This is a genomic window from Tabrizicola sp., assembly GCF_041913445.1.
GTDB lineage: Bacteria > Pseudomonadota > Alphaproteobacteria > Rhodobacterales > Rhodobacteraceae > Tabrizicola.
Genome location: NZ_JAYSFG010000001.1, coordinates 172,453 through 225,225, shown reverse-complemented (window position 1 = coordinate 225,225; position 52,773 = coordinate 172,453). Strand labels below are relative to the sequence as shown.

The 52,773-nt window shown below is 67.1% G+C and carries 57 protein-coding genes and 1 tRNA gene (1 of these 58 only partly in view); 31 read left to right on the top strand and 27 right to left on the bottom strand.

What is annotated here, in order from left to right:
- Positions 1-1,489 carry the 5' portion of a phosphoribosylformylglycinamidine synthase subunit PurL gene (purL, locus tag ACE3Q6_RS01165; RefSeq protein ID WP_374426872.1) on the bottom strand. It extends 665 nt beyond the left edge of the window, so the window shows 1,489 of its 2,154 coding nt (coding positions 1-1,489); it begins with the start codon at positions 1,487-1,489; its stop codon lies beyond the left edge, outside the window.
- Between the two features lie 204 nt (positions 1,490-1,693).
- Between purL and ACE3Q6_RS01160 the strand changes: the two genes are divergently transcribed.
- The 4 genes from ACE3Q6_RS01160 to ACE3Q6_RS01145 all read left to right on the top strand — a co-directional run bounded on the left by ACE3Q6_RS01160 (position 1,694) and on the right by ACE3Q6_RS01145 (position 4,126).
- A complete protein-coding gene (locus ACE3Q6_RS01160; RefSeq protein ID WP_374426869.1) occupies positions 1,694-2,041 on the top strand; it encodes a YciI family protein in 348 nt (115 codons plus the stop codon).
- Position 2,042: 1 nt separating this feature from the next.
- A complete protein-coding gene (locus tag ACE3Q6_RS01155; RefSeq protein WP_374426866.1) occupies positions 2,043-2,381 on the top strand; it encodes a YciI family protein in 339 nt (112 codons plus the stop codon).
- Positions 2,378-3,577 (top strand): RNA polymerase sigma factor, encoded by a 1,200-nt coding sequence (locus tag ACE3Q6_RS01150; protein ID WP_374426863.1) that lies wholly within the window; start codon positions 2,378-2,380, stop codon positions 3,575-3,577. Before ACE3Q6_RS01155 ends, ACE3Q6_RS01150 begins: the two co-directional genes overlap by 4 nt.
- A gap of 102 nt (positions 3,578-3,679) precedes the next feature.
- Entirely contained in the window at positions 3,680-4,126 is a 447-nt protein-coding gene (locus ACE3Q6_RS01145; protein WP_374426860.1) for a hypothetical protein, read from the top strand.
- A 237-nt stretch (positions 4,127-4,363) separates the two neighbouring features.
- Here the strand turns inward: ACE3Q6_RS01145 and ACE3Q6_RS01140 are convergent, their stop codons facing one another.
- A complete protein-coding gene (locus ACE3Q6_RS01140; protein ID WP_374426857.1) occupies positions 4,364-5,269 on the bottom strand; it encodes a LysR family transcriptional regulator in 906 nt (301 codons plus the stop codon).
- A gap of 192 nt (positions 5,270-5,461) precedes the next feature.
- On the opposite strand from ACE3Q6_RS01140, the gene murI reads away from it, so the two are divergent.
- Positions 5,462-6,274 carry a glutamate racemase gene (murI, locus tag ACE3Q6_RS01135; protein WP_374426854.1) on the top strand — a complete coding sequence of 271 codons (813 nt, stop codon included), beginning with the start codon at positions 5,462-5,464 and terminating at the stop codon, positions 6,272-6,274.
- Positions 6,274-7,014, top strand: coding sequence for a DUF1684 domain-containing protein (locus ACE3Q6_RS01130; RefSeq protein ID WP_374426852.1), 741 nt, complete (start codon positions 6,274-6,276; stop codon positions 7,012-7,014). The genes murI and ACE3Q6_RS01130 overlap by 1 nt, the downstream gene beginning before the upstream one ends.
- Before the next feature lie 61 nt (positions 7,015-7,075).
- On the opposite strand, the gene ACE3Q6_RS01125 is transcribed toward ACE3Q6_RS01130, so the two are convergent.
- Both ACE3Q6_RS01125 and efp read right to left on the bottom strand, forming a co-directional pair.
- Complete coding sequence (locus ACE3Q6_RS01125) at positions 7,076-7,852, bottom strand: formate/nitrite transporter family protein (protein WP_374426849.1); 777 nt, start codon at positions 7,850-7,852, stop codon at positions 7,076-7,078.
- A 160-nt stretch (positions 7,853-8,012) separates the two neighbouring features.
- Positions 8,013-8,579, bottom strand: a complete 567-nt coding sequence (gene efp, locus ACE3Q6_RS01120) for an elongation factor P (protein WP_374426845.1) — start codon at positions 8,577-8,579, stop codon at positions 8,013-8,015.
- 87 nt (positions 8,580-8,666) lie between these two features.
- Between efp and epmA the strand changes: the two genes are divergently transcribed.
- From epmA to ACE3Q6_RS01065, 11 genes are all read left to right on the top strand, one after another.
- Positions 8,667-9,707 (top strand): EF-P lysine aminoacylase EpmA, encoded by a 1,041-nt coding sequence (gene epmA / locus ACE3Q6_RS01115; RefSeq protein WP_374426840.1) that lies wholly within the window; start codon positions 8,667-8,669, stop codon positions 9,705-9,707.
- 380 nt (positions 9,708-10,087) lie between these two features.
- Positions 10,088-11,116, top strand: a complete 1,029-nt coding sequence (gene argC, locus ACE3Q6_RS01110) for an N-acetyl-gamma-glutamyl-phosphate reductase (protein ID WP_374426836.1) — start codon at positions 10,088-10,090, stop codon at positions 11,114-11,116.
- Positions 11,117-11,284: 168 nt separating this feature from the next.
- Complete coding sequence (ccmE, locus tag ACE3Q6_RS01105; RefSeq protein WP_374427612.1) at positions 11,285-11,737, top strand: cytochrome c maturation protein CcmE; 453 nt, start codon at positions 11,285-11,287, stop codon at positions 11,735-11,737.
- 69 nt (positions 11,738-11,806) lie between these two features.
- A complete protein-coding gene (locus ACE3Q6_RS01100) occupies positions 11,807-12,418 on the top strand; it encodes a holin-associated N-acetylmuramidase (RefSeq protein ID WP_374426833.1) in 612 nt (203 codons plus the stop codon).
- On the top strand, positions 12,409-12,882 hold the full coding sequence (locus ACE3Q6_RS01095; RefSeq protein WP_374426830.1) for a holin family protein: 474 nt from the start codon (positions 12,409-12,411) through the stop codon (positions 12,880-12,882). Before ACE3Q6_RS01100 ends, ACE3Q6_RS01095 begins: the two co-directional genes overlap by 10 nt.
- Positions 12,883-12,951: 69 nt before the next feature.
- Positions 12,952-14,694, top strand: coding sequence for an arginine--tRNA ligase (gene argS / locus ACE3Q6_RS01090; RefSeq protein ID WP_374426827.1), 1,743 nt, complete (start codon positions 12,952-12,954; stop codon positions 14,692-14,694).
- Positions 14,695-14,767: 73 nt separating this feature from the next.
- The gene (locus ACE3Q6_RS01085) at positions 14,768-15,751 is read left to right on the top strand and encodes an SPOR domain-containing protein (RefSeq protein WP_374426824.1); all 984 of its coding nucleotides are present in this window, start codon (positions 14,768-14,770) and stop codon (positions 15,749-15,751) included.
- Positions 15,748-16,743 carry a glycoside hydrolase family 3 N-terminal domain-containing protein gene (locus tag ACE3Q6_RS01080; protein WP_374426821.1) on the top strand — a complete coding sequence of 332 codons (996 nt, stop codon included), beginning with the start codon at positions 15,748-15,750 and terminating at the stop codon, positions 16,741-16,743. Before ACE3Q6_RS01085 ends, ACE3Q6_RS01080 begins: the two co-directional genes overlap by 4 nt.
- On the top strand, positions 16,736-17,524 hold the full coding sequence (locus ACE3Q6_RS01075; protein WP_374426818.1) for a ScpA family protein: 789 nt from the start codon (positions 16,736-16,738) through the stop codon (positions 17,522-17,524). The genes ACE3Q6_RS01080 and ACE3Q6_RS01075 overlap by 8 nt, the downstream gene beginning before the upstream one ends.
- Positions 17,525-18,163 carry an SMC-Scp complex subunit ScpB gene (scpB, locus tag ACE3Q6_RS01070; protein ID WP_374426815.1) on the top strand — a complete coding sequence of 213 codons (639 nt, stop codon included), beginning with the start codon at positions 17,525-17,527 and terminating at the stop codon, positions 18,161-18,163.
- A 60-nt stretch (positions 18,164-18,223) separates the two neighbouring features.
- Complete coding sequence (locus ACE3Q6_RS01065; protein ID WP_374426812.1) at positions 18,224-18,424, top strand: hypothetical protein; 201 nt, start codon at positions 18,224-18,226, stop codon at positions 18,422-18,424.
- Here ACE3Q6_RS01065 and ACE3Q6_RS01060 read toward each other — a convergent pair.
- The 9 genes from ACE3Q6_RS01060 to ACE3Q6_RS01020 form a co-directional block, all read right to left on the bottom strand.
- Entirely contained in the window at positions 18,402-18,875 is a 474-nt protein-coding gene (locus tag ACE3Q6_RS01060) for a hypothetical protein (RefSeq protein ID WP_374426809.1), read from the bottom strand. The two genes, ACE3Q6_RS01065 and ACE3Q6_RS01060, sit on opposite strands and share 23 nt — an antisense overlap.
- 45 nt (positions 18,876-18,920) lie before the next feature.
- Entirely contained in the window at positions 18,921-20,000 is a 1,080-nt protein-coding gene (locus ACE3Q6_RS01055) for a 2'-deoxycytidine 5'-triphosphate deaminase (protein WP_374426806.1), read from the bottom strand.
- 67 nt (positions 20,001-20,067) lie between these two features.
- A tRNA-Pro gene (locus ACE3Q6_RS01050) sits at positions 20,068-20,145 on the bottom strand.
- A 60-nt stretch (positions 20,146-20,205) separates the two neighbouring features.
- Entirely contained in the window at positions 20,206-20,892 is a 687-nt protein-coding gene (locus ACE3Q6_RS01045) for a MerR family transcriptional regulator (protein WP_374426803.1), read from the bottom strand.
- A gap of 15 nt (positions 20,893-20,907) precedes the next feature.
- Positions 20,908-21,222 (bottom strand): integration host factor subunit alpha, encoded by a 315-nt coding sequence (gene ihfA, locus ACE3Q6_RS01040; RefSeq protein ID WP_374427609.1) that lies wholly within the window; start codon positions 21,220-21,222, stop codon positions 20,908-20,910.
- Between the two features lie 78 nt (positions 21,223-21,300).
- Positions 21,301-22,272: a beta-ketoacyl-ACP synthase III gene (locus ACE3Q6_RS01035; protein WP_374426800.1), complete on the bottom strand. Its 972-nt coding sequence runs from the start codon at positions 22,270-22,272 to the stop codon at positions 21,301-21,303.
- Positions 22,269-23,393 carry a phosphate acyltransferase PlsX gene (plsX, locus tag ACE3Q6_RS01030; RefSeq protein ID WP_374426797.1) on the bottom strand — a complete coding sequence of 375 codons (1,125 nt, stop codon included), beginning with the start codon at positions 23,391-23,393 and terminating at the stop codon, positions 22,269-22,271. The genes ACE3Q6_RS01035 and plsX overlap by 4 nt, the downstream gene beginning before the upstream one ends.
- 25 nt (positions 23,394-23,418) lie before the next feature.
- Positions 23,419-23,625 (bottom strand): 50S ribosomal protein L32, encoded by a 207-nt coding sequence (gene rpmF / locus ACE3Q6_RS01025; protein ID WP_374426795.1) that lies wholly within the window; start codon positions 23,623-23,625, stop codon positions 23,419-23,421.
- Positions 23,626-23,807: 182 nt separating this feature from the next.
- Positions 23,808-24,383: a YceD family protein gene (locus ACE3Q6_RS01020; protein WP_374426792.1), complete on the bottom strand. Its 576-nt coding sequence runs from the start codon at positions 24,381-24,383 to the stop codon at positions 23,808-23,810.
- A 143-nt stretch (positions 24,384-24,526) separates the two neighbouring features.
- On the opposite strand from ACE3Q6_RS01020, the gene ACE3Q6_RS01015 reads away from it, so the two are divergent.
- Positions 24,527-25,015 carry an outer membrane protein assembly factor BamE gene (locus tag ACE3Q6_RS01015; RefSeq protein WP_374426790.1) on the top strand — a complete coding sequence of 163 codons (489 nt, stop codon included), beginning with the start codon at positions 24,527-24,529 and terminating at the stop codon, positions 25,013-25,015.
- On the opposite strand, the gene msrB is transcribed toward ACE3Q6_RS01015, so the two are convergent.
- The gene (msrB, locus tag ACE3Q6_RS01010; protein ID WP_374426787.1) at positions 25,016-25,408 is read right to left on the bottom strand and encodes a peptide-methionine (R)-S-oxide reductase MsrB; all 393 of its coding nucleotides are present in this window, start codon (positions 25,406-25,408) and stop codon (positions 25,016-25,018) included.
- Positions 25,409-25,462: 54 nt separating this feature from the next.
- On the opposite strand from msrB, the gene ACE3Q6_RS01005 reads away from it, so the two are divergent.
- Positions 25,463-26,185, top strand: coding sequence for a GNAT family N-acyltransferase (locus ACE3Q6_RS01005; RefSeq protein ID WP_374426784.1), 723 nt, complete (start codon positions 25,463-25,465; stop codon positions 26,183-26,185).
- Positions 26,186-26,319: 134 nt separating this feature from the next.
- On the opposite strand, the gene ACE3Q6_RS01000 is transcribed toward ACE3Q6_RS01005, so the two are convergent.
- From ACE3Q6_RS01000 to ACE3Q6_RS00980, 5 genes are all read right to left on the bottom strand, one after another.
- On the bottom strand, positions 26,320-26,844 hold the full coding sequence (locus ACE3Q6_RS01000) for a DUF4157 domain-containing protein (RefSeq protein WP_374426781.1): 525 nt from the start codon (positions 26,842-26,844) through the stop codon (positions 26,320-26,322).
- 187 nt (positions 26,845-27,031) lie between these two features.
- Positions 27,032-27,559, bottom strand: a complete 528-nt coding sequence (locus ACE3Q6_RS00995; RefSeq protein WP_374426778.1) for a dihydrofolate reductase family protein — start codon at positions 27,557-27,559, stop codon at positions 27,032-27,034.
- Between the two features lie 170 nt (positions 27,560-27,729).
- Positions 27,730-28,710, bottom strand: a complete 981-nt coding sequence (locus ACE3Q6_RS00990; RefSeq protein ID WP_374426776.1) for a methyltetrahydrofolate cobalamin methyltransferase — start codon at positions 28,708-28,710, stop codon at positions 27,730-27,732.
- 15 nt (positions 28,711-28,725) lie between these two features.
- Positions 28,726-29,640: a methylenetetrahydrofolate reductase gene (locus tag ACE3Q6_RS00985; RefSeq protein ID WP_374426773.1), complete on the bottom strand. Its 915-nt coding sequence runs from the start codon at positions 29,638-29,640 to the stop codon at positions 28,726-28,728.
- A 46-nt stretch (positions 29,641-29,686) separates the two neighbouring features.
- Positions 29,687-29,989 carry a virulence factor gene (locus tag ACE3Q6_RS00980; protein WP_374426771.1) on the bottom strand — a complete coding sequence of 101 codons (303 nt, stop codon included), beginning with the start codon at positions 29,987-29,989 and terminating at the stop codon, positions 29,687-29,689.
- Positions 29,990-30,264: 275 nt separating this feature from the next.
- Between ACE3Q6_RS00980 and ACE3Q6_RS00975 the strand changes: the two genes are divergently transcribed.
- Both ACE3Q6_RS00975 and ACE3Q6_RS00970 read left to right on the top strand, forming a co-directional pair.
- On the top strand, positions 30,265-31,407 hold the full coding sequence (locus ACE3Q6_RS00975) for a Ppx/GppA phosphatase family protein (protein ID WP_374426769.1): 1,143 nt from the start codon (positions 30,265-30,267) through the stop codon (positions 31,405-31,407).
- On the top strand, positions 31,404-32,174 hold the full coding sequence (locus ACE3Q6_RS00970) for an RlmE family RNA methyltransferase (RefSeq protein WP_374426767.1): 771 nt from the start codon (positions 31,404-31,406) through the stop codon (positions 32,172-32,174). Before ACE3Q6_RS00975 ends, ACE3Q6_RS00970 begins: the two co-directional genes overlap by 4 nt.
- 118 nt (positions 32,175-32,292) lie before the next feature.
- Here the strand turns inward: ACE3Q6_RS00970 and ACE3Q6_RS00965 are convergent, their stop codons facing one another.
- Positions 32,293-32,862 carry a YcbK family protein gene (locus tag ACE3Q6_RS00965; protein ID WP_374426764.1) on the bottom strand — a complete coding sequence of 190 codons (570 nt, stop codon included), beginning with the start codon at positions 32,860-32,862 and terminating at the stop codon, positions 32,293-32,295.
- A 334-nt stretch (positions 32,863-33,196) separates the two neighbouring features.
- Between ACE3Q6_RS00965 and ACE3Q6_RS00960 the strand changes: the two genes are divergently transcribed.
- From ACE3Q6_RS00960 to ACE3Q6_RS00945, 4 genes are read left to right on the top strand one after another with little or no spacing between them, the layout of a single operon-like run.
- Positions 33,197-34,804: a murein L,D-transpeptidase gene (locus tag ACE3Q6_RS00960; RefSeq protein WP_374426761.1), complete on the top strand. Its 1,608-nt coding sequence runs from the start codon at positions 33,197-33,199 to the stop codon at positions 34,802-34,804.
- 27 nt (positions 34,805-34,831) lie between these two features.
- Positions 34,832-35,920 carry a UDP-3-O-(3-hydroxymyristoyl)glucosamine N-acyltransferase gene (locus ACE3Q6_RS00955; protein WP_374426758.1) on the top strand — a complete coding sequence of 363 codons (1,089 nt, stop codon included), beginning with the start codon at positions 34,832-34,834 and terminating at the stop codon, positions 35,918-35,920.
- 3 nt (positions 35,921-35,923) lie between these two features.
- The gene (locus ACE3Q6_RS00950; protein WP_374426755.1) at positions 35,924-36,196 is read left to right on the top strand and encodes an acyl carrier protein; all 273 of its coding nucleotides are present in this window, start codon (positions 35,924-35,926) and stop codon (positions 36,194-36,196) included.
- Positions 36,193-37,383 (top strand): beta-ketoacyl synthase, encoded by a 1,191-nt coding sequence (locus ACE3Q6_RS00945; RefSeq protein WP_374426752.1) that lies wholly within the window; start codon positions 36,193-36,195, stop codon positions 37,381-37,383. Before ACE3Q6_RS00950 ends, ACE3Q6_RS00945 begins: the two co-directional genes overlap by 4 nt.
- 56 nt (positions 37,384-37,439) lie before the next feature.
- Here ACE3Q6_RS00945 and ACE3Q6_RS00940 read toward each other — a convergent pair whose 3' ends face one another.
- Positions 37,440-38,141 (bottom strand): invasion associated locus B family protein, encoded by a 702-nt coding sequence (locus tag ACE3Q6_RS00940; protein WP_374426749.1) that lies wholly within the window; start codon positions 38,139-38,141, stop codon positions 37,440-37,442.
- Positions 38,142-38,565: 424 nt separating this feature from the next.
- On the opposite strand from ACE3Q6_RS00940, the gene ACE3Q6_RS00935 reads away from it, so the two are divergent.
- Complete coding sequence (locus tag ACE3Q6_RS00935) at positions 38,566-40,119, top strand: helicase HerA-like domain-containing protein (RefSeq protein WP_374426746.1); 1,554 nt, start codon at positions 38,566-38,568, stop codon at positions 40,117-40,119.
- A gap of 67 nt (positions 40,120-40,186) precedes the next feature.
- Positions 40,187-40,870 carry a D-lyxose/D-mannose family sugar isomerase gene (locus tag ACE3Q6_RS00930; protein ID WP_374426743.1) on the top strand — a complete coding sequence of 228 codons (684 nt, stop codon included), beginning with the start codon at positions 40,187-40,189 and terminating at the stop codon, positions 40,868-40,870.
- Positions 40,871-40,933: 63 nt separating this feature from the next.
- On the opposite strand, the gene ACE3Q6_RS00925 is transcribed toward ACE3Q6_RS00930, so the two are convergent.
- From ACE3Q6_RS00925 to kynU, 4 genes are all read right to left on the bottom strand, one after another.
- Complete coding sequence (locus ACE3Q6_RS00925) at positions 40,934-41,875, bottom strand: L,D-transpeptidase (RefSeq protein ID WP_374426740.1); 942 nt, start codon at positions 41,873-41,875, stop codon at positions 40,934-40,936.
- Between the two features lie 184 nt (positions 41,876-42,059).
- Positions 42,060-42,899 (bottom strand): tryptophan 2,3-dioxygenase, encoded by an 840-nt coding sequence (gene kynA, locus ACE3Q6_RS00920; protein WP_374426737.1) that lies wholly within the window; start codon positions 42,897-42,899, stop codon positions 42,060-42,062.
- 123 nt (positions 42,900-43,022) lie between these two features.
- Positions 43,023-44,225, bottom strand: coding sequence for a glycoside hydrolase family 5 protein (locus tag ACE3Q6_RS00915; RefSeq protein WP_374426734.1), 1,203 nt, complete (start codon positions 44,223-44,225; stop codon positions 43,023-43,025).
- Positions 44,226-44,244: 19 nt separating this feature from the next.
- On the bottom strand, positions 44,245-45,441 hold the full coding sequence (gene kynU / locus ACE3Q6_RS00910; RefSeq protein WP_374426731.1) for a kynureninase: 1,197 nt from the start codon (positions 45,439-45,441) through the stop codon (positions 44,245-44,247).
- A 173-nt stretch (positions 45,442-45,614) separates the two neighbouring features.
- Here kynU and ACE3Q6_RS00905 point away from each other — a divergent pair, with 173 nt between their 5' ends.
- The 4 genes from ACE3Q6_RS00905 (at position 45,615) to ACE3Q6_RS00890 (ending at position 50,703) form a co-directional block, all read left to right on the top strand.
- Positions 45,615-46,076, top strand: a complete 462-nt coding sequence (locus tag ACE3Q6_RS00905) for an isoprenylcysteine carboxylmethyltransferase family protein (protein WP_374426728.1) — start codon at positions 45,615-45,617, stop codon at positions 46,074-46,076.
- A gap of 101 nt (positions 46,077-46,177) precedes the next feature.
- A complete protein-coding gene (locus tag ACE3Q6_RS00900; protein WP_374426725.1) occupies positions 46,178-47,749 on the top strand; it encodes a Re/Si-specific NAD(P)(+) transhydrogenase subunit alpha in 1,572 nt (523 codons plus the stop codon).
- A gap of 15 nt (positions 47,750-47,764) precedes the next feature.
- Positions 47,765-49,198 (top strand): NAD(P)(+) transhydrogenase (Re/Si-specific) subunit beta, encoded by a 1,434-nt coding sequence (locus ACE3Q6_RS00895; RefSeq protein ID WP_374426722.1) that lies wholly within the window; start codon positions 47,765-47,767, stop codon positions 49,196-49,198.
- Positions 49,199-49,419: 221 nt separating this feature from the next.
- A complete protein-coding gene (locus ACE3Q6_RS00890) occupies positions 49,420-50,703 on the top strand; it encodes a DUF3422 family protein (RefSeq protein ID WP_374426718.1) in 1,284 nt (427 codons plus the stop codon).
- 19 nt (positions 50,704-50,722) lie between these two features.
- Here the strand turns inward: ACE3Q6_RS00890 and ACE3Q6_RS00885 are convergent, their stop codons facing one another.
- Entirely contained in the window at positions 50,723-51,631 is a 909-nt protein-coding gene (locus ACE3Q6_RS00885) for an ABC transporter permease (protein ID WP_374426715.1), read from the bottom strand.
- A complete protein-coding gene (locus tag ACE3Q6_RS00880) occupies positions 51,624-52,631 on the bottom strand; it encodes an ABC transporter permease (RefSeq protein ID WP_374426712.1) in 1,008 nt (335 codons plus the stop codon). The genes ACE3Q6_RS00885 and ACE3Q6_RS00880 overlap by 8 nt, the downstream gene beginning before the upstream one ends.
- Positions 52,632-52,773: the final 142 nt, after the last annotated feature.

Below are 52,773 nucleotides of genomic sequence, written 5' to 3'. Positions count from 1 at the left end.
TTTCCGGGTTGCCGAAGTTCAGGTTGTCCGTCGTCGCCAGCGGCTTTGCCCCTACGGCCACCAGGTTCCGGTAGGCCTCGGCCACCGCCTGTTTGCCGCCCTCGAACGGGTTCGCCTTCACATAGCGCGGCGTCACGTTCGAGGTGAACGCCAGCAGCTTCCCCGTCCCATGCACCCGCACCACGCCCGCGCCCACGCCCGGCGGGACGACCGTATCGGCCCCCACCTGGCTGTCGTATTGCTCGTAGACCCAGCCCTTGTGGGCATAGCTCGGCGACCCGATCAGCGCCTTCAGCGCCGCGATGGGCGTGATCACTGGCACCGCCGGCAAGGGCGCCGGGGCAGGGGAGGGCACATGAGGACGATCATATTCCGGCGCCGACGACGACAACTTCGACAGCGGGATATCCGCCTTCACCTCGTTGCCGTGCAGGATCAGGAAGCGGTCCTCGGGGATCGTCTCGCCGACGATGGCGAAGTCCAGGTCCCACTTCTCGAAGATCGCCCGCGCCTCGGCCTCCTTCTCGGGCTTCAGCACCATCAGCATCCGCTCCTGGCTTTCCGACAGCATCATCTCGTAGGCCGTCATCCCGGTCTCGCGCTGGGGCACGTCGTCAAGCTGCAGCTTGATCCCGAGGCCCCCCTTGTCGCCCATCTCGACCGCCGAACAGGTCAGCCCCGCCGCGCCCATGTCCTGGATGGAGATCACCGCGCCCGAGGCCATCAGCTCCAGACAGGCCTCCAAGAGCCGCTTCTCGGTGAAGGGGTCGCCGACCTGCACCGTCGGCCGCTTCTCCTCGATGGTGTCGTCGAACTCGGCACTGGCCATCGTGGCCCCGCCAACGCCATCGCGGCCCGTCTTCGCGCCCAGATACACCACCGGCATCCCCACACCGCTGGCTGCCGAGTAGAAGATCTTGTCCGTATCCGCCAAGCCCGCCGCAAAGGCGTTCACCAGGCAGTTGCCGTTGTAGCTGCGGTGAAACCGCACCTCTCCGCCGACCGTCGGCACGCCGAAGGCGTTGCCGTAGGAGCCCACGCCCTCCACCACGCCCTTCACCAGATGCGCGGTCTTCGGATGCGAGGGCAGCCCGAAGCTCAAGGCATTCATCGCCGCAATCGGCCGCGCACCCATGGTGAAGACGTCACGCAGGATGCCGCCCACGCCCGTCGCCGCGCCCTGGTGCGGTTCGATGTAGGAGGGGTGGTTGTGGCTCTCCATCTTGAAGATCACCGCCTGGCCGTCGCCGATGTCCACGACACCCGCGTTCTCGCCCGGCCCGCAGATCACCTGAGGTCCGGTGGTAGGCAGCTTCTTCAGGTGGATCTTCGACGACTTGTAGGAACAATGCTCGTTCCACATCGCGCTGAAGATGCCGAGTTCCGTGAACGTCGGCTCCCGCCCCATGATGCCCAAAAGCCGCTCCCATTCGTCGGGCTTGATCCCGTGGCTGGCGACGAGTTCCGGCGTGATGGCGGGTTCTTGCATGGCATCCCCTTGAGCAGGCACTTTGGCGACTTGGCCCGCCTCATAAGGGAAAGGTTGACCAAGGGCAAACCACCCCGCCGCGCCAGCGCCGAAAAAATTTCGCGGGCTGGGAGACGGGATGTCGAAAACCCTTCCGGCCTTGCGTCCTTGGTCTAGGATCGCAGGGCAAGCCCGCCCTTCGACCGGCAAACGACAGGATGAATGATGAAATACATGCTGACGCTCTACGCCGCCCCCGGGGCCGAACCCGCACCCGGAACGCCGGAATTCGACGCGATGATGGCTGAATACATGGCCTTGGGCGAGGGCATGCCCGGCGTGGCCACGTTCCTTGCCGGTGAAGGCCTGCAACCCGTGGAAACCGCCACCACCGTCCGCAAGCGCCGTGACCGGGTCGAGACGATCGACGGCCCCTTCGCCGAAACCCGTGAACACCTGGGCGGCTTCTACCTGATCGAGGCCGCCGACCTTGACGCCGCCCTGCGCTTCGCCGCCGCGATCCCCGCCGCCCGCTACGGCTCGGTCGAGGTGCGCCCGGTGATGGAGTACTGACATGAAATACATGTGCCTGATCTACACCGATCCCAGCGTGACCCCGCCGATGGGCCAGAACATGAACGCGGCCTATTTCGACCTGAACCGCCGGATGAAAGAGGCGGGCGTGATGGTCTCGGGCGATGCGCTGCAGCCCACCCGCACGGCCACGTCGCTCCGCAAGCGCGGCGACAAGGTCGAGACGATGGACGGACCCTTCGCCGAAACGCGTGAGCATCTCGGCGGCTACTACATCATCGACTGCCCCGACCTCGACCAGGCGCTGCACTGGGCCGCGCAGATCCCCGGTGCCGCCTACGGCACCGTCGAGGTGCGCCCGCTCGTCGTCTTCGGATGATCGAAGCGACCCTTGCCCAGGCGATGCAGCAGGATCGGGGGCGGCTTCTGGCCGCCCTCATCGCACGGACGGGCGACTTCCAGCGGGCCGAGGATGCCTTGCAGGACGCCGCCGCCTCTGCGCTGGTGCACTGGGGCAGGGCAGGGGTTCCCGCCAGCCCCACGGGTTGGCTTCTGCGTGCGGCGCTCCGCAAGGCCATCGACGGCTATCGCCGCGACACGACTCTCTCGCGCCACCGCGAGGCAATTGCCGTCCTGGCTGCGGAAGAGGCCGCGGAGCCCGACCCGCAGGCCATCCCCGACGACCGCCTGCGCCTCATCTTCACCTGCTGCCACCCGGCGCTAGAGGAGAAATCGCGCATCGCCCTGACCCTGCGCTCGCTCTGCGGGCTGACCACCGCCCAGGTCGCCGCCGTCTTCCTCGATGCCGAGCCGACGATGGGCCAGCGCCTGAGCCGTGCCAAGGCCAAGATCGCCGCCGCCCGCATCCCCTTTGCCGTGCCGGAACCCGAAGTCCTGCCAGAGCGGCTGAATTCGGTCCTGACGGTCGTCTACCTGATCTACACCGCAGGCTATGCCCAGGGTCCGCAGACCGGCATCGACCTCTGCACCGAAGCGATCTTCCTGGCCCGCCTTCTGGTGAAACTTGCCCCCGACCAGCCCGAGGTCGAGGCCGCGCTTGCGCTTCTCCTTCTGACCCAGGCCCGCGCTGCGGCGCGGATAGGTCGTGACGGTCTGACCCTGTCGCCCGTCGATCAGGACCGCAGCCTCTGGGATCTCTCCCAGCGCGACGAAGGACTGGCGCTCCTTGACCGCGCCATTGCCCGGCGCGCCCCGGGTCCGTTCCAGCTGAAGGCCGCCATCGCGGCGCTGCACGCCGCCGACGGCCCGCCGGACTGGCCCCAGATCGCCGCGCTTTTTGCCCGCCTGCGGGATTTCGAACCCACTCCGGTGGTCGCGCTGAACCACGCCGTGGCCCTTGCAGAGGCGGGTCACGTTCCCCTGGCCCTGGCGCAGGCACGCGCCCTGTCAGAGGCTCTGCGCGACTATCAGCCATTCCATGCGGTTCTTGCGGAACTTCTGGCCCGGATTGGGGATGTCGCTCCGGCGCGCGATGCCTATCGACGGGCGATCGCGCTTGCGACCTCTCCCGCCGACCGCGCCTTCCTGACGGCCCGTCTCCAGGCGCTGCACTGACGGCGGCCCTCCGCCACATCGGCGCGCGAGCCGGAACAACCTCGCCTATCGCCGGTTGATCGCCGCACGCCGAATTTTCGGCCTACAGTAGGAGATGACACCATGTTCAATTCCAAGACCCTTGCGGCCTCGGTCGCCCTGGCTGCCCTGACGGCGATCCCGGCCATTGCCGTCGAACTCTCGGCTGACGCCAAGCTTGGCGCCACGCCCGAGGACATGACCACCGTGACGGTGATGGGCGACTCGGCCTTCGTCGGCAACGAGGTCCGCACCAAGGACCAGATCGTGATCGGCCAGGTGGAAAGCGTCTATGACGGCGGCGACGGCGCCCCGGTGGCCGTGGTCACCCTGAACAGCGACTTCGGCGCGAAGTCGAGCGTCAAGTCCTTCACCGTGCCGCTCGGCTCGGATGTGACCGCCGACGGCTCGCTGACCCTGGGCTGGACCGAGGCGGAGCTCATCGCCGCGATCTCGTCGAACATCGAGCCGACGAGCCCGGCGCTGGACAACTCGGATGACAGCACCAAGGACGACTCCTCGGGCGGCTGACGCCCGACACGGCCTGAACCTTGTGGCCCGGCAGGAAACTGCCGGGCTTCTTCTTGCGCCAGGCCAAAAAAAAGGCCGAGCATGACGCTCGGCCAAGTCCAACAGGGAGGTACGAAGGGACGAGAGCACGCTCATCGCCGCTTCGAGAGTTCAGATAGTGCTACCTGCTTGCGCAAACAAGTCAGGAATGCCCGACGTTTGGGCAATGCCGCTATGCAAATGCTGCATGGCAGCAATTCAGGCCGCGGCATCCTCGGACTGGCGCCGGCGGAAGGACATGATTTCCTCGGTCACGAAGTCCCGGAAGGCCGCCACGCGCTTGGAATGGCGCAGCTCCTCGGGATAGGCCAGGAACACCGGCACCTCGGCGCTTTCGACCTCGGGCAGGACCCTGACGAGGTTCGGAAAATCCTCGATCAGATAGTCCGGCAGCACCCCGATCCCCAGGTGGTTCAAGACCGCCTGCAGCACGCCGAAGTAGTTGTTCACCGTCAGCGTCGAGGGGATGTCATGCGTCATCAGCTCGGCCACCAAGAGCGCCCCCGCCGCCACCTGCGGCGTGCCCGCGTGCTGGCTGATCAGCCGGTGGCTGCTGAAATCGTCCATCGACTGCGGCGTGCCATGCGTGGCCAGGTATTCCGGCGTCGCGAACATCTGCATCTTGATCTGCATCAGCCGCTTGCGGATGAGGTCCGCCTGTGACGGCTCCTTCATCCGGATCGCCACATCCGCCTCGCGCATGGGCAGGTCCAGGACCCGCTCTTCCAGCATCAGGTCGATCTTCAAGGCCGGGTATTTCGCGTAAAGCCGGGCCAGCCGCGGGGCCAGCCACAGCGTGCCGAACCCCGTCGTCGTCGTCACCCGCAACTCGCCGAAGACCTCGTCCTCGCTGTCGCGGATCCGCGCGGCCGTCGCGTCCAGCCGCCGCACCATCTGCGTCGTCGCGTCGAACAGAAGCTCGCCCTGTTCGGTCAGGATCAACCCCCGCGCATGGCGGTGGAAGAGCGTGACGTTCAGGCTTTCCTCCAGCGCACGGATCTGCCGGCTGACCGCCGATTGTGACAGGTGCAGCACGTCGCCCGCATGGGTCAGGCTGCCCTTCTCCGCCACCGCGTGAAAGATCCTCAGCTTGTCCCAATCCATCCGCTCAACCCTTTTTTCAATTCACTGATTACGCTACCACGTCCGCGCCTAGATAGGGATAGCGCATTCCATGTAAACCCCGACCGGCAAAGGCCCGCTGCTCCTTGGCCCTTTATCCCCCTGTCGGACCGTCCTATGATCGGCGAAAAGGCACTCGCGCGCAGCAATCGCGCCAAGGCGAAAGAGGCAGGCATGGCAGTTGGCGTCTTCGATTCGGGCCTTGGCGGGCTGACTGTCCTTGATGCTTTGACAAAGCGGCTTCCGGACGTCCCCTTCGTCTACTTTGGCGACAATGCCCATGCCCCCTACGGGGTCCGCACCGCCGACGACATCTTCGCGCTGACCTGCGCCGCGACCGAACGCCTCTGGGCCGAGGGCTGCGACCTCGTCATCCTCGCCTGCAACACCGCCTCGGCCGCCGCGCTGAAGCGGATGCAGGAAACCTGGGTCCCGACCGACAAGCGCGTCCTTGGCGTCTTCGTGCCGCTGATCGAGGCGCTGACCGAACGCCAGTGGGGCGACAACTCCCCCCCGCGCGAAGTCGCCGTGAAGCACGTCGCCCTCTTCGCCACCCCTGCCACCGTCGCCTCCCGCGCCTTCCAGCGCGAACTTGCCTTCCGCGCCATTGGTGTCGATGTCGAGGCCCAGCCCTGCGGCGGGGTCGTCGATGCCATCGAACAGGGTGACGAAATCCTGGCCGAGGCCCTCGTCCGCTCCCATGTCGAGGCGCTGAAACGCCGGATGCCCACGCCCGAGGCCGCGATCCTCGGCTGCACGCATTACCCGCTGATGGAAAAGGTCTTCCAGGACGCTTTGGGGCAGGGCGTGAAGGTCTACAGCCAGGCAAACCTCGTCGCCGAATCCCTCGCCGACTACCTGCAACGCCGTCCGCAATTCGCCGGGACCGGCACGCATTCGAAGTTCCTGACCACCGGCGATCCGGCCTATGTGTCGAACAAGGCGACCCAGTTCCTGCGCCGGAAGATCACTTTCGAGGCCGCCTGATGCAGCCCCTGGCCGACTGGCGTGCCGCCCGTCTTGCCGCGCTGACCGCGCCGGACGGTTGGCTGAACCTCGTCGCGCGGATCGACCTTGCCCCCGGCCGCTTCCTTGTCGGTGCGGGGCAGGAAGTGCAACTCCCCTCCGGCCCGGACCTTCTCGGCACGCTGGAGATCACCGCCCGCGGTGCCACCTTCACCCGGCCGGGTGAGGCGCCGCAACCGTTCCTGCCCGTCCCGGATGCCTTCCCGCAGCTGCAGGTTGACCCGTTCCTCCTGGAAATCCACACCGTCGATGGCGTGCCCGCGCTCCGCGTCCGTGACCTGACGCTGGCACCGACCGTGACGCTCCGCAGCTTCCCCGATGACAACGACTGGACGGTCCGCGCCACTTGGGAGAGCTTCGCCCCGGAGGCAGCTGAAGTTGCGATGAAAGACGGCTCAAAAGCTGCTGTGACGCTGACCCATCGCGCGACCTTTCGGCATCAGGGCAGGACCGTGACCCTTACGCCCACGCACTGGAAATCCGGCAAGCCGATGTTCGTCTTCCGCGACGCCACCGCGGGCGAGACCTATCCGGCCTGCCGCTTCCTCTTCGGCGAGGACATGAGCGACACCGAAATCACCCTCGACTTCAACCGCGCGATCAGCCCGCCCTGCGCTTTCACCGATTTCGCGATCTGTCCCCTGCCGCCCCCCGGCAACATCCTGCCCTTCCGCATCGAAGCCGGCGAGCTCTCCCCGTAGGGCGGGGTTTCACCCCGCCTCCTTCGACCCGCATATAGCGTGGGCGACGCGCCAACCGCCCTTACCCCCGCATCGCGCCATAGGCAAAGCGGTAGGCGAGCGCCACCCCGCCCGCGCCGCCGACGATATTGCCCAGCGTGACCCAGAGGAGGTTCCCCAGCACCCCGGCCACAGAGGCCTCCGACCCCGCCCATAGCCCCGCCGGAAACAGGAACATGTTCGCCACCGAATGCTCCAGCCCCAGCGTCACGAAAGCCGCCACCGGCCACAACACGCCCAGAATCTTGTCCGTCGCCGTCCGCGCCGCGAAACTCAGCCAGACCGCAAGGCAGACCAGCGCATTGCACAAGGCACCCCGCACGAAGGCCTCTAGCGGCAGAAGCGAGGCCTTCGCCGTCGCCGCTTTCGCCGCGACAGCCCCCATCGGACCGTCCAGAAGCCCCGACAACCCGAAGGCCACCGCCAGCCCGACTGCGCCGATCAGGTTGCCGACATAGACAATCCCCCAGTTCCGCAGAAGCGACCCTAGCGTGATCCGCCGGTCCACCGCCGCCATCACCATCAGCGCGTTGCCGGTGAAGAGCTCCGCCCCGCCCACGACCACGAGGATCAGCCCCAGCGCAAAGACCACGCCGCCCAGCACCCTCTGCGGCCCGAAGCCCGCGTCTCCCCCCGCCATTGCCATGCACCAGAAGGCCGAGCCGAAACCGATGAAAGCCCCCGCCAGCATCGCGAGCGTCGCCATCCGGTGCAGCGGCAGGGCGGCCTTGGCGACCCCCGCCGTCTCGATCAGCGCGGCAATCTCGATGGGCTTGTAGGCATCATGATCCCCGGGCATCGCGGCCTCCCCTTTGCCCGCAGCATAGCCCTTTGCGGCCCCCGGCAAAGCGAAAAGGCACGCCTTGCGACGTGCCTTTCCAATGGTTTCCACTTCCCTAACGTCCGCGACCAAGTCCTTGATAAATCAAGGATCCCGGCGTTTGTCCACCGTGGACAGGTCAGTCCTTGGCGCGCTCGACGTAGCTGTCGTCGTCCGTGTTGATGACGATCCGCGTGCCCGGCCCGATGTGGGGCGGCACCATGACCCGCAGCCCGTTGTCGGTCGTCGCGGGCTTGTAGGAAGAGGACGCGGTCTGCCCCTTGGTGACCGGCTCGGTCTCGACGATCTCGACGGTGATCTTCTGCGGGACTTCCAGCGCGATCGGAACCCCTTCGAAGGTCTTCACGTAGCACTTCATCCCTTCCTGGAGGTAGGGCTTGTTCGCGCCCATCACGTCCTCGGTCACGACGATCTGTTCGTAGGTGGTCGGCTCCATGAAGTGGAAGCCCTCGCCGTCCTCGTAGAGGAAGTCATATTCCCGCTCGTCGACGGTGGCCTTCTCGACCATTTCCGTGGTCCGCCAGCGCTCGCTGACCTTCACCCCGTCCGAGATGCGACGCATGTCGACGCTGGTGGTGGGCGTGCCCTTGCCGGGGTGGAAGTTCGAGGCTGTCAGCACGACGTAGAGCTTGCCGTCCATCTCGACGACGTTGCCCTTGCGGAGCGAGGAGGCGATGACTTTCAAAGGTCGGGTCCTTGTTGTAACGGGGACCGGTCCTTCAGCGACCGGCATCTGCCCGCGCCCGTAACCGATCCGAACCGGAATTTCCAGATGAATCCCGCATCACCCTGGTGGAGCCCCTCCCGCCACGCCGACCGCCGCCCGATCCTCCTGACCCGCAACCGCATCCAGGCGGCGATCCGGGGGTGGCTGGCGGGGGAGGGGTTCACCGAGGTCGACCCGGCCGCGCTGGCGATCAGCCCGGGAAACGAGGCGCACCTCCACGGCTTCGCGACCGAGGCGATCGGGAACGATGGAGTGGGTCGACGGATGTACCTCCACACTTCGCCAGAGTTCGCGATGAAAAAGCTGCTGGCGGCGGGGGAGACCCGGATCCATGCCTTCTCCCACGTCTGGCGGAACCGGGAGCGGGGGGCGCTGCACAGTCCCGAGTTCACGATGCTGGAGTGGTACCGGGTGGGGGAGGGCTATGAGGTTCTCATGGGCGACGTGATGGCCTTTCTGCGGACCGCCGCGCGGGAGGCGGGGGCCCCGGTCCTGTGGTTCCGGGATCGGAGCTGCGATCCGTTTCTTGAGCCGGAGAGGGTCACGGTGGCGGAGGCTTTCGCGGTCCATGCAGGGGTGGACCTGATGGCATCGATCCGGGGGGACGGGTCGACGGATGCAGACGCACTGGGAGCCGAGCTGGACCGGATCGGGGTGCGGCGGGCGGGGGACGATACCTGGTCGGACATGCTGAGCCGGGTTCTGTCGGAGAAGGTGGAGCCGAAGCTCGGGGAGGGGCGGGTGACTGTCCTGGACCGGTATCCGTCCGCCGAGGCGGCCTTGGCGAGGAAGGTGCCGGGGGATGCCCGGGTGGCGGAGCGGTTCGAGGTCTATGCCTGCGGGGTGGAGCTCGCGAACGGGTTCGGGGAGCTGACGGACGCGGGCGAGCAGCGGCGGCGGTTCGAGGCGGAGATGGCGGAGAAGGCGCGGGTCTATGGGGAGAGCTATCCTTTGGACGAGGATTTCCTGGCGGCGCTTTCTGGGATGCCGCCGGCGGCGGGGATCGCGATGGGGTTCGACCGGGTGGTGATGCTGGCCACGGGGGCGCCGCGGATCGACGACGTGATGTGGACCCCGGTGCCGTGACTTTGTCCACGGTGGACATTTTCTGATTTTACTTTGTGATCAAGTGGATGGTCGCGGACGTTTACCGTTCGGAAAGGATGTTCTGCGGCAGCCCCCCACCCCCGGCCCCTCCCCACGGAGGGGGAGGGGAGGCGCGTGGCTTCGGCTTCGGGGCATTGCCTGGAACGTCAGGGCCTGGCTTCTGGTGATGTGCCTCCGGCGGGGATATTTGGACCAGTATGAAAACGCGGGTCCGGTGTCGGGCGCTGGAGCCTCCGGCGGGGATATTTGGGCAAAGATGAAAGGGGTTGCGCGGGAATTGTGCCGGTGACATTCGGCGGTCTTGCATTGGGGCCGCTGGGGGCGCAAAGAGGGCGCGTTTCTTCTGTGGGAGCCACGCCATGACCCATCGCATCGCCATCCTCGGGGCCTCGGGCTATACGGGGGCGGAGTTGGTCCGCCTGATAGCGACGCATCCGTCGATGCGCATCGTGGCGCTGTCGGCGGACCGCAAGGCGGGGATGGCCATGGCGGAGGTGTTTCCCTTCCTGCGGCATCTGGATCTGCCCAAGCTGCAGAAGATCGACGAGATCGATTTTGCGGGCGTCGACCTGTGCTTCTGCGCGTTGCCGCATGCGACGACGCAGGAGGTGATCGCGAAACTCCCGAAGACCCTGCGGATCGTCGATCTGTCGGCGGATTTCCGGCTGCGCGATCCGGCGGAATACGAGAAGTGGTATGGCCAGCCCCATACGGCGGTAGAGATCCAGAAGGAGGCGGTCTATGGCCTCACCGAGTTCTACCGCGACGAGATCAAGGCGGCGCGGCTGGTGGCAGGCACGGGCTGCAATGCGGCGACGGGGCAGTTTGCGCTGCGGCCCCTAATCGCGGCAGGCTGCATCGATCTGGATGACATCCTGATAGACCTCAAGGCCGGGGTCTCGGGCGCGGGGCGGTCCCTCAAGGAGAACCTCCTTCACGCGGAATTGTCCGGCGGCACCCATACCTATTCGGCGGGCGGCAAGCACCGGCACCTGGGGGAGTTCGACCAGGAGTTTTCCAAGATCGCCGGGCGGCCGGTGCGGGTCCAGTTCACGCCGCACCTTCTGCCGATGAACCGGGGGATCCTGGCGACGGTCTATGTGAAGGGCGACGCGAAGGTTGTTCACCAGACCCTTCAGAAGGCTTATGAAAACGAGCCTTTCCTGCAGGTTCTGCCGTTTGGTTCGCTGCCCTCCACCCGCGATATCGCCGGGTCGAACTTCTGTCATCTGGGGGTGATCGGCGACCGGATTGCGGGGCGCGCGGTGGTGGTTTCGGTCCTGGACAACCTGACCAAGGGAAGCTCGGGGCAGGCGATCCAGAATGCGAACCTGATGTTGGGGCTGCCCGAGACGGAAGGCCTCACGCTCGCGCCGGTGTTCCCGTAAGGGGCGGCTCGTCGTGCGTCTTCGACTTCTCCTCGCGAGCGACGAGGGCCGAAGGCAAACCGAGGAGCGGGGCTTGACGCGGGTCAAGGCGTGCCCACCTTGGGCGTGGCAGGGTGTGCCTAACGGCAGGGGATGCGTGAGATGAGCGGCAAGACGGAGTTCCGGGGTCTGAAGGGGCTGAAGAAGCAGCGGCGCATCCAGATCATCGCGCTTGCGGCGGTGGCGCTGGTGGGGGCGACGGGCCTTGTCGGCTATGCGATGCGCGACGGGATCAACTTCTTCCGCTCGCCGACCCAGGTGATGGAAGAGCCCCCTGCGGCGGGCGAGACCTTCCGGATCGGCGGGCTGGTCGTCGAAGGCTCGATCATCCGGGGCGAAGGCACCGAGGTGAGCTTTGCGGTGACCGATACCAATGCGACGGTGCCGGTGCGCTACAACGGCATCCTGCCCGACCTTTTTGCCGAAGGGCAGGGCATGGTGGCGCTTGGAAAGATGGAGGGAGACACCTTCATCGCGACCGAGGTGCTGGCCAAGCATGACGAGACCTACATGCCGCAGGAAGTGGTGGACGCGCTGAAGGAGCAGGGCGTCTACAAGGGCGAGGACGCGCCCGAAAGCTGACCGCGCGCTCTGCTGTCGGACCGTTAACGAGAGTTGGGCAGGCTGCCCCCCGTCAGGAAGGGGGTGTCCATGCCGAATGTCCGCGAGATTGCCGAGGAAATCGTCGCCCGCGAGGGCGGGTTCGTGAACGATCCGGATGATCCGGGGGGCGCGACCAATCATGGCGTGACGATCCACACGCTGCGGCGGCTGGGGATCGACGTGAACCGCGACACGCGGATCGACGTGGCTGATGTGAAGGCTCTGACGCGGAAGCAGGCCATCGAGATCTATCTGGAGCACTACTACACTCGGCCTGGGATTGCGGCGCTGCCCGAAGTGCTGCAGGCGAGCGTCTTCGACATGTATGTCAACGCGGGCGGCAACGCGGTGAAGATCCTGCAGCGGCTTCTGACCGACATGGGCTATCCTTGTGACCCGGACGGGGCCATCGGCCCGCAGACGATCCGCGCGGCGCAGATGGCTTATGAGGCGGCACCGTCGCATCTGGCCGATGCCTATGGGATCGCGCGGCGGAACTATTACTACGCCATCGCTGACAGCCGACCCGCGAGCCGCAAGTTTGCCCGGCGGCGGGATGGGGGCAAGGGCGGCTGGATCGTTCGTGCGGAGGAGTTCATTTCTCCGAAATACCACCTGACTGAGGCGCAGCACCGGGCGCGGGTGGCTGCATGGGGGTGATCGGGAAGCTGATCGGCGGGCCGGGGGCTGTGACGGCCCTGGGGGAGGCGGCGAAGGGGGTGGCGGAGGTCTTCGTGCCCTCGGCCACCAAGCGGATGGAGTATTCGGCCGAGGCGCAGATGGCGGCCCTGCGGCAGCTGGGCGAGGAGTACCAGCATCCCGCCCTGTCCTGGTTCGACCGGATGGTGAACGGGTTGAACCGGCTGCCACGCCCGTTCCTGGCCTTCGGGACCATCGGGCTTTTCGTCTATGCGATGGTGGACCCTCAGGCCTTTGCCTTCCGGATGGTTGGGCTGAACGCGGTGCCAGAGCCGCTCTGGTGGCTGCTGGGCGCCATCGTTGCCTTCTATTTTGGCGCGCGGGAGACGTATTACTTCCGCAACCGGGCGGTGGTGTCTCCGTTTGCTGCGGGGACGGCGGTGCCCGAGGAGAATGCGGCGTTGGAGGAGTGGCGGCGGGGGTGATCCCCGTGGCTCTCCTTGACCTCTGGGCGGGCCTCTGGCATGGCCTTTCGCATCAGAGGATGTGATCAAATGAACCTGTTCGCCGATATCCGTGAGCTTGTGGTGGCCGAGCTGGAAGCGCTCATGGCCCAAGGCGTGCTGCCTGCGGGGCTGGACCTTGCCGCCGTCGCGGTGGAGCCGCCGCGGGATCAAGGCCATGGCGAGATGGCGACCAATGCGGCGATGGTGCTCGCGAAGCCGGCCGGGATGGCTCCGCGCGCGATTGCGGATGCGCTGGCGGCGAAGCTGATGGAGGACCCGCGGGTGGCGGGGGCGGATGTGGCGGGGCCGGGGTTCCTGAACCTGCGGCTGGAGCCTGCGGCCTGGCAGGGGCTGCTCCGCGCGGTGCTGGAGCAGGGGACGTCCTTTGGGCGTTCCACCCTGGGGGCAGGGCGCAAGGTGAACGTGGAGTTCGTGAGCGCGAACCCGACGGGGCCGATGCACGTGGCCCATGCGCGGGGAGCCGTGGTGGGCGACGCGCTGGCTGCGCTGCTGGACTTCGCGGGCTACCAGGTGACGCGGGAATATTACATCAATGACGGGGGCGGGCAGGTCGATGTGCTGGCCCGGTCCGCCTATGAGCGCTACCGCGAGGCCAACGGGTTGTCGCCCGAGATCGCCGAGGGGCTTTACCCCGGCGACTACCTGATCCCGGTGGGCGAGGCGCTGAAGGAGATGCATGGCGAGAGCCTGCTGGACAAGCCCGAGAGCGAATGGCTGGCCGAGGTGCGCGTCTTTGCCACCGACATGATGATGACGATGATCCGGCATGACCTGGCGGCGCTGGGCGTGACGATGGACGTCTATTCCAGCGAGAAGGCGCTGTATGGCACCGGGCAGATCGAGGCGGCGCTGGAGCGGCTGAAGGGCCTGGGGCTGATCTACCAGGGTGTCCTGGAGCCGCCGAAAGGGAAGGCGCCCGAGGATTGGGAGCCGCGGGAGCAGACGTTGTTCCGCTCGACCTCCTTCGGCGACGATCAGGACCGGCCGGTGCAGAAGTCGGATGGCTCGTGGACCTATTTCGCGCCGGACATCGCGTACCATTACAACAAGGTGCAGCGCGGGTTTGACGAGCTGATCAACATCTTCGGGGCGGATCACTCCGGTTACGTCAAGCGGCTCAAGGCCGTCGTCTCGGCGCTGTCGGAGAACAAGGTCACGCTCGACATCAAGCTGATCCAGCTGGTCAAGCTTCTGAAGGGCGGGCAGATCGTCAAGATGTCGAAGCGCGCAGGGACCTTCGTCACGCTGCGCGACCTGATCGAGGAGGTGGGCCCCGATGTCGTTCGCTTCGTGATGCTCACGCGGAAGAACGACGTGGCGCTGGACTTCGACTTCGACAAGGTGACCGAACAGTCGAAGGACAACCCGGTCTTCTACGTGCAGTACGCCAATGCGCGCGTGAACTCGATCCTGCGGAAAGCGCGGGACGCGGGCCTCGATGTGAGCGATGCCTCGCTTTCCCGGGCGCACCTCGCGCACCTGGGCCATGAGGCGGAACTGGAGGTCATCCGCAAGCTCGGCGAATGGCCGCGGCTGGTGGAAATCGCTGCCAAGGGGCACGAGCCGCACCGGGTGGCCTTCTACCTGTATGAGCTTGCCTCGGACTTCCATGGGCTGTGGAACAAGGGCAACGACGACGACAGCTTGCGGTTCATCCAGGGGGATACCGCAATTTCTGCGGCGAAAATCGCCCTTGCCCGGGCCGTGGGCGTTGTCATTTGCGCAGGCCTTGGTATCCTTGGCGTGACCCCGGTCGAGGAAATGCGCTGACGACAGGCGCCCCGGCCGGTGGACGAGCGTGATGCGAGGGGCGGATCAACCTCCCCGCAGGCAGGGGCAGCAGATGGCGGACGCGGATTATGACTTCGGCGGCGGCTACTCCTCGCGAGAGGAGAGGCCGCGGCAGGGCGTGCGGGAAATCGCCGCCGCGCAGAAGGTGCAGCGGACCATCAACATCGCCGGGGCCGTGACCTCCTTGGGGCTGGTCGTGGGGCTGGGCGTCTGGGGCTACCAGCTGGCGGTCCGTGACGTGCGCGGCGTTCCGGTGATCCAGGCGATGGACGGCCCGATGCGGATCGCGCCTGCCGATCCGGGCGGCGAGATCGCCGATCACCAGGGCCTGGCGGTGAATGCGGTGGCCGCGGTCGGGACCGCAGCGCCGCCGCCCGAGAAACTGGTGCTGGCCCCGCGCCCGGTCGAGCTGGAGCCCGAGGATACCGCCGGCCTTGGCAGTGCCGCGCTTCCGGATCTGGAGACGGCCTCGGCCCCGGTTGCGGCGCTGACGGCGGATGCCGACATTGCCCTTGCGGCTGCCCCGCCGGTGGAAAGCGCCGATCCGACCGAAGTGGCGGTCGAGGCAGCCCTGGCCGAGGCGCTGGGCGAGATCCCCCTGGATGACGCGGTGGCCGTGGAAGAGCCTATGGTCGAGGCCTTGGCCGAGCCTGCACCCGAGGGGGCGATCACCGTCTCGATCCGCCCGAAGGCCCGTCCGGGTTCGCAGGCCGAGGCGGCGCCGGTCCCGCAGGAAGCCGTGGCGCTTCCGGCACCGAACGAGGTCGATCCGGCGACGCTTACCCCCGGCACGCGGCTGGTGCAGTTCGGCACCTTCGACACGGCCGAGGAGGCGCGGGCGGAATGGACCCGCCTGCAGGGCCGCTTCGGCGAGCTGATGGCCGAGAAGGCGATGGTGGTGCAGCCGGCGGAGAGCGGCGGGCGCACCTTCTATCGCCTGCGGGCGCATGGGTTCGAAGGCGAAGACGACGCGCGCCGGTTCTGTTCTGCCTTCGTGACCGAGGACGCGGTCTGCATCCCGGTGCCGCACAAATGACCGTGGGCCGCGGTGCCGCGATCTTCGGCTGCGCCGGTCCCAGACTGCTGCCCGAGGAACGCGCCTTCTATCGCGACGCCGATCCGTTCGGCTTCATCCTTTTTGCACGCAACGTGGAGGACCCCGCGCAGCTGCGTCGCCTGACGTCCGACCTGCGGGATGCGGTGGGGCGCGATGCGCCCATCCTGGTGGACCAGGAAGGGGGCCGGGTGCAGCGTCTTCGCGCGCCGCACTGGCGGGAATGGACGCCGCCGCTCGACACGGTGGACGGGGCGGGGTCGGTCGAGGCGGCCGAGCGGATCATGCGGCTTCGGGCCAGCGTGATCGCGGCGGAACTGGCCGATGTCGGGATCGATGCCGACTGCATCCCGACCCTGGACGTGGTGCGCCCCGAGACGCATCCCTTCCTGATGAACCGCTGCTATGGACGCGATCCTGAGACCGTAGCGCGGATCGGGCGGGCAGTGGCCGAGGGGCTGATGGCGGGTGGCGTGCTGCCGGTGATGAAGCACATGCCGGGGCACGGGCTGTCCCATGTCGACACCCACCACGACCTGCCGACGGTGGATGTGTCGCACGACGAGCTGACGGCGGTGGATTTCGCACCGTTCCGGGCGCTGAACGACCTGCCGATGGCGATGACCGCGCATCTGGTCTTTGCCGCGCTGGATCGCGATCGGCCTGCCACGCAATCCCCCACCATGATCCGGGTGATCCGCGAGGAGATCCGGTTCAAGGGCCTTCTGATGTCGGACGACCTGAACATGCAGGCCCTGTCGGGGACCCTGGCCGAGCGCACGGCACGGACCATCGCGGCGGGGGTGGACATCGCGCTGCACTGCAAGGGCGACATGGACGAGATGGTCGCGGTCGCCGGGGCGGCGGGCGTCATGGGACCCGAGGCCTTAGCGCGAGCCGAGGCGGCGGTCGCGGCGCGGCGGCCGGCGACGGTGGACCTGAAGGCGGCGCTGGCCGAACTGGCGCATGGCTGAGGAAGCCTGGGACCAGCCCGAACGCGTCTCGCCCGAGGAACGGCTGGCCGCCGAGGCGCTGATCGTCGATGTGGACGGGTTCGAGGGGCCGCTGGACCTGCTGCTGACTCTGTCACGCACCCAGAAGGTGGACCTGCGGAAGATTTCCGTGTTGCAGCTGGCCGAGCAGTACCTGGGCTTCGTCGAAAAGGCGCGCAGCCTGCGGATCGAGCTGGCGGCGGACTACCTGGTGATGGCGGCCTGGCTGGCGTTCCTGAAGTCGCGGCTCTTGTTGCCTCCGGAACCCGGGGATGAGGGGCCGTCGGCCGAGGATCTCGCGGCGCATCTGGCCTTCCAGCTGGAGCGGTTGCAGGCCATGCGGGACGCGGCCGCGCGGCTGATGGGGCGCGACCAGCTGGGGCGCGACTTCTTTGCCCGCGGCATCCCCGAGGACCTGACGCACCACCGGAAGGTCACCTATACCGCGACGCTTCTGGACCTGATGCGGGCCTATGCGCAGATCCGCACCAAGGACGAGTTCCGGCCTTTCGTGCTGGACCGCGAGCATGTCTACACGATGGAACAGGCGCTGGACCGGATGCGGGGGCTGATCGGCTATGTGGGCGACTGGGCCACGCTGGTGAGCTTCCTGCCCGAGGGCTGGGACGTGACCCCGATGGCGCGGCGGTCCTCGCTGGCCGCGCATTTCGCTGCGGTGCTGGAGATGGCGAAGCGGGGCCAGGTGGTGCTGCGGCAGGGGGAGACCTTCGCCCCGATCGAGCTGCGGCGGAAGGACGGGTAGATGGTCGAGGACAGTGAAGAAAGCCTCTTCGACGCCCCCCCGATGGGCGAGCAGGAGCGGATGGTCGAGGCGATCCTCTTTGCCAGCGCCGAGCCGGTGACGGTGGCGGAACTGCAGGCGCGGATGCCGCATGGCGCGGACCCGGCCGAGGCTCTGGTGCATCTGCGCAAGCGGTATGAGGGGCGGGGGGTGAACCTCGTCCGCGTGGGCGATGCCTATGCGATGCGGACGGCGGCGGACCTTGGGTTCCTGATGCGGCGCGAGACGGTGGAGGTGCGGAAGCTGTCCCGCGCGGCGATCGAGACGCTGGCGATCGTGGCCTACCACCAGCCAGTTACGCGGGCCGAGATCGAGGAGATCCGGGGAGTGGCGGTCAGCCGGGGGACCATCGACCAGTTGATGGAGCTGGAGTGGATCCGGCTTGGGCGGCGCAGGATGACTCCGGGCCGGCCGGTGACCTTCGTGGTGACGGAGCAGTTCCTGGACCACTTCGGCCTGGAATCGGCGCGCGACCTGCCGGGGCTGAAGGAGCTGCGGGCGGCGGGGCTTCTGGACAGCCGGCCGGTGCCGGGGCAGGGGGCGGCCTCTGACGACGAGGATGAGGCGACGGCGGGGCAGAGCGAGCTTTTCGAGGACTGACGGCTCTGGTTTTTCCGGGCGGCGGTCCCATATCCCGCGGGCGGCGAAGCGGAGGCGCGGATGGATCTGAACGGGCTGGTCAGGTTGCTGACACGGAAGTTCCTGGGCACGGCGATCAATGCCGGGATCGACTATGCCGCGCGCCGGGGCAAGCCTAAGGCCGAGATGACGCCCGAAGAGCGCAAGCAGGCAAAGACGGGCCGCGAGATGGCGCGGCGCGCGAAGGAGATCTCGCGGGTCACCCGCCGGTTCTTGCGCTAAGGCCGCAGGATCGGGACAGCCCCAGAGAAGCCAGTGTGCCGGAAAGGGGTTCCGGCACCGCAAGGCCGGAGTGCAGGAAGAGGCCCGTCGCCAGCCGGTCGTCAAGCCGCGTCATCCAGGTGACCGACACGAAGGGCGCGGGCGGGCTGCGCGAGGCAGAGGGATCGACCGACCCAAGCTCGCCCGCGACGAAGGCCTGCAGGCTGGCCGATACGGCATCAACCTCGGCCCGGGAGGCCCGCCAGCGCATGAGGCCGGGGCCGGGCATTCCCACCCCCTTGACGCGGACCATGCTGATCCAGCCATCGTCCAGCGCAAAGCTGCAGGACATCACATGGTCGGGCGAGCTGTCCGGCCAGACTTCCACCGTGACGCGGTTGGCAAGGGCAGGGTGGACCGCGGGATAGGCGGCAAGGCAGATTGCCAGCAGTCCGACAGATGGGCCCCGCATCGCGCCCTCCACGGGTTACCGGGTCAGGATAGCACGGATCAGGCGTCAGGTCGTGCGGAACTGCTTGGCGAGTTTCAGGCCCTGGCCCTGGTAGTTTGACGCGATCCCGGCGCCATAGAGCGTCTCGGGCCGTTCGGACATGCGTTCGTAGACAAGGCGGCCCACGACCTGCCCATGCTCGAGCACAAAGGGCGCTTCATGGCAGCGGACTTCCAGAACCCCGCGCGAGCCCGCGCCACCTGCGGCGGCATGGCCGAAACCGGGGTCGAAGAAGCCCGCGTAATGGACGCGGAACTCGCCGACCATTGCCAGGTAAGGTGCCATCTCGGCAGCATAGTCGGGCGGGATCGTCACGGCCTCGCGGCTGACGAGGATATAGAATGCTCCGGGGTCGAGGATGATCTGGCCGTCGTCCGAATGGAGCTCTTCCCAGAAATCGCGCGCCGGGTAGTGGCCGATCCGGTCCAGGTCGACGACGCCGGTGTGCGGCTTGGCACGATAGCCGACCAGAGTCCCAGCTCTGGGACGGAGGTCGACCGAGAAGCCGAGGCCTTCCGAGATCACGGCTTCACCCGAGACCAACGGCTCTTGCGCGTGCAGCGCGGCGAGGTCGGTATCGGACAGCACGGCCTGGCCCTGACGGAAGCGGATCTGGTTCAGCCGCTGGCCTTCGCGCACCAGGACCGAGAAGCTGCGCGGGCAGACCTCGGCGTAAAGCGGGCCGGTATATCCGTCGGGGATGCGGTCGAATTCGGTCCCGCCGTCGGTGATGGTGCGGGTGAGAAGGTCCAGGCGGCCGGAGGAGCTTTTGGCATTCGCCACGGCGGTGACGCCCGGGGGCAGGGACAGGCGCTCGGCCAGGGGAATCACGTAGACGCAGTTCTTTTCCAGCACCGCGCCGCTGTCGAGACGGACCTCGTGCATCGTGAACTCGGCCAGGCGGTCCCGCACCGTGCGACCGTGACCGGCCAGGAACGAGGCGCGGACGCGGTAGGCGACGGGTCCGAGGCGCAGGTCGAGGCTGGCGGGCTGGATCTGGTCGGTACGGATGTCCGGAGTGGCGGACAGGGCGCCCGAGGCGATCAACTGGCGCAAGCCTTGGGCGGGCAGAACTCCGGCAGTCATCAAGGCCCCCCTGGCGCTGGATATGAAACCGCCCGCGCTGCCGGTTGGCAGGCGGGCGGGTTTTCGATGGTCGGGCCGGAGAGATTCGAACTCTCGACCTCCCGCCCCCCAGACGGACGCGCTAACCAGGCTGCGCTACGGCCCGACACGGGGGGATACATACCGGTATTCCGGGCCGGTGCAAGCGGGAAAGCGCATCCGGGGCTCAGCCGACGCCACCATCGGCCCGCGCGGCAACCTGGGCACGAAGCGAGGCGAGGCGGCGGACCAGCGTCGCAAGCTCGGCCCGGTGGGCGCCGAGGCTTCCGGCGGGCAAGCCCCTGATCAGGCTGGCAAAGGTCGCATCGTCGCGGAGCGAAGGCCTCCGGGGCGTCACAGGTGCCGGTTTCGGCGGCGTCTCGGCCCGGGCAAGGCTGGGCGGCGTGTCGAACAGCGGCAGCTGGCTGGGAGTGACGGGTGCGCGGTCCGGGCGGCGGGACGCGGGGGCCGGGGGCGCGGGAGGCTCGAACTCGGCCTCATCCTCGACGGCGATGAAGCCGGCTTCGGGAACTTCGTCCGGCAGGGCTGCGAGATCGTCGGGCTGGGCCCCATCGGTCGCAAGAACCGCGCTGAGACTGACCGAATCGTCCGAAAGGCCCGCGACGTGCCGCACGCCCTGGTCGCGCAGGATCTTCTGCACGCCGCGGATCGTCAGCCCCTCGTCATGCAGAAGCCGCTTGATCCCGGTCAGAAGCGCCACGTCCGAGGGCCGGTAGTACCGGCGCCCGCCGGCGCGTTTCACCGGCTTGATCTGCGGGAATCGGCTTTCCCAGAAGCGCAGCACATGGGCTGGCGTGTCCAGGCTTTCGGCGACTTCGCTGATCGTGCGGAAGGCGTCGGGCGACTTGTCCATCCGCCTTGTCCTTCCTTAACGCTTCTTCCCGGCCGCCACGCGGTCCTTCATGAGGTGCGAGGGGCGGAACGTCAGGACGCGGCGCGGAGAAATCGGCACTTCCTCGCCAGTCTTGGGGTTGCGACCGACGCGTGCGGTCTTGGAGCGCACCGAGAAGGTGCCGAAGGACGAGATCTTGACCGTTTCGCCCGAGGCAAGGGCGTCGGACATGTGTTGCAGGACCGCTTCGACGAGATTGGCAGATTCGTTGCGGCTGAGCCCCACCTCGCGGAACACCGCTTCGGAAAGGTCCATCCGGGTCAAGGTCTTCTCGCTCATCTCGTCCCCCACGAGTTGTTGTCGGGGGAGATTGGGCCGGATGGATTTACGAGTCAATATCAAGCACTTGGGAAGCGTGCTTAAAGGCGCTTACCAGCGCAGGACGACCGAGCCCCAGGCGAGCCCGCCGCCGATGGCCTCGGTCACCACAAGGTCGCCCGGCTTGATCTGGCCGCGCGCCTTGCCGACGGAAAGCGCGAGCGGGATCGAGGCGGCCGAGGTGTTGCCGTGGTCCTGGACGGTGACGACCACGCGGTCCATCGGGACCTGCATCCGTTTCGCGGTGCCCTCGATGATGCGGATGTTGGCCTGATGGGGGACGATCCAGTCGACGTCCTCGCCGGAAAGCCCGGCTTTGTCCAGCGCGCGGTGGGCGGTTTCGGCAAGCTTTTCAATGGCATGGCGGAAGACTTCCTTGCCTTCCATCACCAGGTGTCCCGTGGTCCCCGTCGAGGTGCCGCCGTCGACGTAGAGGATGTCCTTGTAGCGGCCGTCCGAGTTGAGGTCGGTCGCCAGGATGCCACGGTCTTCGGTTGTGCCCGCGCCTTCGGCCGCTTCCAGGACCACCGCCCCGGCGCCGTCGCCGAAGAGGACGCAGGTCCCGCGGTCCTTCCAGTTCATCAGGCGGCTGAAGGTCTCGGCCCCGATGACGAGGACCCGGCTGGCCTGGCCCGTCAGGATCATCGCGTTGGCGTTGGACAGCGCGAAGACGAATCCGGCGCAGACGGCCTGGACGTCGAAGGCAAAGCCGCGGGTCATGCCAAGTGCGCTTTGCACCATCGTGGCGACCGAGGGGAAGGTGAGGTCGGGAGTGGAAGTGGCGACGATGATCGCGTCGATCTGGTCGGCCTCAAGCCCCGCGTCTTGCAGCGCGGCTTGCGCGGCGCGCGTGGCAAGATCGCTGGTCATCTGGCCTTCGGCTGCGAAGTGACGCCGCTCGATCCCCGAGCGGGAGCGGATCCATTCGTCCGAAGTGTCAACGATGGCTTCGAACTCGGCATTGGGGACGACACGGTCAGGCAGGTAATGCCCGACGCCCCTGACTACGGCGCGTATCGTCATTCGGTCGGATTGCTCCCAGTCCCGGCCTGTGCGGCCCCCACTTGTGCGGCATCCTGCCCCGCGGCTTCCGCGGATGCAACCCGCGCTGCAAGGCGTTCGAGGAACCCCGCCTGCGCAAGCTGATAGGCAAGGCCGATGGCCGCGGCGACTCCGGTGGCATCGGCCGAGCCGTGCGATTTGACCACGGTGCCGTTGAGGCCCAGGAATACCCCGCCGTTCACCCGGCGCGGGTCGATCCGGGTCTGCAGCCGCTTGAGCGCCCCCCGCGCCAGAAGCGCGCCAAGCTTGGCCAGCAGCGTCGAGGTCAGCGTCTGTTTCAGAAGGTCGCCCACCAGCCGCGCCGTGCCCTCGATCGCCTTGAGCGCCACGTTGCCGGTGAAGCCGTCGGTCACGATTACGTCGACGCGGTCGGACAGGATGTCGGTGCCCTCGACGAAGCCCACATAGTCGAAGCTTCCCGCCTCGGCGCTGCGGGCAAGAAGGGCGTGCGCGTCATGAAGCTCGGGGCGGCCCTTGTGCTCTTCGGTGCCGACGTTCAGGAGGCCGACACGAGGGCGGGGGATCGACAGGCCGTTGCGGGCATAGGAGGCGCCCATGAAGGCGTATTGCAGAAGGTCGGCCGGATCGGCCTTCACGTCGGCGCCCATGTCGAGCATGACATTCATTTTGCCGGGGGTGGGCGTCGGGAAGAGGCTGGCGATGGCGGGGCGGTTCAGGCCGGGAAGCTTCCTAAGCCGCAGCATCGACACCGCCATCAGCGCGCCCGTGTTTCCGCAGGAGACCGCCGCGGCCGCCTCACCGTCGCGGACGGCGTCGATGGCCGAGAACATCGAGGTGCCCTGTCCGTGCCGCATGACCTGGGCGGGCTTGTCCTCCATCTTCACCACGCGCTCGGCATGGCGGACGGTAACGCGGGAGGAGAGGTCGGGATGCCGGGTGACCAGCGGGCGCAGGATGGCCTCGTCGCCGTGCAGGATCGCGTCCATGCGCGGATGCTGGGCCAGCGAGTCGAAAAGGCCGGCAACGACAGCTGCCGGCCCGCGGTCGCCACCCATGGCGTCAACCGAAATGACTACGCGCTCAGTGGCCGGGGCAGACGCAGACCTTAGGTCGGGTGCCATCGGGAACAGGCGCTTGGGAAGCGGCTTACGCCGCGTCCTCGTCAACGTCCACTTCGCGGGCCATCGAGACGACTTCACGCGAATCGTAGTGGCCGCAGGCGCTGCACACGTGGTGCGGACGCTTCAGCTCGCCACAGTTCGGGCATTCGTTCGGGTTCGCGGCAACGAGAGCGTCATGCGCGCGACGCATGTTGCGGCGGGATTTGGTGGTGCGGTTCTGCGGGACAGCCATGTCTCAACCTTCGGGCAGTGGGGACATGCCCCGGATTTCCTTTGCGTTACAGCGTCTTCCGGCAAGATTCGGCAATACCGGACGGATGCTGCTTCACAGCTTGAATGAGGCGCGGAACATACTCGGATTCCCGGGGCGCGCAAGCCCCTTTTCGCGGCCGCAGCGGGGGTTTCCGCCCAGGGTCACGTCTGCCCCTCCGACCCCGGTTTTGCCTTGGCTTTCAGCTGTTCGGCAAGCCCCTGCAGGGCCGAGAACGGCTTGACGTCGGCATCCGACAAAGGCGCCACGCCCTCCCCCGCGTGCAGGGTCTGCGAGAACTCGGCCCCCGGCGCGCGGGGATAGAGCGGCAGTGCCAGAGCGAGCGCTTCCGCCGCGATTTCGGCCAGGTCGATCACCTCGGGCATCGGCTCGACCGTGTCGTCCTCGGGCATCTCGACCTCGTCGCCCTCGGGCATCTCGTAGCCTGCGACGTAGCGGCGGCGGACGGGCTCGTCCACCGTGGCGGGGACGGGCACAAGCGTCACGCTGCAGGGCTGGTCGGCGCGGGCGGTCAGCCGCGCTTCCAGCACCAGCTCGTCCCGCCCGGCGGGCCGGATCTCGCCCGTCAGTTCCAGCCCCTTCAGCGCCAGAAGGTCGAGGTCGTCGGCAATGGCACGTCGTTCCGCCTCGTCCGGGGCATAGGTGAAGCGGGTCGGCTTGCGCGGGCTGAGACCGCCGGTGCGAAAACGGGTAGGACGGGCCGGGGCGGGATCGGTCATGGCGGAGTCTCCGGTCGCCGACCCACGAAGAGGTGCGGCGTTCCATTCTTGAACAAGGGGCTCATAGTCTGTTATCCCGAACGCCAAGGGTTTTGAAGAACCCGCAACGGCAGATAGCGTTCCAGCGGGGCATGAGGGCAGGCATGGCAGATTTCCGGTTCGCGCGGTCGGTCCTGGCGGCCGTCGGGACCTCGCGCAAGGGGTGCCTGATGCTGGCGCTGGTGGCCACGGTCGCGGCCTGCGCGCCCGTCTACCGCAATCACGGTTACGTGCCCACCGAGCAGGATCTGGCGCTGATCGAGGTCGGCACCGACACGCGCGAAACGGTGGGCGAGAAGATCGGGCGTCCGACGACCTCGGGCCTTCTGAACGACGTGGGCTGGTTCTACGTCCAGAGCCGCTACAAGCATTTCGGCCCGCGCGCCCCGCAGGAGATCGAGCGGCAGGTCCTGGCCGTAACCTTCAACGAGGCGGGCACTGTCGAGAACATCGCGCGCTACGGTCTGGAGGACGGCAAGGTCGTCCAGATTTCGCGCCGGGTGACCGAGCCGAACGTGAAGGGCCTGAGCTTCATCCAGCAGATCCTCGGGAGCTTCGGCCGGTTGCAGGCGGGCGACCTTCTGTCCGATTGATCAGTCCTCGGGCTCGAAAGTCAGGGCGACGCCGTTGATGCAGTAGCGCAGGCCGGTCGGCGCGGGACCGTCGGGAAAGACGTGGCCGAGATGCGCGTCACAACGGTTGCAGTGCACTTCGGTCCGGCGCATGAACCAGCTTCGATCGTCCTGCTCGCCCACCATCTCGGGGTCGAGGGGGGCATAGAAGCTGGGCCAGCCGGTGCCAGAGTCGAACTTTGTCTTCTGGTCGAAGAGAGCCGCGCCGCAGCAGATGCAGCGGAAGGTGCCGGGGTCTTTCGGGAAGTTGTCGTGGGTGAAGGCGCGTTCGGTGCCGTGCTTGCGGGTCACCTTGTAGGCGAGGTCCGAAAGCTGGGCCTGCCATTCGGCATCGGTCTTGACGATCTTGTCCATCGGGGTCTCCTTTGATCCTGTAATCTAGGGGCTGCGGCCGCGGGGGGAAAGGGCGTGGAGCCACTTCGGAAGGGCAGGCTGGTGGCGCGGCTCGCTGAGGGACGGGACGACATGGGGCGGGTGATGGCGCTGCGGGCGGCCTGCTTTCCGCGCAGGTGCGGCGTCGAGGAGGACGCGCAGGATACGCTGTCGGCGCATGTGATGGTCGAGGGGCCGGAGGGGCTTCTGGCCTATTTCCGCGTCATGCTCTTCGGCTGGGGGGCGGGGCTGGAACAGGGCTATGCGGCGCGGTTCTACGATGTGGGGCCATTGACCGGCTATGCCCGGCCCATCGCCGAGATGGGGCGGTTCTGCGTGGCACCGGGGGGCGTGCATCCGGACGTGCTGCGCCTGGCCTGGGGGGCGATGACGCGGCTGGTGGACGAGGGGCAGGCGGGGCTGCTGGTGGGCTGTTCCTCGTTCCGGGGGGCGGACTGGACGCGGCACCGGGCGGGGCTGGCGCTCCTTTCGTCCGAGTTCGTGGGGCCTGTCGAGCATCTTCCGGGTCGGAAGGCGGAGGAAGTGGTCGGGCTTGACCTGGCGGGGCCGGTGGAGGACCGGAGGGCGGCTCTGGCGGGGCTGCCGCCGCTATTGCGCACCTATCTGGGGATGGGGGGCTGGGTCAGCGATCACGCGGTGGTGGACCGGGAGCTGGACACGCTCCATGTCTTCACATGCGTCGAGGTGGACCGGGTGCCTGCGGCCCGGGCGGCGAGCTTGCGGGCGGTGGCGGGGTAGTTGTCCACGGTGGACAGAGGTTGGGCTTGAGGGATTTCAACGGGTTGGGCGTGAGCGTTCAGAGAGTGTTCACCAATGGCTGCCCCGACCGGAACCGCCCTGTCCCGTGCTTTGCGACCACGAAGGCTGCCGGATCACCCTCCGCCGTGGACCGCCTTGATCGCATCTCCGATGGCATAGGCTTCGGCTTCGACGGCCTGGTGGTCGCGGACATACCTTTGGGCAAAGCCCATCAGGCCCCAGCGCTGGAACTGCTCGACATGCTTCACCTCGTGCCCCCAGAGGGCGACGTTGTTTTCGGCGTCCCAGGCATTGCGGAAAATGATCGTGTCGATGGCAGCGACGGCGGTGGCGTCGCCATAGCGCATGGCGAGGGACTGGATCGAGCCGTCCTCGGTCACTCCCACTCGGTATTCGATGCTGTCGAGGAGGTCGGCCGGATACCAGGCGAGGAGCGCCTCGCGGATATGGGGCGGCATGGCGTCGGTGCCCTGCGCCCAGGCGGCATCGCGCGAGGCGACGAGGGCATTGGCGAGGGCTGTTGCGGCGATTTCGTAGCCGGTTTCAAGGGCAGCCGCGGGGTCGAGGAGGCCCTGCGCCCGTGGGGCGTTGGCGGGCAGGGCCGAGAGGCAGAGGGCGAGGAGACAGGCGGCGCGCATGTGGGGAGGGTGCCGATCCGGGGTCGGGGCCGCAAGGAGGAGCGCGCGGCGGTGACGCAAAGGTGAGCGGGGCGACTGTCTGAAGGAGCGCGTTCCGCGCAAGGCTTTTGTCTCGCGGTCTTGCGTGAAGGACGCAAGACCGCTCGGGAGTGCCTTCGGCGAGGATATTTGGGCCAGTATGAAAGGCTCAGGTGCGGTAGGTGAGGCAGATCGCGGTGTCGCCGATATGGTCGCTGGCGGCAAGCCGCATGGGCGGGCGGGGGCCGAGGAAGAGGGGGCGGCCGTGGCCGAGGGCGAGGGGGTGGTACACGAGCCGGTATTCATCCATGAGGCCCCAGTCCGACAGGCTTTGCACGAGCCGGGTGCCGGAGACGTCGACCTCGCCGTCGAGGCGGGCCTTGAGCGCGCGGATCTGGGCCTCGATGTCCTGCGAGATGAGGGTCGCGTTGGGGCCGAGGTCGGTCAGGGTCGTCGAGACGACCCATTTCTTCTGGGCGCGCCAGGCCTCGGCGAATTCGCGTTCGGCATCGCCCCAGTCCGGTTGGTCGTCCTGCCAATAGGTCATCAGCTGATAGATCTTGCGGCCGTAGAGCGTGTTGGGGGTCCGCTTCACGGCGCGGATCCAGAAGCGGAAGACATCGGCGTCGGGGACCATGCGGTCGTGGTCGACGTAGCCGTCGAGCGAAACGTTCATGCTGCAGACGAATCGGGCCATGTCGGTCCCCTTGTCGGCAGAGTTTTCAGAATGAGCGCGTTCCGCGCGAGGCTTTTGTCTCGCGGTTTCGCGCGAAGGGCGCAAAACCGCTCGGGAGCCTCCGGCGGGGATATCTGGAGACAGAAAATGGGGGAGGGTGGACTGCCCGGATGGAGGGCAGTCCCTTTGGCTTAGGCCCGGCCGCGACGGCCGCCGCGACGGCCACCGGCGGCCTGGGAGGCGGCGGCGGAGGCTTCTGCGAAGGTCATGCCGCCTTCGACGGCTTCCAGCACCTTGGCGAAGCGGATCCATTCGCCGCCGTTCGCGTCGTGGTTCATCAGGAAGTTGGCGGCGCGGATCGCCTCCATCTCCTGCTGGCGGACCGGGTTCATGATGGCGCTGGTCATGCCCGCGCCGATGGCCATGGGCAGGAAGGCGCCATTGATGCCGTGGCGGTGGGGCAGGCCGAAGGAGATGTTCGAGGCGCCGCAGGTGGTGTTGACGCCCAGCTCCTCGCGCAGGCGACGGACGAGGGTGAAGACCTGCTGGCCGGCCGAGGCCATCGCGCCCACGGGCATCACCAGCGGGTCGACGACGATGTCATGCGCGGGGATGCCGTGGTCGGCGGCGCGCTGGACGATCTTTTTGGCCACGGCAAAGCGGACGTCCGGGTCGGGCGAGATGCCGGTGTCGTCGTTCGAGATGGCGACGACGGGGACGTTGTATTTCTTGACCAAGGGCAGGACGAGTTCGAGGCGTTCCTCTTCCCCGGTGACCGAGTTCAGGAGCGGGCGGCCTTCGCAGGCCTGGAGGCCCGCCTCAAGCGCGCCGGGGACCGAGCTGTCGATGCAGAGCGGCACGTCGACGGTCTGCTGCACGATCTCGATCAGCGCCTTCATCAGCGGCGGCTCGACGAAGTTGTTGTCGGCGTAGCGGGGGTCTTCGGCCATCTTGTTGGTGAAGACCGCGCCCGAGTTGATGTCGAGGACGGTGGCGCCGCAGGCGACCTGTTCGAGGGCGTCCTTGATGACGGTCTCGAAGTTGCCGGCTTCCAGTTCGGCGGCAAGCTTCTTGCGGCCCGTGGGGTTGATGCGCTCGCCGATCACACAGAAGGGTTCATCGAAACCGATGATGACGGTTTTCGTTTTGGATTCAACGACAGTACGGGTCATTCTTGAGCCTTTGGATTAAGCGGTGGCGGAGGCGGGAACGCCCGAGGCGCCGCCGTGTTCGGTGACCCAGGTGGCATTGGTCTTGATGCCGCCCAGGGGGAAGAAGTGGACCTGCTCGATGCCGAAATCGGGGTTCGCGGCCTTGTGGGCGGCCAGCGCCTCCAGGACTTCGGTCGGTTCATAGGGCAGGAGGAGCTTGGTCACGTCCATCGCGCGTTTCTGCAGGACGCGCAGCGAGGGGCCGACACCGCAGGCGATGGCGAACTTGATCAGGGTCTGGAGTTTCGCAGGACCGGCGATGCCGATGTGGACGGGGAGCTTGATGCCCTCGGCCTGCAGGCGGTTGACCCAGTCGATGACGGGCTGGGCCTCGAAGCAGAACTGGGTGGTCATGGCCATCTTCGCGTCGGTGCGTTCCGCGAAGGCGGATTTCCAGCGGGCGGCTTCCATGACCATGCGGTCGGAACCGTCGGGGTCGATGTCCTTGTTGCCCTCGGGGTGGCCGGCGACGTGGAGCCGCTCAAAGCCGGTAAAGGCCCCGGATTCAAGGAGTTCCATCGAGGAGCTGAAGTCGCCCACCTGCGCGGCGGGGTTGCCGGCGAGGATCAGGCCCTGCTTGACGCCCACGTCCTTGTAGCGCGCGACCCAGTCGAAGAGCGTGGCCTTGTCCTTGATGATGCGGGCCGGGAAGTGCGGCATCACGTCGAAGCCTTCGTCGACGATCCGCTTGGCAGTGGCGGTCATCTCCTCGATCGGGCTTTCGATGTTGGCGATGTAGACGCGCGTGCCGGTGGGCAGGATGTCGCGGAAGCTTTCCACCTTTTCGGCGGTGCGGGGCATGACCTCGATCGAGTAGCCCTTGAGGAAGGTCTCAAGCCCGCCGGTCGCGGGGGCGGCTTCTTCCTTGCGGCGGAAATTGAACAGGGCCATGACGGTCTCCTTGAGGGTGGAAGGCTTGGGCGGGGTCATGCGGGCTTCAGGCCTTGGCCCAGCCTTCGGCGTCGATCAGGGTCTTGATGCGGGCGGTGTCGAATTCGGTTTCGAGCTTCGCGGCATAGTCGGCGGCGATGGTGTCGGGTTCGCCCTCCACGTCAGCGACGACGACCTTGCGCCATTCGGCGAGATAGGCATCCGCATCCTTGGCGCCGATCTTCATGGCGCAGCGGTCGATGGCCTGTTCGAAGCGTTCGGGAAGCTGGACTTTGGAGCCACGGCGGCCCTTGCCGACGATCACCTGGGCCGGGATGTCGCGCCAGTAGACGATGGTGACTTCGGCCATGATGCTGTGATTCCCTGCGCTTCGTGTTGCCCTGTTGATAGACGTCGGTCCCAGGCAACCGGTGTCGGTTTTCGACATGGCGGATGCGGGATGCGACCCGTCCGTGTCGCGGGCCGGTCATAGCACGGGGCATGGCGCGGGGCGACTGTCGGGGTTGGAAAAATCCTCATGCAGAACATGAGCCTTGCTTGAGGCCGTGTTGCCTGGCGCGATGCGCGCTTGCGCGGGGGCGGGAAGGCGTCTACCCTGACCCCAACCACAGATGGAGGGCGGTCATGACGCCCGAGCGTCCCCGTAGGGCGGACGCGACAGACGCGCCGGTCGAGACACCGAAGGATGTTTCCCGCGCGGATGGGCCGTCAGCCCTGCATGAAGCCGGTCCGGCCCCGCTGTATGCGGCGCTGGATCTGGGAACGAACAGTTGCCGGATGCTGATTGCCCAGCCCCTGGGCAGTCAGTTTTCGATCGTGGACAGCTTCTCGAAATCGGTGCAGCTGGGCGTGGGGCTGGAAGCCTCGGGCCGGTTGTCGCGGGCGTCGATGGGGCGGACGATCCAGGCGCTGCGGATCTGCGAGAAGAAGATCGAGAAGCATGGCGTCAAGCGGATGCGGCTGGTGGCGACCGAGGCCTGCCGCCGGGCGCGGAATGCGCGGGACTTCATCCGGCAGGTCCGGCGGGAAACGGGTCTTGCGCTGGAGATCATTGCGCCCGAGGAAGAGGCGCGGCTGGCGGTCATCTCTTGCGCGCCGCTGGTCAACCCGACGACCGAGCAGCTTCTGGTGGTGGATATCGGCGGGGGGTCGACGGAACTCGTCTGGATCGACCTGAGCGCGGTGCCACCGGCGGACCGGCCGAAGGCGATCATGCGGCTGCACATGGGGTTCAATGCGCAGGGCGAGGGTGCCGTGGCGCGGGTGGTGGACTGGATCAGCGTGCCCTTGGGGGTCGCGACGCTGAAGGATCAGTTCATCGACGTCGACGACGACGCGGCGCGGTTCGCACTGATGAGCTGGTTCTTCGAAGAGAACCTGGCAAGCTTCAGCCCCTACAATGCCGACAACCCGCGGGAGGGGTTCCAGATCATCGGGACCTCCGGCACGGTGACGACGGTGGCGGCCTCATTCCTGAACCTCAAGCGCTATGACCGGACCAAGGTGGACGGGCTGCAGATGACCAGCGACCAGATCGATCTGGTGATCCGGGAATACCTGGCGCTTGGCCCGGAAGGTCGGCGGACCGACCCGCGGATCGGGCGGGACCGGCACGCGCTGATCATGTCGGGCTCGGCGATCCTGCAGGCGCTGATGCGGATCTGGCCCACGGACCGCTTGTCGGTGGCCGACAGGGGCCTTAGGGAGGGGCTTCTTTACGCGCAGATGAGCGCGGATGGCGTGCTGGCGGACGGACCCTATACATGAGCGAGAAACAGACCTCGGGACGCGGGCAGCGCGAGCTGCGGGTGCGGGTCAAGACCGCCAAGGGGCGGAAGCTGTCCTCGACCCTGTGGCTCGAGCGGCAGCTGAACGATCCTTACGTCCAGCGGGCGAAACGCGAGGGCTATCGCGGCCGGGCGGCCTACAAGATCCTGGAGCTGGACGACAAGTACGGCTTCCTGAAACCGGGGGCGCGGGTTGTGGACCTCGGCTGCGCTCCGGGCGGCTGGTGCCAGGTGGCGGTCGTGCGGGTGAATGCGCTGGGGCAGAACCCGAAGAAGCCGCAGGGCACGGTGCTGGGCGTCGACCTGCAGGAGGTGGAACCGATTGCCGGGGCCGAGATCCACCAGCTGGACTTCCTGTCCGACGATGCGGACGAGAAGGTGAAGGGTTGGCTTGGCGGCCGGGCCGATGTGGTGATGTCGGACATGGCGGCAGCGGCTTCCGGGCATAAGGGGACGGATCACCTGCGGATCGTGGCGCTGGTCGAGGCGGCGCTGGCCTTTGCCTTCGACGTGCTGGAGGATGACGGAACCTTTGTCGCCAAGGTCCTGGCGGGCGGGGCCGAGCAGGAGATGCAGGCCATGCTGAAGAAGAACTTCAGGAAGGTGGCGAACGTGAAGCCCCCCGCAAGCCGGGCGGACAGTTCCGAGAAGTTCGTGGTGGCGATGGGCTTCCGCGGCCGGCAGGTCGGAGGAGGCGCAGGGCAGGGCGGGGCCGTCGACGATCCCGAGGCGGGCCCGCTGGGCTGACCGCCCCTCACCCCCGGCCCCTCTCCCCCTGGGGGCGAGGGGAGTGGCCGGCGGTGTTCCTTAAAATGCAAATGAAAAAGGCGCCCGCAGGCGCCTGTTTTCATCAAGGGGTGCTGCCTCAGCCGCCCCAGCTGCGGACCGGGCCGCAGTCCATGTGAACGAAGTTCGACCGCGAGTACTTGCCGACACCGCCCGCCGAGCAGGCCGCAGCCGCCTTGGCCATCTGCCCGACCGAGCGCGACTGGAGCCGCAGGTCGGCCGCCTGGCCCTTCATGTGGAGTGAATTCTTTGCCACGCCGCGCGACTTGGACCGGAGCATCGCGTTGGTCTTGGGGCAGCGGTAGCCCGACAGGAGCATGTAGGGTTCGGAGACGTCCATCAGCCGGTGAGCGGCGGCCATGATGTCGATGGTGCGCATGTCGATCTTGGTGACGTCGTTCGACCGCCAGTCGCGCATGAAGTAGTTGATTTCCTTGACAACCTCGGGGATGTATTCGCCTTCGATCCAGTAGATCGTGTCGATCGCCTCACCCGTGCGGCCCGAGTACATGCGGATGCGGCGGATGTCGCCTGCGCCTTTGAGAACACCGAATGCATTGGTGTAGGTCGGTGCGGCTATCACGGCCGTCGCAGCGAATGCACCAAGAAGGCCGCGCCGCGAGACGCCGATAAGCTTGTTGTCCGTCATTCTAACGCCTGTCCCCGTGCTGTCTTCGACTGCGGTTCGCAGTTCTTCGTGCAACTTCTTCCCCAAGTGCAGCGTTGTTATTGCACAAGAAGAATCGAAGCCCAAGCGACGATTGACTGCGGTCTCGACAGATCAACCGCAATCGGCAAATTTTTGCTGAACGCCGCCAAATTTTGCCGACTGTGGTGTGCGTGCATCAAGGGCGGGCAGGATTGTTGCCGGGACTGCAACAACAGACGCGCGTCAAGTGCGCTTCGGCTTTGTGATTGGACAGGGTTTGCAGATCGGCGAAAAGATGCCAAGAAGAGTTCAAGTGATTGGAATAGAGGGCCGAATGCAACTTCCCGTCCCGCCGACCTTGTCGCGGCTGTCGCTGCTTCTGACGCTTTCGCTCATGGCGGCGCCGCTTGGCGCGGTTGCGGCGCGGGCAGAGGCCACGGCGTTCACCCAGTCGCTTGCCGCAAGCGCCTCGGCGGACCCGGCGATTGCCGAGTGGTATCGGTCGACCGACTACGAGACGCTCTGGACGGGGGCCGAGGACGCAGATCGTCGGTCGGCCCTGCTTCAGGCCATCGCGACGGCGTCCGATCATGGCCTGCCGGTGCCGCGCTATGATGCGAAGGCGCTGACGGCGGCGCTGCAGGCGGCCGAGACCGAGGGTGACCGGGGCCGCGTCGAGGTCGAGATGACGCGCGCCTATCTGGCCTGGGCGCGGGACCTGACCTCGGGCGCGCTGGTGCCGTCGGAGGTCGACGCGGGCATCGTGCGCGAGATCAACCGGATCGAGCCGCAGGTGCTGCTGAGCCGGATCTCCAACGGCGAGCCGCAGGCGGTGCTTGACTGGCTTCTGCCGAAGTCGCGGCAGTACATGCAGCTGATGAAGGCCAAGCTGGGCCTCGAGGCGCAGATCCGGGCGGGGGGCTGGGGCGAGACGGTGACTGCCGCGGCGCTGGCGCCGGGGGATGCGGGACCTGCGGTGATCGCGCTGCGCGACCGGCTGGTGCGGATGGGCTACCTCGCGCCCACGGCGGTGGCGAGTTATGACCGGGCGCTCCAGGCGGCGGTGACGGCGTTCCAGCTGAACCACGGCCTGACCGCGGACGGAGCGGCGAACGAAAGCACGCTGGCCGAGATCAACATCGGCCCGGAAGAGCGGCTGAAATCGGTGATCGTCGCGATGGAGCGCGAGCGCTGGATGCATGTCGACCGGTCCGTCAAGCATATCTGGGTGAACCTGCCCGACTTCCGCGCGCAGATCGTCGAGGACGGCAAGACCGTTTTCGAGACCCGCGTGGTGATCGGCAAGAACGTCCCCGACCAGCGCAGCCCGGAATTCTCGGACGAGATGGAGCATATGGTCATCAACCCGTCCTGGGGGGTGCCGCGGTCGATCATCGTGAAGGAATACCTGCCGCTCTTGCAGCGCAACCCCAACGCGGTCAGCCATATCCAGGTGATCGACGGGCGCGGGCGCGTGGTGCCTCGGGGGTCGGTGAATTTCGCCGCCTACAGTGCGCGGTCCTTCCCCTTCGGCATGCGCCAGCCGCCGTCGGACGGGAATGCGCTGGGGAAGGTGAAGTTCATGTTCCCGAACGTGCACAACATCTACCTGCACGACACGCCGTCGAAGTCGCTGTTCGACAAGGAAGTGCGGGCCTACAGCCACGGCTGCATCCGCGTCGCGGACCCCTTCGCGCTGGCGCACGAGCTTCTGTCCTGGCAGGTCGACAATGCCGAGGCCGAGTTCGAGGCGGCGCTGGAGACCGGCAAGGAAACCACGGTGAAGCTGAAGCAGCACCTGCCGGTGCATCTGGTCTATTTCACCGCCTATCCCGACGCCAAGGGCCGGATCACCTATCGCCGCGACGTCTATGAGCGGGACGCGGCGCTCTGGCGGGCGCTGTCCGAGGCCGGGGTGGAACTGGCGGGCGTTCAGGGGTAAGTCTGGGGCTGAACAGCCGAGGACGTCATGGCCCACAGGATCGGGGATATCGCGCGCGCTTTGGGGGCCGAGGCCGAGGGGGACCTTGACCTGACGGTCACGGGCGCATCCGAGCCGCAGGCGGCGGGGCCGGACCAGCTCGCCTTGGCGATGGACCCGCGTTACGCGGACGGGATCGGCAAGGGGAAGGCGCGGGCGGCCATCGTCTGGCCGGGGGCCGACTGGCGCGGCATGGGGCTGGAGGCTGCCATTTTCGCCCCGCGCGGGCGCCTGGCGATGGCGGGGCTGACGCGGCTGATGGACCCGGGGCCGGCGATAGCGTCGGGGGTGCATCCCATGGCGGTGGTGGACCCTACGGCCGACATCGGGGCGGGCGCGGCGATCGGGCCCTTCGTGGTGATCGGGGCGGGCGTTCGGATCGGGCCGGGGGCGCGGATCGCGAGCCATGTCTCCATCGCCGAGGGCGCACGGATCGGGGCGGAGCCGCTGATCCTGCAGGGCGCGCGCATAGGGGCGCGGGTGACCATCGGCGACCGTTTCATCTGCCAGCCGGGAGCCGTGATCGGGGCAGACGGGTTCAGCTTCGTGACACCCGAGAAATCCGGGGTCGAGGAGATCCGCGAGACGCTGGGCAGCCGCGCCGAGATCAAGGATCAGACCTGGACGCGCATACATTCATTGGGCGCGGTAACCATCGGGGATGACGTGGAAATCGGCGCCAATGTCTGCATCGACCGGGGAACGATCCGGGACACCCAGATCGGGTCGGGGACGAAGCTGGATAACCTCGTCCACATCGGCCACAACGTTCAGGTGGGGCGCGACTGCCTGCTTTGCGGCCAGGTGGGCATCGCGGGCTCGGCCCGGATCGGGGACCGGGTGGTGATGGGCGGGCAGTGCGGGGTCAACGACAACATCTTCGTCGGCAATGACGTGATCGCCGGCGGGGCCACCAAGATCTTCACCAACGCGCCGGCGGGCCGGGTCCTGCTGGGTTATCCGGCGGTGAAGATGGAAACCCATGTCGAGATGCAGAAGGCGCTTCGCCGCTTGCCGCGACTGGCGGCGCGGGTGGCGGCGCTGGAGAAGGGGCAGCCCGAGGCCGGGGAAGAGTGAGACATGGTCCAGCGGCCCGAGATCCAAGAGGCGGTGATCGAGATCCTGGCGCGGCAGTTGCTTCTGCCGGTCGAGGAGATCGCGCAGGATGCCAGCGTGGACGACCTCGGCCTCGACTCGCTGGGGAAGGTCGAGGCGATCTTCGCGCTGGAAGAACGCTTCGACATCCAGGTCCCGTTCAATGCCAATGAACCCGACCGGCCGGACTTCGATTTCTCGAGCGTGACCAGCATCGTGGCCGGTGTCGAGCGTCTGATCGCCCAGCGGGCCGCATGAGGCGGGTCGTCATTACCGGCATCGGCACGGTCAACGCCTTGGCCTGCGGTGTACCGGGGACCTTCCAGGCGTTCCGCGAAGGGCGGTCGGGCATCGGTCCGCTGGACTTTCGCGATGCGGACCGGCTGGCCATCCGGATCGGCGCCGCGCTGCGCGACTGGGCGCCGGAGCGGCACTTCAAGGGCAACGAATTGCCGCTTCTGGACCGGGTGACGCAGTACGCCCTGGTAACGGGGGCGGAAGCGGTCGCGATGGCGGGCCTGCCGGCGGGTCTTGGCCCGCGGGGTGGCGTCATCCTGGGCACGGCGGCGGGCGGGATCCAGACCTGGGAGGACAGCTACCGCGCGGTCTTTGCCGAGGGGAAGAACCGCGTCTCGCCCCTGGTGGTGCCGCGCCTGATGCACAATGCCCCGGCCTCGCACCTGTCGATCCGGCATGGGCTGACGGGGCCGGTGCTGGTCGTGTCTTCGGCCTGCGCCAGTGCCAACCACGCGATGGGCCTGGCGCTGCAGCAGATCCGGGCGGGGGCCGCCGACGTGATGCTGACCGGGGGCGCCGAGGCGATGCTCTGCTTTGGCGGCATCAAGGCCTGGGAGGGGCTGCGGGTGCTGGCGCCCGACGCCTGTCGGCCCTTCAGCAAGGACCGCACGGGACTGGTGATCGGCGATGGTGCGGGCGTGCTGGTCTTCGAGGAGGAAGAGCACGCCCGGGCACGGGGCGCGCGCATCCTTGCCGAGGTGGCGGGCTTCGGGATGACGGCGGATGCCGGGGACATCGTGGCCCCAAGCGCCGAGGGCGCGGCCCGGGCGATGCGGCTGGCGCTGGCGGATGCCGGAATGGGTCCCGAGGACATCGGCTATATCAATGCACATGGCACCGGGACGCTGGCCAATGACCGGACCGAGGCAGCGGCGATCCGTGCGGTCTTTGCCGCGCCTCCGCCGGTCAGCGCAACCAAGTCCATGCATGGCCATGCCATCGGCGCCACCGGGGCGCTGGAGGCCATCGCCTGCATCCTGGCGCTGTCAGAAGGGGTTCTGCCTCCGACCCTGGGGTTCCGTGTCCCGGATCCGGAGTGCGACCTGGACGTGGTCGCGAATGCCGCGCGGCCCGCGACCGTCACGGCGGCGCTGTCCAACGCCTTCGCCTTTGGCGGCCTGAACGCGGTCCTCGCCTTCCGGCGCTGAAACAGGAAAGGGCCGGTCGCTTGGACCGGCCCTTTCACGCTGACGCAGGTGTCAGGTCATTCGTTGGCAGCGCCTTCCGCCGGAGCCGCCTCCGCAGGCTGGGCGGCCTGGCCCGCAGCATCCGCCGCGTCGTTGGCGGCCGTCACGGCGTCATATCCCGCGGTGAAGCCCTTGAGCGAGATCGAGAGCTCGACCTTTTCGTCGGGGGCGACGAAGGGGACGATGGTGATCTTGGCATTCGCACCGGCCTTCATCGCGGTGATCTCTTCGGCCGTGAAGCCGATGCGGGCGACGCAGCCGATGGGCGCGCAGAAGGTGAAGGGGTAGAGCTTGCCCTTGGCGTCGTCGATCTGCAGCGTCATCCCGGCGGTCAGGAGCGTCTCGAGAGGGGCGATGAAGGTCGCGCCCGCGACAGCGGGTCCTTCCGCCCCCTTGGGCAAGTTGAACATGGTGAACTCGGCGACCGAGTTGCCCTCGGCATCCTTCAGAAGCATGTAGAGCTGGCAGGGATCGACGCCGTTTTCGGTGCGGACGCATTTCTGCTCCCACGCCTCGAAGTTGGCGACCGTGTAGGTGCTGCCCGGACCGTCGGCCGCGCCGACCTCCTGGCCGAGCGCGAGGTCACCGGCCGCAGCCGCATCGGCAGGGGCGGCCTCTTCCGTCGCGGGGGCTTCCTCGGTCTGCGCGATCAGCGGGGTCGCGGCCAGCGCGAGGATCAGGGCCAGGGCGGTGCTCGTGGTCTTTGCCATCTTCGACATGTCCTTTGGTCGGTCGAGTGTTTGGCGGGTCTCTAGCATGGGGCCGGGGCCAAGTCAGGTGCGAAAAACACGCCCGGCGCGCTTCTGCCCGGCCCCGGCCGGAAAATGAAAAAGGGCCGGTAGTCCGGCCCTTTCCGCAATTTGTTTTTTGCTCCCTGTCGGACTGGCCGACTTCATGGGAACGGACGCTATTGCGGAAAGGCCAAGCCGTCAACGGGTTCTTTTGCGGAACGTCGCAGAAAAAAACCGCGCCTTTTCAAGGGCGCGGCCAGTTGACAGGGAGGAAGTCACCGTCAGCCCCGACAACGCGCCGGGTCTGACCAGATGAGTCTGGCAGAACGGGGTTAACATTGTATGTTTGACGAGGCCGGTGCCTTGGCGCGGGCGGATCACGGGTTTCAACCAGGGGTTGTGAGGGGTCAAGGTGGCGGATCAGGCAGGCGCGCAAGACAGCATCTTCGTAGGTGGCGGCGGCGAGAACTACGCGGTGCCGCAGCGGCTTCTCTTGAAGTACGGCAACCGGCACGGGCTGATCGCCGGGGCGACCGGGACTGGCAAGACGGTCACGCTGCAGATCCTGGCCGAGGGCTTTTCGGCCGCAGGGGTTCCGGTCTTCATGGCTGACGTGAAGGGGGACCTTGCGGGAATCGCGGCCTCGGGGTCGGCCAGCCACAAACTGCACGAGGCCTTCACCAAGCGCTCGGCGCAGATCGGGCTTGACCTGAAGTACCGCGCCTTCCCGGTGATCTTCTGGGACCTCTTCGGCGAGAAGGGGCATCCGGTGCGGGCGACGGTGGCCGAGATGGGTCCCTTGCTGCTGTCGCGGCTTCTGGAACTGTCCGAGCCGCAGGAGGGTGTGCTCAATGTCGCCTTCCGGCTGTCCGACGAAGAGGAACTGCCGCTTCTGGACCTGAAGGACCTGCAGGCGCTGCTGACTTTCGTGGCCGAGAATGCCGAGGCGATCAGTGCCCGCTATGGGCTGGTGTCGAAGGAATCGGTCGGGGCGATCCAGCGGCGGCTTCTGGTCCTGGAGAACGAGGGCGGCGGGGGCCTGTTCGGCGAGCCGGCGCTGGATCTGGCGGACCTGATGACGGTGGATGCGTCGGGTGCGGGGCGGATCAGCATCCTGGCGGCGGACAAGCTGATGAACTCGCCCCGGCTCTATGCGACCTTCCTGTTGTGGCTTCTGTCCGAGCTGTTCGAGATGCTGCCCGAGGTGGGCGACCCGGAGAAGCCGAAGCTCGTCTTCTTCTTCGACGAGGCGCATCTTCTGTTCACCGACGCGCCCAAGGCGTTGATTTCCAAGGTGGAACAGGTGGCGCGGCTGATCCGGTCGAAGGGGGTGGGGGTGTATTTCATCACTCAGAACCCTGCGGACGTCCCGGACACGATCCTGGGCCAGCTTGGCAACCGCGTGCAGCACGCGCTGCGGGCCTTCACGGCGAAGGACCAGAAAGACCTGGCCAAGGCCGCGGAAACCTACCGTCCGAACCCGCGCTTCAAGATCGACGAGGCGATCCGGGATGTGGGAACAGGCGAGGCGGTGACCTCGCTTCTGGAAGCCAAGGGCGTGCCGGGCATCGCCGAGCGGACGCTGGTCCGGCCGCCCTCCAGCCAGCTTGGGCCGCTGGACGATGCGGCGCGGGCAGCGGTGATGGCGGGCTCACCTGTCAGGGGCAAGTATGAGCAGGTGCTGGACCGCGAAAGCGCCTTCGAGAAGCTGCGCGCCCGGGCGGAAGCTGCGGCGCGTGATGCGGCCGAGCTGGAGGAGCGCCAAGCCGAGGAAAAGCGCGAGTTCGAACGCGCCCGGCGTTATGACGGCAATGGCTATGGCGACGACAGGCCGAGACGGAGCAGCTCGAGCCGGTCGGATTCGATCGGGACGGCCTTCGCGAAAAGCTTTGCGCGGCAGTTGGGCACAAGATCCGGTCAGGCGCTGGTGCGGGGCATCCTGGGGTCGATTTTCGGGAAGCGGTGACGTCAACGGCGTTGTGGCGGCTTGTGCAATCGTTATAACTGCCGTCTGACGGGGTCAGGAGGCAGGAATGAAACGGTCACGCATCAACGAGATCATGCGCGCGGCGGATGACATGATCCGGCACTATGGGTTTGTGCTGCCGCCTTTCGCAAACTGGTCGCCGGCCGAGTTCAAGGCGCGCACGGACGCGAGCGCCATCGTCGAGGCGCGCTGCGGCTGGGACATCACCGACTATGGCCAGGGCAAGTTCGACGAGATGGGGCTGTTCCTGTTCACGCTGCGGAACGGGCGGCTGGCCGACCTGCAGCGCGGGGGCGGCATGTGCTATGCCGAGAAGCTGCTCATCAGCCGGCAAGACCAGCTGAGCCCGATGCACACCCATGTCATCAAGGCCGAGGACATCATCAACCGCGGTGGGGCCACGCTGGTGATCGAGCTTTACGGGTCCGACGACAAGGGCAACTTCGCCTGGGACAAGGGCGGGGTGGTCTGGTGCGACGGGATCCGGCGGCCCTACAAGCCCGGCGAGAAGCTGAAGTTCGCCCCCGGGGAAAGCGTCACCCTGATGCCGGGTGACTGGCACGCCTTCTGGGGCGAGGGGGGCGACGTGCTGATCGGCGAGGTGTCGACCGTGAACGACGACCTGACCGACAACATCTTCCGCGAACCCATCGGCCGCTTCGCCGAGATCGACGAAGACGAGGCGCCCTGGCACCTTCTGGTCAGTGACTACGATACCTGGCTGAAGTGACCGGCCGGAAATGACGAAGGGGGCGCCGGTCGGGCGCCCCCTTTTGCATTCCTGAGCCTTTGCTCAGTTCCCGGGCGGGCAGACGCCGTTCACCAGCGGCACCTTGCAGGCCGGGGCGGTTGCATCCGGCGTGGCTGCGGGGGCGGGCGTGGTGGCGGCCGCGGGCGCTGGGGTGGTCGGCGTGGTCGCGGGGGCTGCGATGAGCTCGGGGTCGAGCGCGGGCGGCGCCGGCAGCGCGGGAAGGGCCGCATCGACGGGTGCGGGCTTCGCGACGGCGACGGCCTTCTTCGGAGCCGGCGGCTTCGGAATGTAGAGGCCCTTCGGCATCTCGCCCGAGGCGGTCAGCACGATCACCTTCTCGCCGCCCTTCAGGCGGCCGTAGAGGTCGATCACGTCCTGATTGATCATCCGGATGCAGCCCGACGAGGCATTGCGGCCGATCGACTGCCAGTCGGGCGTGCCGTGGATGCGGTAACCGTAATCCTTGCCGCCCGAGGTCAGGTAGATCGCGCGGGCGCCGAGCGGGTTCGTGGGGCCGCCGGGCTGTCCCTTCTCCCACTTCGCAAGCTTGGGGTCGCGGGCGATCATCTCTTTCGGCGGGGTCCAGGTCGGCCAGGGCTTGCGGTCGGCCACGATGGCCTCGCCCGACCATTCGAACCCGGCGCGGCCGACGGAGATGCCGTAGCGGATCGCCTTGTTCTTGCCGACGACGTAGTAGAGGAGCCGGGTCTTCGGGTTGATGATGATCGTGCCGGGGGCCTGGTCGGTCTCATACGCGACCACCTGGCGGCGGTGGGTTTCGGGGATCTTCTCGACCGGGAGGGCAGGGATCTCGATGCCGGCGTCCATCGAGGCGACGTAGACGTTCTCTCCCGGCTTCGGCATCCCTTGTGTCGAGGCGGTGGGACCGGCGGCAGGGTCGACGCAGGCGGCCAGAAGCGCCATGGCAAGGACCCCGGGGGTCAGGCGGGCGTGGCGGGAAAAACGGCTTAGGGTCGTCAACATGTTTGGGTCCACATCGTAAGGTCGCCCCGGCACCGGCCGTAGGCAATTTTCCGCACGCTATCCGAGCGGCCCCCCTGCGGTCAAACCATGCAGGAACCGGAATCTGATCACGCGGGCGTGAGGTCCCCAGATTTTCAAGGCATAGTTGCCGGCGCGCCGCAGATTTCGCGCGCGCCGGCCAGGATCAGAGGCTGGTGCGCAGCGACCAAAGCTCGGGGAAAAGTTCGACGTCCAACATTCGGCGCAGGTAAGAGACGCCCGAGGTGCCGCCCGTTCCGCGCTTGATGCCGATGACGCGGGCCACGGTGGTCAGATGGTTGAACCGCCAGCGGCGGAAATAGTCCTCGAAATCCACCAGTTTCTCGGCCAGCTCGTAAGCCTGCCAATGCGCCGTCGGGTCGCGGTAGACGATCTCCCACGCGGCCTGGACCCCGGGATGCAGCGCCCAGGTCTGGCGGAGGTCGCGCGTCAGCACCTCCTGCGGGACGGGCAGGCCCTGGCGGGCGAGGTGGCGCAAAGCCTCATCGTAGAGCGTGGGCCGGGCGAGTTCAGCTTCCAGCCGCGCGGTCAGGTCGGGGCGGTGGGCGTGCGGCTTCAGCATGGCGAGGTTGCGGTTGCCGACGGCGTATTCGATCAGCCGGTACTGCCAGGACTGGAAACCCGAGGACTGGCCCAGCTTCTCGCGGAAGGTGGTGTAGTCCGAGGGGGTCATGGTGCGCAGGACGTCCCAGGCAGAGTTGAGCTGCTCGAAGATCCGCGCGACGCGGGCCAGCATCTTGAACGCCTCTTGCGCACGGTCGGCGGCGATCATCCGGCGGGCGGCGTCGATCTCGTGCAGCGCAAGGCGCATCCAGAGCTCGGACGTCTGATGCTGGATGATGAACAGCATCTCGTCATGGGCATCGGTGAGCGGGTCCTGTGCGCCGAGGATCCGGTCGATGTGCAGGTAGTCGCCATAGGACATGCGGCCGTCGAAGGCCATCTGGGCGCCGTCCTCGGCGGGGTTGAAGGGGCAGGTGGTCATGGTCGTCTCCAATGTGAAAGGGCTTTCAGGTGGAGAGACGGTCCTTGCAGTTCAGGATCGACAGGTTGCCCATGCGCCGCCAGAGGGCGACCCAGCCGGCGGGGCGGCAGAGCGGTGGAAGGGTCACTTTGCGCATGGCAGGCCAAGGGCAGCGCAGGTTTCCGGGGCGAGGCGGCGCTGGGGGTCGTCCTCGGGCGCGATACCCATGCCGCCCACCCAGGTCAGCACGGCCCAGGACATGCCTGCTTCCTCGGCGGCGCGGCGCTTGTCGGACAGGAACGCATGGAACCACTCGCGCGGGAGCGACCGGTCGCCCGCGGTATGAAGCGCACCGAACTCGCCGAGGAAGAGATGGGCGCGGGGGATGCCATGGCTGTCCGCCCAGTCGGCAGCGCGCGTGATTTCAAGCGAGACGATCTCGTCGGGCTGGGCGCGATAGTCCTGCAGCGCCTGGGTCAGCAGGGCGACGTCGGCTGCGCCGGTTTCCGCGGTCATGTGGGCGATGGCGTCGGACAGGACCTGTTCGGCGATCTGGTCCGAGACGGCCGAGGGCGGGTAGGGGAGGTTCCAGAAATGGGTCTGGGGCGGACCCGCCCAGCCCGCACCCTGATGGGTGAAGAGGTAGGGCTCGTAGCTGTGGAAGGTCCAGAGCACGTTGTCGTCGGGGATCAGGCCAGGGTCGAGGCTGGCAAGCGCATTGGCTTGGGACCAGCAGGCCCCGGTCAGGATGACGGTCATGTCCGGTGCGACCGAGCGGATGGCGGCATGGGCCTCGGCCTGCATGGCGGGCCAGCGGGCGGGCGCGCCGGCGTAGACGGCATCGCAGTCGATGGTCGGCTCGTTCAACGGTTCCAGCGCAACCCGGTCGGCGGGCAGGTCTGCCAGCGTTGCGGCGATGCGCCGGGTGAGCGCGACATAGTCCGGCCAGGCCGGGCCGAGGATGCTTTCGATCCCGCCTGGATCCGTGCCGCGCGGCTGGGGATGCAGGTCGACCACCACCTTCAACCCCGCATCCACCGCGACCTGGATGTCGCTGCGCAGGAGGGCCAGCCGTTTGTCCTGCACCTCGCCCGGTCCGAAGGCCAGGAGAGGCCCCGGATCGACCGCAGCCCGCACGAAGTCGAAGCCCTGGTCCACCAGCCCGCGATATTGTTCGGGCGTGGTGTCAGACCGCTCGTCGACGTAGGCCGGGTTCGACATCAGCTCGTCAATGCTCCGCCAGTCGAGCCAAAGCCCGATGTGGACGCCGCGCTTCAGCTCAAGCGGTTCGGCCTGGGCCGCACCGGCGAGAAGCATCGCGAGGAGGAGGTGGCGAAGGTGTGGCACGCGGTCCTTTCCGGCCCCGTCAGGTGACGCGGGCGCGTTGCTTGAACTCCGGCTTGTCCCAGGTGCCGTAGTCCATGATCCGGGCGAGGATCGATACGGCGCGGGCCACGTCGTCCTCGTCGATGTAAAGCGGCGTGAAGCCGAAGCGCAGGATGTCGGGGGCGCGGAAGTCGCCGATCACGCCCTCGGCAATCAGGGCCTGCATGATGGCATAGCCTTCGGGATGACGGAAGCTGACCTGGGAGCCGCGCATCTGGTGCGAGCGGGGGGTGGCCAGTTGCAGCATGGGAGCGCGCGTCTCGACGCCCTTGATGAACTGGTCCTGCAGGCGCAGCGACTGGGCATGGACCTCGCGCAGGTCGATCCCGTCCCAGACGTCCATCGCCGCGTCGAGGGCGGCGATCTGCAGGACGGGCGGGGTGCCGACGCGCATCCGCTCGATCCCCGCGCCGGGGCGGTAGGAAAGGTCGAAGGCGAAGGGAGCCTCGTGCCCCAGCCAGCCCGAGAGCGCGGGGCGCGCGGTGTCGGCGTGTTTGGGGGCGACGTAGATGAAGGCCGGGCCGCCGGGGCCGGAGTTCAGGTATTTGTAGGTGCAGCCCACCGCGAAGTCGGCCTTGGCGGCTGTCACGTCCACCGGGATCGCGCCGGCCGAATGGGCGAGGTCCCAGACGGTCAGCGCCCCCATCTCATGCGCGCGACGGGTGATGTCGGCCATGTGGTGGCGGCGGCCGGTGCGGTAGTCGACCTCGGTGATCATGGTCACGGCGACGGTGTCGTCGATGGCGGCCATTACCTCTTCGGGCGCGACGGTTTTCAGGCGATACTGGCCGCCCAGCGTCCGGCAGAGCCCCTCCGCCATGTAGAGGTCAGAGGGGAAGTTGCCGGTGTCGGACAGGATGACCTTGCGCTTGGGGTTCATCTCCAGCGCCGAGGCGAGCGCCTGGTAGACCTTGATCGACAGCGTGTCACCCAGCACCACGGTGCCCGCAGGCGCACCGATGAGCCGGCCGATGCGGTCCCCGATCACGGCGGGCTGCGCCATCCAGCCGGCCTTGTTCCAGCCGCGGATCAGCATCTCGGCCCATTCGGCCTGCATCGCCTGCTCCATCCGCGCGGGCGCCGTCTTGACCATCGGTCCAAGCGAGTTGCCGTCGAGGTAGACGATGCCCTCGGGCAGGTGGAAACGGGACTTGGTGGCGGCAAAGTCGATGGGCATGAAGCGGTCCTTCAGGGTTTGCGCGGTTATGGGCCGAAGGGCGAGAAATTTCAAGCTTGAAACTGTTCGGGGGCCCCAATGGACAGAATGCGGCATTTCACTCGCGGAAGGCGACAGCTGACCTTGCGGCAGGTGGGTGCAGCGTCTAGAGGGGACGGAAAGGATCCTGGCCCGTGCCCTTGACGCTGCGTGACATCGACATTCCGCCCAGCTGGCTGGTGCTGCATATCGCGGCGGCCTGGGTGCTGTCCTTGGTCTCGCCGCAGCTGTTTGGCCCCGTGGGCAAGATGGTGGGGCAGGCACTGGTTCTCGCCGGCCTTGTGCTGATGGGCGCGGCGGCGCTGCAGATGGTCCTGGCGCGGACGACGGTAATCCCGCGGCGGAACCCCTCGGCCCTGGTGACGGGCGGGCTGTTCGCATGGTCGCGCAATCCGATCTACCTGGCCGATGCCATCATCCTGACCGGCGCCGTGCTCTGGCTGGATGCGGTCCTTGCACTTCCCTTGATCGCAAGCTTCGTCTGGCTGATCCAGACCCGCTTCATCCGCGACGAGGAAGCCCGCCTGACCGAGGCGTTCGGGCCGGAATTCGACCTCTGGGCCGCCCGGGTGCGGCGGTGGGTCGGTCGGAAATGACGCTGCGCCGTGGCGGGAAAAGTAGGGTTTGAAATAATGTTGCGCAATGCTATGTGCGACAGGTTGGTTTATGACCGCGCATGCCAGATCGGGGGACAAGGGTGAAGATAGGCGCTTTGACAGAGGTTTTCCCGGGCGAGAACCGGGTGGCGATGACGCCGGATTCGGCGACGCAACTTGCCAAGCTTGGGCATTCCTCGGTGATCCAGGCGGGGGCGGGCGCGAAAGCCGGGTTCTCGGATGCGGCCTATGCGGCGGCGGGGGTCGAGGTGCTGCCGGATGCGGCCTCGGTGATCGCGGCGGCGGACGTGATCGTCAAGGTGCGCGGGCCGGATGCGCAGGAACTGGCCTCGCTTCAGGACGGGCAGACGCTGATCAGCTTCTTCTGGCCGGCGCAGAACCCCGAGCTGCTGGAGGCGGCGGCGAAGAAGAACCTGACCATCGTGGCGATGGACATGGTGCCGCGGATTTCCCGCGCGCAGAAGATGGACGCTTTGTCCTCGATGGCAAACATCGCGGGCTACCGCGCGGTGATCGAGGCCGGGAACAACTTCGGCCGCTTCTTCACCGGCCAGGTGACCGCGGCGGGCAAGGTGCCCCCGGCGAAGGTGCTGATCGTCGGCGCGGGCGTGGCGGGTCTGGCGGCCATCGGGACCTCGGTGTCCCTCGGCGCCATTGTCCACGCCTTCGACGTGCGCCCCGAAGTGGCCGAGCAGATTGAATCGATGGGCGCGAATTTCGTGTTCCTGGAGTTCGAGCAGACCCAGGACGGCGCGGCCACCGGCGGTTATGCGGCGCCCTCCAGCCCCGAGTTCCGGGAAAAGCAGCTGGCCAAGTTCCGTGAGCTTGCGCCCGAGATGGACATCGTCATCACCACCGCCCTGATCCCGGGCCGGCCCGCGCCGAAGCTCTGGACCGAGGACATGGTCAAGATGATGAAGCCGGGATCGGTCATCGTCGACCTGGCGGCGGAGCGTGGCGGCAACTGCGACCTGACGGTGCCGGACCAGAAGATCGTGACCGACAATGGCGTGACGATCATCGGCTACACCGACTTCCCGAGCCGCATGGCGACCCAGGCCTCGACGCTTTATTCGACCAACATCCGCCACATGCTGACCGACCTCACGCCCAAGAAGGACGGGGTCATCGCGCACAACATGGAGGATGACGTGATCCGGGGCGCGACCGCGGCGCATATGGGGGCGGTGACCTATCCGCCGCCACCGCCGAAGATCGCGGCCATCGCGGCGGCGAAGCCGAAGGAGAAGGCCAAGGAGCTGACGCCCGAGGAACGCCGCGCGCAGGAAGTCGCGGCCTTCAAGGCGCAGACGCGGAACCAGGTGGGCCTGCTCGTGGTGGGCGGGGCGCTGATCCTGGCCGCTGGGCTTTATGCGCCGGCCAGCTTCATGTCGCACTTCATCGTCTTCGTGCTCTCGGTCTATGTGGGCGTCCAGGTGATCTGGAATGTCTCGCACAGCCTGCACACGCCGCTGATGGCGGTGACGAACGCGATCTCCTCCATCATCATCCTTGGCGCGCTGATGCAGATCGGGTCGGGCAACTGGCTGGTCGTGATCCTTGCCGCGCTGTCGGTCTTCATGGCCGGGATCAATATCTTCGGTGGCTTCATGGTCACCCGGCGCATGCTCGCCATGTTCCAGAAGTCGTAAGAGGGGCGCGCGAGAATGGAATACGGATTTACCACCGCGGCCTATGTCGTCGCCGCTGTCCTCTTCATCCAGTCGCTGGGTGGCCTTTCGGGGCAGGAAAGCGCCAAGCGCGCCGTCTGGTACGGGATCGTCGGCATGGCGCTCGCCGTGGCGGCGACGCTCTACGGGCCGGGTGCAGGGAACTGGCTGATCAGCCTTGTCATGGTCGCCGCGGGCGGCGTGATCGGCTGGTACGTCGCGCAGCGCGTCCAGATGACCGAGATGCCGCAGCTCGTCGCCGCGATGCACAGCCTTGTCGGCCTGGCGGCGGTCTTCATCGGCTTCAACACCCATATCGAGCTGACCGCTCTGGCAGGTCTGGACGAGGCGGCGCGTCAGGCGCTGACCGGATTTGCCGCAAAGGTCGCCGAGAAGACTCCCGTCGAGGTCGCCATCCTGCGGGTCGAGACTTTCCTTGGCGTGTTCATCGGGGCGGTCACCTTCACCGGGTCCGTCATCGCCTTCGGCAAATTGGCCGGAAAGGTCGATGGCAAGGCGAAGAAGCTGCCCGGAGGCCATGCGCTGAACGCCGGTGCCGCGCTTCTGTCGCTGGTGCTGCTGTTCGTCTACCTGCAGTCGGGGTCCACGCTGGCGCTTCTGGTGATGACGCTGGCTGCGCTCTTCATCGGCTATCACCTGATCATGGGGATCGGTGGGGCGGACATGCCGGTCGTGGTCTCGATGCTGAACAGCTATTCCGGCTGGGCGGCTGCGGCCATCGGCTTCTCGCTGTCCAATGACCTGCTGATCGTCGTCGGCGCGCTGGTCGGCTCTTCGGGGGCGATCCTGTCCTACATCATGTGCAAGGCGATGAACCGGTCCTTCATCAGCGTGATCCTGGGCGGATTCGGCGGCACCACGGGGCCGGCGATGGAAGTCGTGGGCGAGCAGATCGCCATCGATACCGAGGGCGTGGCGGCGGCGCTGAACGATGCGGATTCGATCATCATCATCCCGGGCTACGGGATGGCGGTGGCGCAGGCGCAGCAGTCGGTCAGCGAATTGACGCGGAAGCTTCGGGCCAAGGGCAAGAACGTCCGCTTCGCGATCCATCCCGTGGCGGGGCGTCTGCCGGGGCACATGAACGTTCTCTTGGCCGAGGCGAAGGTCCCCTACGACATCGTGCTGGAGATGGACGAGATCAACGAGGACTTCCCGGAAACGGACGTCGCCATCGTCATCGGGTCGAACGACATCGTGAACCCGGCCGCGCAGGAGGACCCGAACAGCCCCATCGCGGGGATGCCGGTCTTGGAGTGCTGGAAGGCGAAGCAGGTCTTCGTGTCGAAGCGCGGGCAGGGGACGGGCTATTCGGGGATCGAGAACCCGCTCTTCTACAAGGAGAACACGCGGATGTTCTACGGGGATGCGAAGAAGTCGCTGGATGCCCTGTTGCCGCTCATCGACTGAGCCATGGCCCGCGACGAGTAAGGAAAGGCCGCCCCCGGGGCGGCCTTTTCAATGTCCGGGGACGAAAGCGTGGGCCGCGGCTGGCGCGACTTGATATCGCCCGCCCTGCTTTGCCGCAGTGCGGAATTGCCACAGGGGCGCGGCATACCCCCGTATTCCGGCATTTTTCTGGAAAGCGGTGGCGGGGCGGCCTACGTCTCGGGCAAGCCTCTGCGAGATCCATGATGCCGATCCCCGACCATCCGCTGCGCTATGCCACCGTCAACGAGCTGCATGCGCGGCCGTTTCCGTCGCTGGAGGTGCCCTCGACCGCCGTCTACGTGGCGATCAAGGAACCCGTGCAGGCGCAGAACCGGGACCGGGGGAAGGACCTCGCGCATCTTCTGGACATCCTCGACCGCCACGGCAGCGCGCATCCGCAGCCCGGGGCGACCCATTTCCAGGGTCCGATCGGGCGGGCGGAGCTGAAGTGGGAAAGCCATACCGAGTTCGTCACCTACACGGCCTTCACCAAGGGCCTTTCGTCGCGGCCCTTCGATCCGGCCGAGGCGGAGGTCTTGCCCGAGGACTGGCTGGCGGCAGCACCCGGAAAGCGGCTGACCTCGGTCCTGATCCGGGTCGAGCCGATGCCGGCGACGGATGAGGAGCTTCTGCGGAAGGTGGATGACTGGTTCGTGCCGGAAAGCCTTGCGGTCAGCCGCGTCGTGGACGGGGCGGCGGTGGTCGCTGGCGATTTCCGGATCGACCCGGCGGGGCACATGCGCTTTGCGGTCTTCGTGGCCCCGGGGACGGGGACGCGGCGGGTCGGGCGCATCGTCCAGCGCCTGTGCGAGATCGAGACCTACCGGGCGATGTCGATGCTGGGGCTGATGCGGTCGCGAGACCTGTCGGGGCGGCTGAATGCGCTGGACCCGAAGCTGTCGGCGCTGGTCTCGGGCCTCGACAATGCCGAACCCGCGCCGGAAGTGGCACTGCACAACCTGCTGACCATTTCGGCGGAACTGGAGAGCCTTGCCGTGCAGTTTTCTTTCCGCTTCGGGGCGACGGCGGCCTATGAGGCGATCGTCAACCAGCGGATCGAGGTGATGCGCGAGACGCGGATCGAGGGGCGGCAAACCTTCGGCGAGTTCATGATGCGCCGCTATGACCCGGCGATGCGGACGGTGAAATCCTCGGAAAGCCGGTTGGCGGCGATGGCGGAGCGGGCGGAGCGCGCGGCGGAATTGCTGCGGACCCGGGTCGACGTGGAGCGGTCGGCGCAGAACCAGAAGCTTCTGGAAAGCATGGACCAGCGGGCGGACCTGCAGCTGCGGCTCCAGCGCACGGTCGAGGGGCTCTCGACGGTGGCGATCAGCTACTACGCTGTGAACCTTGCGGCCTATTTCCTGGAGCCTGCCGCCCATGCGCTGCACATCAGCCATGGAGCGCTGCTCGCCGGGCTGGTGCCCGTCGTCGTTCTGGCCGTCTGGCTGATGGTCCGGCGCATCCGCAAGACCTTGCACTGACGCGCGTTACGGCACGCCGTCAGCGGCCGCGGATGCGGGGGTCCAAAGCGTCGCGCAAGCCGTCGCCGATGTAGTTCACCGAGAGCACGGTCAGCGAAATGGCCAGGCCCGGCCAGATCACCCGCTCGGGGTAGACCTGCATGTATTGCAGGCCGTCGTACAGAAGACGTCCCCAGGTCGGGAAGTCGGGCGGGAAGCCGAGGCCCAGGAAGGACAGCACCGATTCTGTGATGATCGCCTCGGCCACGCCCAGGGTGGCGGCGACCATGACGGGCGAGACCACGTTCGGCAGGATGTGCCGACGGATGATGCGGCTTGGGCGTGCGCCAATGGAGCGTGCGGCCAGCACGTATTCGCGTTCCTTCAAGGTCAGCACCTCGCCCCGGACGATGCGGGCGGTGGCCATCCAGGAGGTGATGCCGATGGCGAAGACGATGAGGAGAAAGGCGCCCAGTTCCGGCCCGATGAGGCTGGCGATCTTGTCGCGGAAGAGCATCACCATCACGAGGAGGAGCGGGATGAGCGGCAGGGCGAGGAACATGTCGGTCAGCCGCATCAGCGGGCCGTCGAGGCGGCGGAAGTAGCCCGCGAGGATGCCGATCAGGGTGCCGAAGACGATGGCGATGACCATCGCGACAAGGCCCACGGCCAGCGACACGCGGCCCGCGAGCATCATCCGCAGAAGAAGGTCGCGGCCAAGCTGGTCGGTGCCGAAGGGCGCTTTCAGCGACGGCCCCTGGTTCTTCATCCGGATCGTATCGGACAGGCGCTGCGGCGGGTCCCAGAGCATCGGGCCGATGACCACGAAGAGGATCAGGAGGCTAAGCACGATCAGCCCGAAGAGCGCGCCCTTGTGGGTGCGGAACTGCTGCCAGATCTCGCGCGTGGGGCTTGCCGGTTTGGGCGGGGCGGAGGTGGCGTCAGTCATAGCGGATCCGGGGATCGAGAAGGCCGTAGAGGATGTCGGCGATCAGGTTGAAGAGGACGATCAGCACGGCGAAGATGAAGGCGAGCGTCTGCACCATCGGCAGGTCCGAGGCATGGATCGCCCCGATCAGCGCCGCGCCAATGCCGTTCACGCCGAAGAGGTTCTCGGTGATGATCGCTCCGCCGAAGATCGAGGGGATGCCAAGCGCGATGACGGTCACCACGGGGATCAGCGAGTTGCGCAGGACGTGCTTCAGGACGACGGTGCGTTCGGTCATGCCCTTGGCGCGGGCGGTGCGGACATAGTCCATCGTCATGTTGTCGAGCATCGAGGACCGCATGTAGCGGCTGATCGCGGCGGCATTGGCAAGGCCGAGCGTCATGACGGGCAGGGCCATCTGGCGCATCTGTTCCAGGAGGCTGTCCCAGTCGTTCACCACAAGCTGGGTGTCGTACTTGGTCGGGAACCAGCCCAGCCAGACTGCGAAGATGATGATGAAGAGCGTGCCCGAGAAGAAGGTGGGCACCGAGAAGCCGATCATCGCGAAGAGCGTGCCGCCCTGGTCGAAGAGCGAATACTGCCGGTAGGCCGAGTAGATGCCGATCGGGAGCGCGATCAGGATGCCGACGAGATAGGCGGTGCCGATCACGATCAGGGTCTGCGGAATGCGCTGGCCGATGATGGTGAAGACGGGGCTGCGCGACTGCCAGGAGAGGATGCGCTGTTCGCCCTCGGCCCAGGTGGTGCCGAACCAGCTGTCGATCAGGTAGGCGGGTTCGACCCAGAAGAACTGGCGGAGCCAGAGCACGTAGCGCACGAAGACCGGCTGGTCGGCGCCAAGCGCCTCGATCATCTTCTGGCGCACCTCGGGGGGCACGGTCAGCGGAATCTCGGACATGGGCGAGCCGGGGGCCAGGTCGACCAGCAGGAAGATCACCAGGCTGATGACCAGGAGCGTGGGAATGGCCAGGAGAAGCCTGCGAAGCGTGAAGGTGAGCATGCGGCTCTCGTCTAGGGGAACGGGTACGGAAAGGTCGCGGGGGCGGCCCCGCCGGCCCCCCCGGGGTCCCGGGACTTAACCCGGCACCCCACCCCCCCCGTCAACAACTACGCGACCCCCCCCGTGGTAAGGGACCCCCCCC

Coding starts and splice junctions, on each gene's coding strand:
- ACE3Q6_RS01160 (WP_374426869.1), top strand. CDS start 1,694: ATGAAATACATGCTGACGCTCTACGCCGCCCCCGGGGCCGAACCCGCA.
- ACE3Q6_RS01155 (WP_374426866.1), top strand. CDS start 2,043: ATGAAATACATGTGCCTGATCTACACCGATCCCAGCGTGACCCCGCCG.
- ACE3Q6_RS01150 (WP_374426863.1), top strand. CDS start 2,378: ATGATCGAAGCGACCCTTGCCCAGGCGATGCAGCAGGATCGGGGGCGG.
- ACE3Q6_RS01145 (WP_374426860.1), top strand. CDS start 3,680: ATGTTCAATTCCAAGACCCTTGCGGCCTCGGTCGCCCTGGCTGCCCTG.
- ACE3Q6_RS01140 (WP_374426857.1), bottom strand. CDS start 5,269: ATGGATTGGGACAAGCTGAGGATCTTTCACGCGGTGGCGGAGAAGGGC.
- murI (WP_374426854.1), top strand. CDS start 5,462: ATGGCAGTTGGCGTCTTCGATTCGGGCCTTGGCGGGCTGACTGTCCTT.
- ACE3Q6_RS01130 (WP_374426852.1), top strand. CDS start 6,274: ATGCAGCCCCTGGCCGACTGGCGTGCCGCCCGTCTTGCCGCGCTGACC.
- ACE3Q6_RS01125 (WP_374426849.1), bottom strand. CDS start 7,852: ATGCCCGGGGATCATGATGCCTACAAGCCCATCGAGATTGCCGCGCTG.
- epmA (WP_374426840.1), top strand. CDS start 8,667: ATGAATCCCGCATCACCCTGGTGGAGCCCCTCCCGCCACGCCGACCGC.
- argC (WP_374426836.1), top strand. CDS start 10,088: ATGACCCATCGCATCGCCATCCTCGGGGCCTCGGGCTATACGGGGGCG.
- ACE3Q6_RS01100 (WP_374426833.1), top strand. CDS start 11,807: ATGCCGAATGTCCGCGAGATTGCCGAGGAAATCGTCGCCCGCGAGGGC.
- ACE3Q6_RS01095 (WP_374426830.1), top strand. CDS start 12,409: ATGGGGGTGATCGGGAAGCTGATCGGCGGGCCGGGGGCTGTGACGGCC.
- argS (WP_374426827.1), top strand. CDS start 12,952: ATGAACCTGTTCGCCGATATCCGTGAGCTTGTGGTGGCCGAGCTGGAA.
- ACE3Q6_RS01085 (WP_374426824.1), top strand. CDS start 14,768: ATGGCGGACGCGGATTATGACTTCGGCGGCGGCTACTCCTCGCGAGAG.
- ACE3Q6_RS01080 (WP_374426821.1), top strand. CDS start 15,748: ATGACCGTGGGCCGCGGTGCCGCGATCTTCGGCTGCGCCGGTCCCAGA.
- ACE3Q6_RS01075 (WP_374426818.1), top strand. CDS start 16,736: ATGGCTGAGGAAGCCTGGGACCAGCCCGAACGCGTCTCGCCCGAGGAA.
- scpB (WP_374426815.1), top strand. CDS start 17,525: ATGGTCGAGGACAGTGAAGAAAGCCTCTTCGACGCCCCCCCGATGGGC.
- ACE3Q6_RS01065 (WP_374426812.1), top strand. CDS start 18,224: ATGGATCTGAACGGGCTGGTCAGGTTGCTGACACGGAAGTTCCTGGGC.
- ACE3Q6_RS01060 (WP_374426809.1), bottom strand. CDS start 18,875: ATGCGGGGCCCATCTGTCGGACTGCTGGCAATCTGCCTTGCCGCCTAT.
- ACE3Q6_RS01055 (WP_374426806.1), bottom strand. CDS start 20,000: ATGACTGCCGGAGTTCTGCCCGCCCAAGGCTTGCGCCAGTTGATCGCC.
- ACE3Q6_RS01045 (WP_374426803.1), bottom strand. CDS start 20,892: ATGGACAAGTCGCCCGACGCCTTCCGCACGATCAGCGAAGTCGCCGAA.
- ACE3Q6_RS01035 (WP_374426800.1), bottom strand. CDS start 22,272: ATGACGATACGCGCCGTAGTCAGGGGCGTCGGGCATTACCTGCCTGAC.
- plsX (WP_374426797.1), bottom strand. CDS start 23,393: ATGGCACCCGACCTAAGGTCTGCGTCTGCCCCGGCCACTGAGCGCGTA.
- rpmF (WP_374426795.1), bottom strand. CDS start 23,625: ATGGCTGTCCCGCAGAACCGCACCACCAAATCCCGCCGCAACATGCGT.
- ACE3Q6_RS01020 (WP_374426792.1), bottom strand. CDS start 24,383: ATGACCGATCCCGCCCCGGCCCGTCCTACCCGTTTTCGCACCGGCGGT.
- ACE3Q6_RS01015 (WP_374426790.1), top strand. CDS start 24,527: ATGGCAGATTTCCGGTTCGCGCGGTCGGTCCTGGCGGCCGTCGGGACC.
- msrB (WP_374426787.1), bottom strand. CDS start 25,408: ATGGACAAGATCGTCAAGACCGATGCCGAATGGCAGGCCCAGCTTTCG.
- ACE3Q6_RS01000 (WP_374426781.1), bottom strand. CDS start 26,844: ATGCGCGCCGCCTGTCTCCTCGCCCTCTGCCTCTCGGCCCTGCCCGCC.
- ACE3Q6_RS00995 (WP_374426778.1), bottom strand. CDS start 27,559: ATGGCCCGATTCGTCTGCAGCATGAACGTTTCGCTCGACGGCTACGTC.
- ACE3Q6_RS00990 (WP_374426776.1), bottom strand. CDS start 28,710: ATGACCCGTACTGTCGTTGAATCCAAAACGAAAACCGTCATCATCGGT.
- ACE3Q6_RS00985 (WP_374426773.1), bottom strand. CDS start 29,640: ATGGCCCTGTTCAATTTCCGCCGCAAGGAAGAAGCCGCCCCCGCGACC.
- ACE3Q6_RS00980 (WP_374426771.1), bottom strand. CDS start 29,989: ATGGCCGAAGTCACCATCGTCTACTGGCGCGACATCCCGGCCCAGGTG.
- ACE3Q6_RS00975 (WP_374426769.1), top strand. CDS start 30,265: ATGACGCCCGAGCGTCCCCGTAGGGCGGACGCGACAGACGCGCCGGTC.
- ACE3Q6_RS00970 (WP_374426767.1), top strand. CDS start 31,404: ATGAGCGAGAAACAGACCTCGGGACGCGGGCAGCGCGAGCTGCGGGTG.
- ACE3Q6_RS00965 (WP_374426764.1), bottom strand. CDS start 32,862: ATGACGGACAACAAGCTTATCGGCGTCTCGCGGCGCGGCCTTCTTGGT.
- ACE3Q6_RS00960 (WP_374426761.1), top strand. CDS start 33,197: ATGCAACTTCCCGTCCCGCCGACCTTGTCGCGGCTGTCGCTGCTTCTG.
- ACE3Q6_RS00955 (WP_374426758.1), top strand. CDS start 34,832: ATGGCCCACAGGATCGGGGATATCGCGCGCGCTTTGGGGGCCGAGGCC.
- ACE3Q6_RS00950 (WP_374426755.1), top strand. CDS start 35,924: ATGGTCCAGCGGCCCGAGATCCAAGAGGCGGTGATCGAGATCCTGGCG.
- ACE3Q6_RS00945 (WP_374426752.1), top strand. CDS start 36,193: ATGAGGCGGGTCGTCATTACCGGCATCGGCACGGTCAACGCCTTGGCC.
- ACE3Q6_RS00940 (WP_374426749.1), bottom strand. CDS start 38,141: ATGTCGAAGATGGCAAAGACCACGAGCACCGCCCTGGCCCTGATCCTC.
- ACE3Q6_RS00930 (WP_374426743.1), top strand. CDS start 40,187: ATGAAACGGTCACGCATCAACGAGATCATGCGCGCGGCGGATGACATG.
- ACE3Q6_RS00925 (WP_374426740.1), bottom strand. CDS start 41,875: ATGTTGACGACCCTAAGCCGTTTTTCCCGCCACGCCCGCCTGACCCCC.
- kynA (WP_374426737.1), bottom strand. CDS start 42,899: ATGACCACCTGCCCCTTCAACCCCGCCGAGGACGGCGCCCAGATGGCC.
- kynU (WP_374426731.1), bottom strand. CDS start 45,441: ATGCCCATCGACTTTGCCGCCACCAAGTCCCGTTTCCACCTGCCCGAG.
- ACE3Q6_RS00895 (WP_374426722.1), top strand. CDS start 47,765: ATGGAATACGGATTTACCACCGCGGCCTATGTCGTCGCCGCTGTCCTC.
- ACE3Q6_RS00890 (WP_374426718.1), top strand. CDS start 49,420: ATGATGCCGATCCCCGACCATCCGCTGCGCTATGCCACCGTCAACGAG.
- ACE3Q6_RS00885 (WP_374426715.1), bottom strand. CDS start 51,631: ATGACTGACGCCACCTCCGCCCCGCCCAAACCGGCAAGCCCCACGCGC.
- ACE3Q6_RS00880 (WP_374426712.1), bottom strand. CDS start 52,631: ATGCTCACCTTCACGCTTCGCAGGCTTCTCCTGGCCATTCCCACGCTC.